This is a genomic window from Paenibacillus sp. J22P165 (assembly GCF_059692015.1).
The window spans coordinates 1-57,671 of the sequence record NZ_JCAUAP010000019.1 but is presented as its reverse complement, the minus strand read 5'-3'; the positions used below and the strand labels follow the sequence as shown (position 1 = coordinate 57,671).

General features: G+C 48.8%; 50 protein-coding genes, 1 rRNA gene, 1 pseudogene and 1 riboswitch (1 of these 53 running past the window's edge). Of the genes and pseudogenes, 4 read left to right on the top strand and 48 right to left on the bottom strand.

The window, feature by feature from the left end:
* The 9 genes and pseudogenes from AC58QM_RS32130 to AC58QM_RS32090 all read right to left on the bottom strand — a co-directional run.
* Positions 1 to 1,139, bottom strand: partial view of an ABC transporter substrate-binding protein gene (locus tag AC58QM_RS32130; RefSeq protein WP_497288819.1) — the 5' portion only. Its footprint begins 256 nt before the window's first position; 1,139 of the gene's 1,395 nt are visible here — the first part of the coding sequence; its start codon is at positions 1,137 to 1,139; its stop codon lies beyond the left edge, outside the window.
* An 82-nt stretch (positions 1,140 to 1,221) separates the two neighbouring features.
* The gene (locus AC58QM_RS32125) at positions 1,222 to 2,298 is read right to left on the bottom strand and encodes a DUF3048 domain-containing protein (protein ID WP_497288864.1); all 1,077 of its coding nucleotides are present in this window, start codon (positions 2,296 to 2,298) and stop codon (positions 1,222 to 1,224) included.
* Positions 2,299 to 2,467: 169 nt separating this feature from the next.
* Positions 2,468 to 7,870: a fibronectin type III domain-containing protein gene (locus AC58QM_RS32120; protein WP_497288818.1), complete on the bottom strand. Its 5,403-nt coding sequence runs from the start codon at positions 7,868 to 7,870 to the stop codon at positions 2,468 to 2,470.
* Between the two features lie 210 nt (positions 7,871 to 8,080).
* Positions 8,081 to 8,482 carry a rhodanese-like domain-containing protein gene (locus AC58QM_RS32115; protein ID WP_497288817.1) on the bottom strand — a complete coding sequence of 134 codons (402 nt, stop codon included), beginning with the start codon at positions 8,480 to 8,482 and terminating at the stop codon, positions 8,081 to 8,083.
* 27 nt (positions 8,483 to 8,509) lie between these two features.
* Positions 8,510 to 8,770 (bottom strand): metal-sensitive transcriptional regulator, encoded by a 261-nt coding sequence (locus AC58QM_RS32110; RefSeq protein WP_173119021.1) that lies wholly within the window; start codon positions 8,768 to 8,770, stop codon positions 8,510 to 8,512.
* A 104-nt stretch (positions 8,771 to 8,874) separates the two neighbouring features.
* Positions 8,875 to 9,363, bottom strand: coding sequence for a DsrE/DsrF/DrsH-like family protein (locus AC58QM_RS32105; RefSeq protein WP_497288816.1), 489 nt, complete (start codon positions 9,361 to 9,363; stop codon positions 8,875 to 8,877).
* Between the two features lie 5 nt (positions 9,364 to 9,368).
* Positions 9,369 to 9,593 (bottom strand): sulfurtransferase TusA family protein, encoded by a 225-nt coding sequence (locus AC58QM_RS32100; RefSeq protein ID WP_497288815.1) that lies wholly within the window; start codon positions 9,591 to 9,593, stop codon positions 9,369 to 9,371.
* A gap of 15 nt (positions 9,594 to 9,608) precedes the next feature.
* The gene (locus AC58QM_RS32095; RefSeq protein WP_497288863.1) at positions 9,609 to 9,890 is read right to left on the bottom strand and encodes a rhodanese-like domain-containing protein; all 282 of its coding nucleotides are present in this window, start codon (positions 9,888 to 9,890) and stop codon (positions 9,609 to 9,611) included.
* A gap of 51 nt (positions 9,891 to 9,941) precedes the next feature.
* Positions 9,942 to 11,081 (bottom strand): annotated as a pseudogene (locus AC58QM_RS32090) (MBL fold metallo-hydrolase); the annotation flags it as partial.
* A gap of 256 nt (positions 11,082 to 11,337) precedes the next feature.
* Between AC58QM_RS32090 and AC58QM_RS32085 the strand changes: the two are divergent.
* Entirely contained in the window at positions 11,338 to 11,751 is a 414-nt protein-coding gene (locus AC58QM_RS32085; RefSeq protein ID WP_497288814.1) for a thiol-disulfide oxidoreductase DCC family protein, read from the top strand.
* Positions 11,752 to 11,824: 73 nt separating this feature from the next.
* Here the strand turns inward: AC58QM_RS32085 and AC58QM_RS32080 are convergent, their stop codons facing one another.
* Complete coding sequence (locus AC58QM_RS32080; RefSeq protein ID WP_497288813.1) at positions 11,825 to 12,622, bottom strand: DODA-type extradiol aromatic ring-opening family dioxygenase; 798 nt, start codon at positions 12,620 to 12,622, stop codon at positions 11,825 to 11,827.
* Positions 12,623 to 12,713: 91 nt separating this feature from the next.
* Positions 12,714 to 13,652 (bottom strand): N-acetylmuramoyl-L-alanine amidase family protein, encoded by a 939-nt coding sequence (locus AC58QM_RS32075; RefSeq protein WP_497288812.1) that lies wholly within the window; start codon positions 13,650 to 13,652, stop codon positions 12,714 to 12,716.
* A 94-nt stretch (positions 13,653 to 13,746) separates the two neighbouring features.
* On the opposite strand from AC58QM_RS32075, the gene AC58QM_RS32070 reads away from it, so the two are divergent.
* Positions 13,747 to 13,875 (top strand): hypothetical protein, encoded by a 129-nt coding sequence (locus AC58QM_RS32070; protein ID WP_497288811.1) that lies wholly within the window; start codon positions 13,747 to 13,749, stop codon positions 13,873 to 13,875.
* A gap of 755 nt (positions 13,876 to 14,630) precedes the next feature.
* Here AC58QM_RS32070 and purD read toward each other — a convergent pair.
* The 12 genes from purD to purE form a co-directional block, all read right to left on the bottom strand.
* Positions 14,631 to 15,896, bottom strand: a complete 1,266-nt coding sequence (purD, locus tag AC58QM_RS32065; protein ID WP_497288810.1) for a phosphoribosylamine--glycine ligase — start codon at positions 15,894 to 15,896, stop codon at positions 14,631 to 14,633.
* Between the two features lie 67 nt (positions 15,897 to 15,963).
* Positions 15,964 to 17,511, bottom strand: coding sequence for a bifunctional phosphoribosylaminoimidazolecarboxamide formyltransferase/IMP cyclohydrolase (gene purH, locus AC58QM_RS32060; RefSeq protein WP_497288809.1), 1,548 nt, complete (start codon positions 17,509 to 17,511; stop codon positions 15,964 to 15,966).
* Between the two features lie 192 nt (positions 17,512 to 17,703).
* Positions 17,704 to 18,315, bottom strand: a complete 612-nt coding sequence (gene purN / locus AC58QM_RS32055) for a phosphoribosylglycinamide formyltransferase (protein ID WP_057311516.1) — start codon at positions 18,313 to 18,315, stop codon at positions 17,704 to 17,706.
* Entirely contained in the window at positions 18,315 to 19,355 is a 1,041-nt protein-coding gene (gene purM / locus AC58QM_RS32050) for a phosphoribosylformylglycinamidine cyclo-ligase (RefSeq protein WP_173119042.1), read from the bottom strand. Before purM ends, purN begins: the two co-directional genes overlap by 1 nt.
* A gap of 101 nt (positions 19,356 to 19,456) precedes the next feature.
* Positions 19,457 to 20,929, bottom strand: coding sequence for an amidophosphoribosyltransferase (gene purF / locus AC58QM_RS32045; protein WP_497288862.1), 1,473 nt, complete (start codon positions 20,927 to 20,929; stop codon positions 19,457 to 19,459).
* A gap of 44 nt (positions 20,930 to 20,973) precedes the next feature.
* On the bottom strand, positions 20,974 to 23,220 hold the full coding sequence (purL, locus tag AC58QM_RS32040) for a phosphoribosylformylglycinamidine synthase subunit PurL (RefSeq protein WP_497288808.1): 2,247 nt from the start codon (positions 23,218 to 23,220) through the stop codon (positions 20,974 to 20,976).
* Positions 23,198 to 23,893 (bottom strand): phosphoribosylformylglycinamidine synthase subunit PurQ, encoded by a 696-nt coding sequence (gene purQ / locus AC58QM_RS32035; protein WP_028556673.1) that lies wholly within the window; start codon positions 23,891 to 23,893, stop codon positions 23,198 to 23,200. The genes purL and purQ overlap by 23 nt, the downstream gene beginning before the upstream one ends.
* 45 nt (positions 23,894 to 23,938) lie before the next feature.
* Entirely contained in the window at positions 23,939 to 24,178 is a 240-nt protein-coding gene (purS, locus tag AC58QM_RS32030) for a phosphoribosylformylglycinamidine synthase subunit PurS (protein ID WP_028556672.1), read from the bottom strand.
* Positions 24,179 to 24,204: 26 nt separating this feature from the next.
* Positions 24,205 to 25,062 carry a phosphoribosylaminoimidazolesuccinocarboxamide synthase gene (locus AC58QM_RS32025; RefSeq protein WP_497288861.1) on the bottom strand — a complete coding sequence of 286 codons (858 nt, stop codon included), beginning with the start codon at positions 25,060 to 25,062 and terminating at the stop codon, positions 24,205 to 24,207.
* A 73-nt stretch (positions 25,063 to 25,135) separates the two neighbouring features.
* Positions 25,136 to 26,431 (bottom strand): adenylosuccinate lyase, encoded by a 1,296-nt coding sequence (gene purB, locus AC58QM_RS32020; protein ID WP_497288807.1) that lies wholly within the window; start codon positions 26,429 to 26,431, stop codon positions 25,136 to 25,138.
* A 24-nt stretch (positions 26,432 to 26,455) separates the two neighbouring features.
* Positions 26,456 to 27,628 (bottom strand): 5-(carboxyamino)imidazole ribonucleotide synthase, encoded by a 1,173-nt coding sequence (purK, locus tag AC58QM_RS32015; protein WP_497288806.1) that lies wholly within the window; start codon positions 27,626 to 27,628, stop codon positions 26,456 to 26,458.
* A complete protein-coding gene (purE, locus tag AC58QM_RS32010; RefSeq protein WP_497288805.1) occupies positions 27,625 to 28,110 on the bottom strand; it encodes a 5-(carboxyamino)imidazole ribonucleotide mutase in 486 nt (161 codons plus the stop codon). The genes purK and purE overlap by 4 nt, the downstream gene beginning before the upstream one ends.
* 134 nt (positions 28,111 to 28,244) lie before the next feature.
* Positions 28,245 to 28,346: riboswitch (purine riboswitch) on the bottom strand.
* Positions 28,347 to 28,825: 479 nt separating this feature from the next.
* Here purE and AC58QM_RS32005 point away from each other — a divergent pair.
* Positions 28,826 to 29,386: a YdeI/OmpD-associated family protein gene (locus AC58QM_RS32005; RefSeq protein WP_497288804.1), complete on the top strand. Its 561-nt coding sequence runs from the start codon at positions 28,826 to 28,828 to the stop codon at positions 29,384 to 29,386.
* Positions 29,387 to 29,404: 18 nt separating this feature from the next.
* Here the strand turns inward: AC58QM_RS32005 and AC58QM_RS32000 are convergent, their stop codons facing one another.
* The 5 genes from AC58QM_RS32000 to AC58QM_RS31980 form a co-directional block, all read right to left on the bottom strand.
* Entirely contained in the window at positions 29,405 to 29,677 is a 273-nt protein-coding gene (locus AC58QM_RS32000; protein ID WP_497288803.1) for a Fur family transcriptional regulator, read from the bottom strand.
* A gap of 241 nt (positions 29,678 to 29,918) precedes the next feature.
* A complete protein-coding gene (locus AC58QM_RS31995; protein WP_497288802.1) occupies positions 29,919 to 30,887 on the bottom strand; it encodes a pectinesterase family protein in 969 nt (322 codons plus the stop codon).
* A gap of 36 nt (positions 30,888 to 30,923) precedes the next feature.
* Positions 30,924 to 31,862, bottom strand: coding sequence for a polyprenyl synthetase family protein (locus AC58QM_RS31990; RefSeq protein WP_497288801.1), 939 nt, complete (start codon positions 31,860 to 31,862; stop codon positions 30,924 to 30,926).
* A 15-nt stretch (positions 31,863 to 31,877) separates the two neighbouring features.
* Positions 31,878 to 32,510, bottom strand: coding sequence for a response regulator (locus AC58QM_RS31985; protein WP_497288800.1), 633 nt, complete (start codon positions 32,508 to 32,510; stop codon positions 31,878 to 31,880).
* Positions 32,507 to 34,813 carry an ATP-binding protein gene (locus tag AC58QM_RS31980; protein ID WP_497288799.1) on the bottom strand — a complete coding sequence of 769 codons (2,307 nt, stop codon included), beginning with the start codon at positions 34,811 to 34,813 and terminating at the stop codon, positions 32,507 to 32,509. The genes AC58QM_RS31985 and AC58QM_RS31980 overlap by 4 nt, the downstream gene beginning before the upstream one ends.
* A gap of 77 nt (positions 34,814 to 34,890) precedes the next feature.
* Here AC58QM_RS31980 and AC58QM_RS31975 point away from each other — a divergent pair, with 77 nt between their 5' ends.
* The gene (locus AC58QM_RS31975; protein ID WP_056612737.1) at positions 34,891 to 35,091 is read left to right on the top strand and encodes a hypothetical protein; all 201 of its coding nucleotides are present in this window, start codon (positions 34,891 to 34,893) and stop codon (positions 35,089 to 35,091) included.
* 125 nt (positions 35,092 to 35,216) lie between these two features.
* Here AC58QM_RS31975 and AC58QM_RS31970 read toward each other — a convergent pair whose 3' ends face one another.
* The 20 genes from AC58QM_RS31970 to rrf form a co-directional block, all read right to left on the bottom strand.
* Positions 35,217 to 36,194, bottom strand: coding sequence for an aromatic ring-hydroxylating dioxygenase subunit alpha (locus tag AC58QM_RS31970; protein WP_497288798.1), 978 nt, complete (start codon positions 36,192 to 36,194; stop codon positions 35,217 to 35,219).
* 22 nt (positions 36,195 to 36,216) lie between these two features.
* Positions 36,217 to 37,341, bottom strand: a complete 1,125-nt coding sequence (locus AC58QM_RS31965; protein ID WP_497288797.1) for a BMP family ABC transporter substrate-binding protein — start codon at positions 37,339 to 37,341, stop codon at positions 36,217 to 36,219.
* Positions 37,342 to 37,347: 6 nt separating this feature from the next.
* Positions 37,348 to 37,833: a (2Fe-2S)-binding protein gene (locus AC58QM_RS31960; protein ID WP_497288796.1), complete on the bottom strand. Its 486-nt coding sequence runs from the start codon at positions 37,831 to 37,833 to the stop codon at positions 37,348 to 37,350.
* Complete coding sequence (pucD, locus tag AC58QM_RS31955; protein WP_497288795.1) at positions 37,826 to 40,114, bottom strand: xanthine dehydrogenase subunit D; 2,289 nt, start codon at positions 40,112 to 40,114, stop codon at positions 37,826 to 37,828. Before pucD ends, AC58QM_RS31960 begins: the two co-directional genes overlap by 8 nt.
* A complete protein-coding gene (locus AC58QM_RS31950) occupies positions 40,098 to 41,096 on the bottom strand; it encodes an FAD binding domain-containing protein (protein WP_497288794.1) in 999 nt (332 codons plus the stop codon). The genes pucD and AC58QM_RS31950 overlap by 17 nt, the downstream gene beginning before the upstream one ends.
* A gap of 254 nt (positions 41,097 to 41,350) precedes the next feature.
* Positions 41,351 to 41,983, bottom strand: a complete 633-nt coding sequence (locus AC58QM_RS31945) for a nucleotidyltransferase family protein (RefSeq protein WP_497288860.1) — start codon at positions 41,981 to 41,983, stop codon at positions 41,351 to 41,353.
* Positions 41,977 to 42,978, bottom strand: coding sequence for an XdhC family protein (locus AC58QM_RS31940; protein WP_497288793.1), 1,002 nt, complete (start codon positions 42,976 to 42,978; stop codon positions 41,977 to 41,979). The genes AC58QM_RS31945 and AC58QM_RS31940 overlap by 7 nt, the downstream gene beginning before the upstream one ends.
* A gap of 37 nt (positions 42,979 to 43,015) precedes the next feature.
* Positions 43,016 to 44,611, bottom strand: a complete 1,596-nt coding sequence (gene ggt, locus AC58QM_RS31935) for a gamma-glutamyltransferase (protein ID WP_497288792.1) — start codon at positions 44,609 to 44,611, stop codon at positions 43,016 to 43,018.
* Positions 44,612 to 44,613: 2 nt separating this feature from the next.
* Positions 44,614 to 45,849, bottom strand: a complete 1,236-nt coding sequence (locus tag AC58QM_RS31930) for a pyridoxal-phosphate-dependent aminotransferase family protein (protein WP_497288791.1) — start codon at positions 45,847 to 45,849, stop codon at positions 44,614 to 44,616.
* Positions 45,836 to 47,128, bottom strand: coding sequence for a Zn-dependent hydrolase (locus AC58QM_RS31925; RefSeq protein ID WP_497288790.1), 1,293 nt, complete (start codon positions 47,126 to 47,128; stop codon positions 45,836 to 45,838). The genes AC58QM_RS31930 and AC58QM_RS31925 overlap by 14 nt, the downstream gene beginning before the upstream one ends.
* On the bottom strand, positions 47,121 to 48,512 hold the full coding sequence (locus tag AC58QM_RS31920) for an allantoinase (RefSeq protein WP_497288789.1): 1,392 nt from the start codon (positions 48,510 to 48,512) through the stop codon (positions 47,121 to 47,123). Before AC58QM_RS31920 ends, AC58QM_RS31925 begins: the two co-directional genes overlap by 8 nt.
* A 58-nt stretch (positions 48,513 to 48,570) precedes the next feature.
* The gene (gene uraH, locus AC58QM_RS31915) at positions 48,571 to 48,927 is read right to left on the bottom strand and encodes a hydroxyisourate hydrolase (RefSeq protein WP_497288788.1); all 357 of its coding nucleotides are present in this window, start codon (positions 48,925 to 48,927) and stop codon (positions 48,571 to 48,573) included.
* On the bottom strand, positions 48,924 to 50,393 hold the full coding sequence (gene pucL, locus AC58QM_RS31910; protein WP_497288787.1) for a factor-independent urate hydroxylase: 1,470 nt from the start codon (positions 50,391 to 50,393) through the stop codon (positions 48,924 to 48,926). The genes uraH and pucL overlap by 4 nt, the downstream gene beginning before the upstream one ends.
* A gap of 1,057 nt (positions 50,394 to 51,450) precedes the next feature.
* Complete coding sequence (locus AC58QM_RS31905) at positions 51,451 to 51,936, bottom strand: nucleoside deaminase (RefSeq protein ID WP_497288786.1); 486 nt, start codon at positions 51,934 to 51,936, stop codon at positions 51,451 to 51,453.
* 64 nt (positions 51,937 to 52,000) lie between these two features.
* Positions 52,001 to 52,930, bottom strand: a complete 930-nt coding sequence (locus AC58QM_RS31900; protein ID WP_497288785.1) for an ABC transporter permease — start codon at positions 52,928 to 52,930, stop codon at positions 52,001 to 52,003.
* A 108-nt stretch (positions 52,931 to 53,038) separates the two neighbouring features.
* Entirely contained in the window at positions 53,039 to 54,160 is a 1,122-nt protein-coding gene (locus tag AC58QM_RS31895) for an ABC transporter permease (protein ID WP_497288784.1), read from the bottom strand.
* Positions 54,157 to 55,695 carry an ABC transporter ATP-binding protein gene (locus tag AC58QM_RS31890; protein WP_497288783.1) on the bottom strand — a complete coding sequence of 513 codons (1,539 nt, stop codon included), beginning with the start codon at positions 55,693 to 55,695 and terminating at the stop codon, positions 54,157 to 54,159. The genes AC58QM_RS31895 and AC58QM_RS31890 overlap by 4 nt, the downstream gene beginning before the upstream one ends.
* Positions 55,696 to 55,939: 244 nt before the next feature.
* Positions 55,940 to 56,476: a chromate efflux transporter ChrA gene (chrA, locus tag AC58QM_RS31885; protein WP_497288782.1), complete on the bottom strand. Its 537-nt coding sequence runs from the start codon at positions 56,474 to 56,476 to the stop codon at positions 55,940 to 55,942.
* Positions 56,473 to 57,063, bottom strand: coding sequence for a chromate efflux transporter ChrB (gene chrB, locus AC58QM_RS31880; protein ID WP_436245575.1), 591 nt, complete (start codon positions 57,061 to 57,063; stop codon positions 56,473 to 56,475). The genes chrA and chrB overlap by 4 nt, the downstream gene beginning before the upstream one ends.
* 498 nt (positions 57,064 to 57,561) lie before the next feature.
* Positions 57,562 to 57,671: ribosomal RNA gene (rrf, locus tag AC58QM_RS31875) — 5S ribosomal RNA — on the bottom strand; the annotation flags it as partial.

The following is a 57,671-nucleotide window of genomic DNA, read 5'->3' as shown; positions in this document are numbered from 1 at the left end:
GCCTTCTCTGTAATCGGAAAATAACCGGTGTTTACATGGAAGAAAGCCTGCTGCTCTGGCTCGGACAAATACTTCATGAAGGCCCAAGCCGCCCGCTGCTCCGCATCCGACTTACTGTTCATGATCCAGTTGCTCGCCCCGCTGACCACTACTCCGCCACCTTCATCGGTTGGCTTAGGGAAGAAGCCTGTTCCGACTTCGAACTTACCGTCTACGGAATCGAGAATATCTCGCAGCGCAGCTGTTGTATCGAAGATCATCGCGACCTTCCCTTCGGCGAACACTTTTTTGAATTCGTCGCTCTTAGTCGCCGAGTACATCGCTGCTTTGCTGTCGACTAACCCTTTCCACCAAGTCAGCGCCTTGACGCCCGCTTCATCGTTCAACTGCCACTCTGTTGCTCTTCCATCGCGCCCATTACCAACATTCACAAGCTCCGCACCTTGATTGGCAATGAGCTGTTCCATGTACCAACTGTGTGAGCCGAAGTAGGCGCCGGACACGCCGTCTTTTGTTAGCTTTTTCGCCGCTTGTGCGAGATCTGCATAAAGAACCGGTGGTTTATCAGGGTTTAGTCCTGCAGCTTTGAACAGATCTTTATTGTAATAAAGGATCGGATTGGAAGTGTTAAAAGGCATCGAATACAACGTATTCTCCACCCGATAATAATTAATAATAGCCTCGTCCATCAGGGATATATCGTACTTGTCCCGGTCGACGAAGGACTGAATCGGCGTGACCGCCTTGGAATCGATCATAAATCGGGTTCCAATATCGTACACCTGAATCATGGTAGGTCCCAATTTGGAACCAATGGACGCTTTCAATTTGGTCAAACTATCGAAGTAGGAGCCTTGATAGACAGCCTCCACCTTAATATCTTTATGCGCAGCATTAAAGTTCGTTACGAGCATGTCCACCACTTGACCGTTCTCGCCGCTCATGGAGTGCCACCAAACTACTTTATTAACCTCATTAACTAATGGTTCAGCTTCAGCTGCTAATGTCGCATCCCCTACCTCTGTGCCTTTTGCTATTTCTCCCTGCCCCCACACCGAATAAACGCCAAGAAGACCAAATAGCAGCACAATGAAGATGAAATAAGCGGGTATCGAAATCTTACGTTGAAAAATCTTCATCATATCCCTCCTATGACTAGTAATCATAGGATCTCAATGTTTCCCTGCGATTAAGGGAATGTAAAGGGATTGTAAAACCTGGCTATTCCACCTTTAGCTTCGTCCCCTCGGGTACAATCTGCACCCACGTGTTGCCAGGCAGCAGCGGCACTTCCTTGCCATCGCTGGCGTAGGCGCGAAGCATGCCGTTTTTGCGTTCCCAAGTGATCGCTTGGGACATCCCATCTTGAAAGATCATCCCTTTATTAGGTCCGAATACATCTACAATCCGGCGCCCCTCTTTGTCGATGATCTGATGCTTGCTCTCTAGGACAAGCAAATTCTTGGTCTGCAACTGCTTGCCCGTTTCCTTGTCGAGATGCGGTTTCCCTTCCATCGAACGCATATAAACACCCTTAGCAGCATCATACTCATACGAAGCGAAGTACCCCATGAGATAGGGGATTTGAATATAATGAACGGCTGCGCCCGTGAGTTTACTTTGTCCTTCCTTGGCAAAAGTGAGCAAAGGCCCGTTCCACTCGGTGCGGAACTTACGCGCGTCGGCACCTTTTTTCATTTTATCCACAGAGGTATATAAATTGTGCGGTGCCTTCCGATCCGTGGAGCGCCAATAGTAGGCGCCGTCGCCATACACTTCATCGAGATGGGCCAGATTACGGCCTGCCATCATATCCATCGCATCCTGGCTCCAGCCAGCATGTACAATAATGGCATCCAGCGCGTCGCCGATCTCCACAAAATAAGGCCGAATGCTGCGCACAGGACCGATCGCTCCAGCCGCATGGCTCTGGAACACTGAGACGAATCTAGTAATCTCGCCCTCGGCTAGGATCTCATAGACGATGTCGGCCTGATCGAGGCCGGTTTGCGGCCGCGCTTGCGGAGCATTTTCGACCATGACCATATAAGGACGTGTCTTCACCTCATGATCGGCAGGCAGACCGGTTAACGGAAACTTGAAAGGAAGCTGCGCTTCCACCGTGGTTGTCGTAGGCTGCGTCGCAGGCGTCGGGTTAACCGTAGCCGTCACAGGGACGGATTCCGGCGTAGCCGTAGATATCACAGAAGTTGCATCACTGCAACCTACAAGGGTCAGGACAGAGCATCCAAGTACGAGCCATGTGCTAAGGGTTCTTTTATAAATTAACGGCAACACTTTCAAAGGGGCTGCACCTCTTCTCTCGTGGACTATCGATCTTTGAGAAGTATATGCTAGATAGTTAGGGAATAGAAGCTTGCAGAGTCACTCGAGTTCGTCTATCTGTAAAATTACCCTTCCAAACAAAAACTGAACCTACGCCTCAGCGTGGTCCAGTTTCCCTTTGTCACATTTGAAAATTTACCGCCAAGTTAGATGAGGTGTTCGCTACTGTTTCCTTGTACACGCCACCATAGGACATTCCAAACGTATAGACGCCAGGCAGTAGTTCCTTGTGAATCTCACCGCCAACCGTACTGCCGAAGGTCCGCCAACTCCCTGCATAATAACTAGCGGAACCGCCATCCAGTGGATTGCCCAGAATATCATTTAACTGTACGTTCACATTAACCGTCTGGAAGACGACCACAGGGTCCGTTCCAATATTTTGCACGCTCTCCTTATACGTTCCTTCGTAGGTCATCGCAAACGTATACGAGCCCGGCAGCAATTCCTTGCGAATTTCCCCGCCAACTATATCCCCGAAGGTCCGCCAACTCCCTGCATAATAACTCGCCGCCCCACTCGTAAGCGGATTGCCGAGACTATCTTTCAACTGCAGCTTCACATTAACGGTCTGGAAGGCGACCACAGGTTCTACGCCTGTGTTTTGGACTTTCTCTGTATACGTGCCTTCGTAAGTCATAGCGAACGTATACGCTTTATCCGGCAACGGCTTACTTACGGTTCCAGCAGCATTCGTAACGCCGAACTCTTTCCATCCCCCATCATAGTAGGATACGACACCGCCACTGATGGCATTCCCGCTGCTGTCTTTCAATTGGACGCTTACCTCATCTGCCACTGGGGCTGGATCCTGCAGCAGGATTTTACCGTATTGACTTACGTTTTTCGTCCCGCCAATCCCACTGGCCCACTCCAAATACCCGAGCCGACCGTTGCCATTGTTATTATTGACAAGCAGCGAGACAAAAATTGGTTTCGTCGTATCCAGATTGTAAGGATATAATTCTGACCACGCAATATGAACCTTGTAGGTTTTCTTGCCGCTCTGTGAACTGTCGACGAGCATACTGCCGTTCTGAACGAACTGACCGGCAGGCGTCCAGTTGGATGGCAAATCCCCTCCAATATATGGCACAGTCCCCTTGTAGATGACAGGACCGTTAGCCGTCAATGCAGCTTGGAATTCCACTTGGGCCCCGACCATGCCAACTCCTGAGGTATCAAGACCAAATTGAATACTGTCACCGATATAATAATTACCTTTGGAATCGTTGGGTACGAAGCTGGCATCCGTTACCTCTATCACGAGATCGAGTCCATCATTGGCCGCCCCCACTGCAGCTCGAGCTGCAAACCCTGCGGGTTGTTCAGGAGTCAAACTTTTAAACTCCCAGTTTTCGGTAATCCAATGAATATCCGAGCTCAAAGCTCCTGTGGTTCGGTCGAATAAATTGCTCTTACTCCCAGCAGCGATGGGAATATTGGTGTTTTGTTCGGCTCTTTCATAGTCGGATAATAGGACGTCTTGCGTTGAAGTCAATCCAGCAAGATAAGCGGCATTCACGTTGCTGATGTAATACATTTTGTTCGGTTTCACTTGCAGTGTAGGAGCTGCTGCCTCTGTACCACCGATCCAATCGCGAACTACGGTGTTGCTTGTAAAAGCACTTGCAAGTGCTGGAGCGACTGTACCCGTATCCCGATCCTCGGACCATACGACGAGAATTGGCGATCCTTCACTTTCGAAATAGACAGCTTTCTGGTTTCCACTTAGCGCATACTCGCCTTTGTAGACAATATCATTCCCCAGTGTCTCGATGAATCGATGCATGACCACAGAACCGAGCCTTGGTTCAAGCTTCGGTTTCTTACGGAACAATCCAGAAGATTCCATAGTCCAACCTTCGGCATTGGCGAATGGGATGTTTTCGATTTCAATATTATTCACCATGTCAAAATAGGCAATTTGTTCGACCCCATTCTTCATCTGGTACATATAATCGTAAAGCATCTTTCTTGCAAGTACAGGCTCAGATTGGATAGTTGTTGTTTCCGAAGCATTAACGAGTCCTGCATGGCTCTCGGAAGACACCCACGGCTTCGAAGGTACATTGTATCTTTGATCATAGGCCTGGTACTCTTTAGGATCGGGTAGCTTCCCATGAAGCGCCAACTTATCATAATAGTTCGCTCCGCCAAGACGCAGCAGCTCATTATAAAAAGGCAAGTATCGTTGGCCGCCCATGCCTCCGATCCAAATTTCAGAATTCGGTTGAACACTTTTAATCGTCTCATATCCAGTACGCAGCAATTCCACGAACTTCTCCGGTGTATCCTGCCAGAAAATGCTTTTGTCCTTTAAATGAGGTTCATTCCATACTTCCCATTTGGTAATTCGATCGCCATATCGCGCGACAAGCGCCCTTAGAAAATTAGCAAAATCATTCATGTCGGTTGGGGCATAAGCCGCATACCCAGGTACACCGATATATACGTATGTATCTTCTGGGTGCGAAGACGCCCACTGCGGTGTAAACACAATGTTGCCAATGATGTCCATGCCGGTACTTTGCAATTTATTGACATGTGCATCAAGCATTTCCCATTTATACACACCACGACTCGGTTCAATGGCCATGCTCGCATCGTTGAACTGTCCTCCCCATGGGATGGTATGAATTCTCGCAAAGTCAAAACCAATTAAATCTGCGAGTTCTATCGCTCTTAGATCACTAAAACCATTACTGAATCCAAACAGTGGATTACGATCCGCTTTGCTTATGGACTGACTTTCTACGACAGCCACGGACGTTCGATTACGTACAAATTCTGCTGCCGTTCGTTTCGGGCTAGACAAGATGCGGTATGATTGTTGTAGAGGAAGCGTTCCCGTAATTCCTTGTTTCGTATAGTCAAAAGCGATTTCGTAGTATCCTTCGTGACTAGGTGTCCAACTCCAACCCGTTGTCAGTAATGTTGCTCGATCTACCGTTGCTTGCCCAACAACCTGATTATCCGTATCATAAACCGTCCCCGTCAACGTTTGCACAGAAGTGGGCAGCTGATCTTGGATACCCTTAAACACCACGTTTTGGCCAATCTTCCACCAGTTTGCAAAGACATCTGCCATCAGCGGGAAATATTCAACGGACTGCATGCTGGCGTCGTCGTAATACAGTGTTCCTGTATTCGGGACATCCTTTAATTTCGTTGTCGCTACATTCAACTGAATTTGATTCGTTCCTGCTGGAAATTGACTATTATCTATCGTAAATGAAATATCTATCCACTGCGTGCTGCTCAGAGTTGGCGTGTTCGCCTCTGCTATATCGAGGAACGTACCATCATTAAAATAGCTGATGAATACCCATGCGCCATTCCCTGCGTAATCAGCTGATTTCTTGGCTTTTACTGAAATCTTAATGGTTTGCATACCGCTGTCAATCGGGATGATTTTGGATGAAAATCCTGCGGCTCCGGTACTTGTCGCGTTGATATATACCGCGCTCGTGCCGCTATTGACCGTTGCTGACGTACTACCCATATCGACTCCGCTGGCCCCGCTCCAGAAGGTAGAGTTCCAACTCACAGGAACAAGTTTCGTTCCACTTATTTTCGTTTCTTCAAAACCAGGATTTGCTACATCATAATAGCTCGAGGTAATAACATTGGCCACATTGCTAGCAGGAGATAAATTGCCCGAACCATCTCTCGCTTTCACGGTAAATGCATATCCACTGTATGCTTCAAGACCTGTTACCGTATAAGTCACCCCAGTGACTGTCGCTACTAGCTTCGTACCATCGTTGATTTCGTAGCCTGTTACGCCCCCATTGTCGGTTGATGGTTCCCAGGTGAGCGTGACACTCTTCATCTTAATGTTGGATGCCGTTAAGTTAGTTGGTGCTGTCGGCGGCTGAGTATCGTTTGTCACGAAAGCCTGGCTTGCTGGGGACAAATTCCCCGCCGCATCGACGGCTTTCACCGTAAACGTATAACTATTGGCTGCGATCAGGCCACTTGCCGTAAAGGTTAAACCTTTCACAGTCCCCACTAACACCGTATCTTTATAAACATTGTAGCCGGTCACCCCGATATTATCGGTCGAGGCATTCCATGCCAAATCTACACTTCCTGCCGTCTGACCTACGGCGTGGAGATTCGTTGGCGCGCTTGGCGCTGCCGTATCCGGAATCAATTCGATCGTAGCATCATCATAATACAGCGTTCCTTGCTGGCTAACACTGCCCCCACGGAGAGACGTCAGATTCAACTGCAAGTTATTCGTGCCTGCCGGCAGAGTAGCCGAATTCATAGTGACCGAAATCTCTCTCCATTCACTACTGCTCAGCGCCACACTTGGCGCAACCACAGTACCAAGAAAGGATCCATTTTTCGCATAACTGAAGAAAACCCACGCATCATTGCCGACATAATCAGCGGACTTCTTGACCTTCACCGTAGCCTTGATTTGCATGTTATTGTCAATTGTCATCGTCTTGGATACCCAACCAGCGGCTCCTGTATCCACTGCGCTAATATACAGGGCGTTCGTTCCGCTATTGGCCTCCATCGTCGTTACCCCTGTATCCACCGGCGTCGTTCGCGACCATAGGTTCGAATTCCAATTGACAGGAACAAGCTTACTTCCACTGAGCGTCGTGATCTCAAACCCAGGATTGGCGATGCTTAATACATTCGGTGTGGTCAAACTTACTGCATTACTGGCCGCAGACAGATTGCCCGTCGTATCCTTCGCTTTTACAGTAAACGTATAACTGGTACCTGAATTGAGAGCGCTTACGGTATACGATAACCCCGTCGTAGATCCAAGCAGCGTTGTGCCATTATAGACATCGTACCCCTGGACGCCAACGTTATCCGTTGAGGCATTCCAGGCCAGGTTAACACTCGTCGCTGTTTGGCTCGTAATGGCAAGATTAGTTGGCGCTGTCGGCGCTTCCGTATCCATCAGTTCCATCGTGACATCGTCATAATAGAGTGTCCCGGCGTTGCTTACAGTGCCTGCTTTCGATGTCGCTAAGTTCAACCAGAGCATATTCGTTCCCGCAGGAAACTGACTGCTGTTGACCGTTAACGTGATCTCTGTCCATTCTGTGCTGCTTACGGTGGTCATATTCGATGAGTTTATCCCTAGAAAAGTACCATTATTTCCATAGCTAATGAATACCCATGGGATATTGCCGGCATAATCTCCCGATTTCTTCACTTTTACGGTGGTTTTGATGGTTTGCGGACTACTGTCGACCGGAATGGCTTTGGAAACCCAACCAGCCGCTCCCGCATCCGTTGCAGAGATAGAGAGTGATTTTGCCCCAGTGTTATAAACGGCCGTCGTTACACTAGTATCCACTGGCGTCGTTCTGTTCCATAGACCTGTCGTCCAATTCGTCGGTATCAGTTTCGATTGACTGACCGTTGTTTCTTCGAACCCAGGATTAACCACGTTAATAAAGCTTGCTGCCTGAACACGCGTTGACATCGTTGGAAACATTGCAACCAACATGGTGCAAAGTAACAGCCAGATGACGGTCTTCCTCATACATAAATCCCCTCCTCGATTTCTTTTGGACTCTCAAAACGCTTACCAAGATTTCACTTCCCTTTATTGATGGATTACATGGATAATTATAAGTGGACTGAAGTGGTCAAAGATATGAGACGATTTATACTTGGTTATCCGATTTTATCTTTTTGGACAAAAAAAGCCGACAACGAGTTAATCGCTGACAGCTTTGCCGTACACTATTTTTTACGCTCCACCACTGCTTTGCTGTGTCACACTACCCTTCCACGCCATCATACCGCCCTTCAGATGGGCCAACTCGCTCCATCCATTCTTGCGAAGAACTCGCGCAGCTTGCTTACTCCTCATGCCACTTCGGCAGTACAAATAGAGGGGACGATCCTTCGGAATCTCGCTTAATCTTCTCCCCATCGAGGACAATGGGATATTCACCGCTCCCGGGATGTAGCCTTGCTTCACTTCACCGGGCTCACGCACGTCAATGAGAACATGCTTGTCCTTGTCCATGGCCTCTTGAAATTGATCGGATGATAAATTACGCAGCCCTTTGACACCCGCAAACCGAGAATAGAAGAAAAACACGATAAACCCAAGTGCCACAATATTGAAAATCATATTACTATCCATAAGTTTCCTCTTTCCTGGAGCCTATCTTTATCTGCTTTTAACTAACAATTCCACAGCTTGCTTCACAATTTTACTGGTGTCTCTGCCCGCTTCCTGCTCCTCTTTAATACAGTTCTCCAAGTTGACAGCCACAATGGTCGCGATCGCTTTATCCGCAGCACTGCGAACAGCAGAAATTTGACTCACAACATCTTTACAATCCTGTTCTTCCTCCATCATCCGTAAAATGCCACGAATCTGGCCCTCCATGCGCTTCAGCCGTTTTTTCACATCATCATCGTATTGCATAGACAACCCTTCCCTTCCCTATACCTGTATAGGTATATTATTGCCTATGTTCTAGATGAAAACAACCTGAAAACCTATCGCGGTATCATTGCCCGCCCCGCCAACTAAATAAATAAGTTCACCTTCGCGTCCGTCGCATCGCCCAAATAAGCCGCAACTCCCGCATGTTCAACCCCATCCAGCAGCTCTTCCTCCTGCAACCCGAGCAAATCCATGGTCATCGTACATGCGACTAAACGGATGCCTTGCTCCTGCGCCAGCTCAATTAATTGAGGGAGCGACAGCGCCTTATGCTTTTTCATCAAATGCTTGATCATTTGCGGGCCCATGCCGCCGAAATTCATTTTGGATAAACATAATTTATCTGCGCCACGTGGCATCATTTTACCGAACATTCGCTCGATGAAGCCTTTCTTAACGGCTATTTTCTGATCCTTACGCAAAGTATTCAGTCCCCAGAAGGTAAAGAAAATCGTAACCTCGTGATCATAAGCCGCCGCTCCATTAGCAATAATGAAAGCAGCAATCGCTTTGTCCAGTTCACCGCTGAAGAGCACAATTGTTGTTTTGTCCTTGGTGTCCCTATCCGCCATTCTGCTCATCCTTTCCTCACGATAAACGTAAACACACCCTGATCTTCTTTCGCTTCCAACAGCTCATGTTTGGTTTTGCCGACCCACGCTTGAAAATCTTTCATCGACCCTTTATCCGTCGTCCATAGCTCCATGATTTGTCCAGGTTCCAATGTATCCATTCCTTTTTTGGCCTTTACAATCGGCATCGGACATGCCAACCCTTTCGCATCTACAATTAAATTAACCATGTTAATGACCTCCATTTAGTTATTTTCAATCTCCCAAGTCCACTGCGACATGCCAGGTAGCACGTTATGGATGTGGTCAAACCCTTGCTCCGCTAACCTATGACAGGCTGCATCACTGCGGCTTCCTGTTCGGCAAATCAGATAATACGTGAGATTGGGATCGAGTTGAGACAGCATCTTCTCTACATTGCCAAGTGGCATCGAAATCGCCCCAAGTATATGACCACTTGCAAATTCTGCGGGCTCGCGGACATCTAGGATATGAAGTTTCTCCCCAGCGGCAAGCTTGGCTTTAATCTCACTATTGGTAATGGTAAAAGGGTACTTCTCCTGAGCATCTGACTTGCCCTCATGAACCGCACAACGATTCGGCCCAATCTCCATCTCCCGCTGCTCTTCTGGTGTGGGGTGGATTTTCCCCATATTGGTCTGCCTGATCTCTTCATAGGCGTGCGGCTGCGGTGGCAAATTCTCTGTAACCAAACGTTTAAATGCCGATTCCCCTTCGATTTGGAGCCCCGGATTGTTCTGAAACAAATCACCAAGCCGCGCGGATACTCGCCCACCTTCACCTAACTCTGTCACCTTACCAAAATGTGCGGGAAGTACGAGCAGATCTTGGGATAGCGATTGATAACGCTCATATAGTGTCGTCCTTAGATCGGAGACCCAGTCTTCTGCTTGACCAGCTAGATCAGGCCGACCAATGGAGTTTACGAATAAAATATCCCCAGACAACAAGTACTGACCATCAATGATGAGTGATGTGCTTCCGATGGTATGACCTGGTGAATAGATCGGTTGGAGGCTAATTTTTGTCTGGCCAATGACCAGATCGCTCCCTTCTTCGAGCTTTTCATAGGTGAATTCTACCTCTGTCGCATCCTTGGCTGGGAGCCAGTAGGTACCTTGGGTTGCCGCCGCCAGCTGTCTTCCACCTGAGATATGGTCAGCATGGAGATGGGTATCGAGGGTATGTGTAATCGTTACGTTCTTTTCCTGTGCAAATTGTTCAAATACATCCGTCATCCGAACCGCATCAATCACCACAGCTTCTCCTTGTGAAAGAATCATGTAGGATAAGCAACCCTTGCCCACACGAACGAATTGATATATCTCTCCGCCATCGTTCAGATTTCCGATTCGGACAGGTATGAGCTGCTCGCTCCATGACTTCATGCCACCGATAAGGTACGACACGTTCGTCTTACCTGCATCGATCAATTGCTCCGCTACAAAAATGGATGATCCTTCTTTCGCACAGACGACCACGACTTCTTGCTCGCTCGGGATCGCATCAAAAATTTCATCCACACCATCGATCAGGTCAAAATACGGCACATTCAGCGATTGCAGCTGTCTGCCTTCGATTTTCCAGTCCGCATAGTCGCTTTCGTTCCGAACATCTAGAATAAAAGTAGGTACCTGATTCAGTACTCTACGAGCTAGTTGAGCGGCTTCCATACCTTGCAATTGGGCATGATCCATTGTAATCCCTCCGTAGTGAGTAACTCATTGTAATTGTAATCACATACCCCATAGGGTATATAGTTAGCCAAAAAAAAAGAGACTATCCTAATATATGACCTCGCTCGTTCATCGCACATACCCCCATGGGTATATAAGAACTATACAACCTCATCCACTTTTCGTCAATCCTCTTACGAGTTGATCAATCGGTTGAACGTCGTATAATTAGAGTAGCTTCCTCCAACAACTGTGGCGACCAAAGGAGATATCCACCATGTCAACTCATATTGATCAGCACGCTGTTATTTTGTTCGACGGAGTTTGCCTACTCTGCAACAGCGCGGTGCAATTCATCCTGCGAAATGACCCGAAGGGCGTGTTTCGCTTCGCTTCTCTCCAGTCGGAGACGGGGCAACGACTGCTCGCCGAGCATAAGCTGCCGATAAATCAGTTCAGCACCATTGTGCTGATCGAAGGTGACCGCTCCTATACGCGGAGCTCCGCCGCTTTGCGTATAGCACGGCGTTTGCGCGGTGCCTGGCCACTCGCCTACGCGGCGATCGTGATTCCAGCTCCGATCCGCAACCTCGGATACAGCTTCATCGCTCGCAACCGCTATCGCTGGTTCGGCAAGACTGAGCATTGCATGCTGCCGAAGCCGGAGCATAAGGGGCGTTTTCTGGATTGAACTGCCCTCCGCCCATTCACCATAACGACAAAAAAACCTGCAACACTTCGCAGGCCTCCGAACAACAACGAATCTAAGTCTCCTGTTTACGTATACGTAGACTGCCGAACATCCAGCAGCATAGGCTCAGGCTACCCATCTGAAAGCTATGATGCAGCAACCTCGCATTCCGTGAAGCATCGCCTGCGCCCATTGCGATGAGCAATGGTGCAAAATGCTCCGGCGTGGGCACCGCCACCCGCGCATGCGGCGCGCGTTCGTCGTAGCGAATCAACGCCTCCAAGTTCCACGTTTCTAGCTGCTCCGCTAGCCACTCATCGAACTCCACGGCCCATAACTGCGGCACCGGATTGTTTTCATCCAGCTTGCGTAGATTGTGAACCGTTCCGCCACTGCCAATGATCAGCACCTGCTCATCCCGCAAGGAGCCTAAAGCGGCACCGATTCGGTAATGCTCCTCAGGTGTTAACCGAGGGTTAACCGAAAGTGTCACAACCGGGATCTGCGCATGAGGGTACATAATCGAGAGTGGCGCCCACACGCCATGATCCAAGCCTCGTCTGTCATTTAGCTCACAGCGTATGCCTTCTTGCTGGAGCAACTGCTGGATATGGAGGCTTAGGGGAAGATCCCCTTTGGCTGGATAATTAATGTCATAAAGTTCTTCGGCGAAGCCTGAGAAATCATACATCATCTCCGGCTCTACGGCCGAGCTGATCTTCTGCACAGCGCTTTCCCAATGTGCACTGAATACAATAATAGCTTTCGGCTTTGGCAGCGACATCGCAAGTCTTTGCAAAAACTCCGTATACGCATGGGACTCCATCGCCAAATTCGGTGAGCCATGTGCAATAAAAAATGCCGGCAGCACAGCAACACCCCCTCCCACAACCAAATCATTGCCAATTATCTACATTATTCTCGAATCTGTAAAATTAAAACCATGCTACGGCCCGTCTCCCTCACTTACCGTTCACAAACTGCTCAATCCCATCCGCGATACCTACGGCAAGCTTCTGTTGATACGCTGCTTCCGACATCAGCTCGTCCTCTTCGGGATTCGTCATGAACCCGATCTCCACGAGAGCGACGGGTACCTTCGACCAGTTAAAGCCGCTCAAATCATCTCGCGCCGATAAGCCACGTCCCTTCGAGCCTGTCGCTTGCTGCATACCAGCTAGAAGAAAACCAGCTGCCTGCTTACTTTCCGCTGCGATCGGCTTAACAGCTGGTTGTGCAGCTGACGGGTACAAGACCGAGAATCCTTTCGTACTTGCCGAGGCATCACCATCTGCATGAATCCTTACAACCAGCGCCGCTCCTGCCTCATTCGCCATATCCGCACGCTGCTTGTTGCTAATATCCACGTCATGCGTCTCGCGCGTCATCGTCACGTGAATGCCCCGTTTCGTTAACTCGGCTTTAAGCAGCAAGGATACCTCCAGATTGAGCACATATTCTGGCTTCTTTGTACGTACCCCAACAGTTCCTGAGCTAACTTTGGCCTTCGTTTCCCGCGTATCTGGCCCGACTTGCTCAGGTGAGTTATTGCCAACACGTTGATGTCCGGGGTCGATCATGACAAGCTTATTGCTCTTAGGGACGCTCGGCAGCGTGGTTGGAGCAGGCGTCTTCGTTGGTGTTGGCTTCGTTTCTGGCGTTGCGACAGGTGTCGGAGCCGCTGTTGGGTCTGTGGCTGGCGTTGGTGCTGCTGTAGCTGCCGTCTGCACCTGTGAGAGCGCAGCCGTTGCCTGCGCTGTTGCTGTCGCCTGCGGCGAAGCGCTCTGCACAGCCTCTGCCGTTGGCACCACCACGGGCACCGGCGTGTTATTTCCACAACCAGCCAACACACCAACCAGCGTTATGACTGCAGCGAGTATCAGCATTCTTTTATCAAACATCGGCAATCCCCCCATTTCTATGCTCTGTATAAAAACAGCCGCTATTCGCGAAAACTAACACTACCACGCTTCTCCACATTTGGGAGGTTCCGCTATGCAAGCATTTTGGCAGTATATCACTGATCACTGGCTGTCCATTTCCTTAGTCGTTCTTGCCTTATTGGCATGTTATTTCGTCTACAGAGGCAGAAGCAAGTATATGCGTAACTGGGATAAAAAGTAATCCAAAAAAACTCGCTCCTTCATCGGTTTTTCACCAGTGATGGCACGAGTTTATCACTACGTATGCAAGACCCCTTGGCGGATAACCGATAGTTTTACTTGAGTGCATTGACTAACCATGCCGGCCAGTGCTGTATTTGAGACCACTTTAAAGTTTATAATTAATCCGCTTCCCGTCAGAATCGATTACCTGAACATAACGCTCCCTAGTTGGCTCTTGCCGGATATGCTTACCATTTTCTTTTCATTATATCATACTACAACCAGACATAATCCCGACTGCTAACCCTATTAGTTAAGTAGCTAAAAAGCCTTCTATCGAAATCCTTCGAGGAAGAACGTCCGTACCAAGTGAAGATGCGCTTCAATGTATTTTCCTTCCACAACGAGTGGTAACTCGTTCGGCATCCAAATTAGTTCTGATGAGAAAAACCCACCAGCTACCTCTCCCCCCACCTGCTGAGAAATGCAATAGTGCAACCTTTTTCCATCAAAAACATACTTTCAGTTAAAATTGATGCAAAAAGGCATCAATTTCTGCGTTTTCAGCTCTGTTTAGACGTTTACGCCCCAAAAAGATGCCTTTTTGCATTTATTTATCATACTGACGTGAATTCACTGAAAAAGGATGCTTTTTTGCATTTTTGCCACCTGCGAAACTGACATTAATCAGGTGTACTCTCCGCCCCCCCGAATCTTAACAAAAAAAAACACAGCCCCTTATTCACTTAAAGGGCTGTGTTTTACTTTACGAATCTATCTCAATGCCTTCATCGCAATATCCGTCCGGTAATGCTTACCTTCAAAATGAATCCGATCCGCATCCGCATAAGCCTTCTGACGAGCTTCTACGATATCTTTGCCAAGGCCCGTGATCCCAAGCACACGTCCACCGTTGGTGACGATTTGCCCGTTCTCATCAACGGCTGTACCCGCGTGGAACACGAGCGCATCCTGCACTTGATCTAAGCCAGTAATCGGCAAGCCCTTCGGATATGGACCAGGGTAACCAGGTGAAGCCACGATCACGCATACTGCGGCTTGCTCGCTCCACTCGATTGGCTGCTCAGCCAACGTGCCGTTGTTGATCGCGAGGAAAATATCCAACAAATCCGTTTTCAATCGCGGCAAAATCACCTGCGTCTCCGGATCACCGAAGCGCGCGTTGAACTCAATCGTTTTCACACCGTTCGGAGTCAAAATGAGACCCGCATACAGCACGCCTTTGAACGGGCGGCCTTCTGCTACCATCGCATCCGCCGTAGGCTGAACGATGTTCACAAGTGCTTCCTGCACGATGGACTCTGGAATATGTGGAAGTGGGGAGTATGTCCCCATTCCGCCTGTATTCGGTCCTTTATCGTTATCAAAAACAGGCTTATGATCCTGCGAAGGCACCATCAAACGCACTGTTGAACCATCTACGAAAGCCAGTAAGGACATTTCTTGCCCTGTCAGGAACTCCTCGATTACGACGCTAGCGCCTGCCGATGCCCCAAAAACCTGCCCAACCATGATGTCTTTCAACGCAGCTTCCGCTTCTTCCATCGTTTGAGCAACCGTAACGCCTTTACCAGCGGCTAAGCCGTCTGCTTTAATCACGATTGGCGCCGTTTGCGAGCGCAAGTACGCAAGTGCTGGCTCATACGCGTCGAATGACTCGTAAGTCGCCGTAGGAATGCTGTATTTTTTGAGCAGCTGCTTCATGAACACTTTGCTGCCTTCAATGATCGCAGCGTTGGCGCGAGGGCCGAATGCTTCGATTCCTTTTGACTCCAAATGATCGACCAAACCTGCCGCTAATGGATCATCAGGCGCAACCATAACCAAGTCAATCGCTTGCTCCTTGGCAAATGTGCTGATCTCTTCGAACTGAAGCTCTGTAATCGGCACGCATTCCGCTAAACCGGCAATTCCGCCGTTTCCTGGTGCGCAGAACAGTTTGCTGATTTTTGGGCTTTTGCTTAGTGCCCATACAATGGCATGCTCGCGTCCGCCACGTCCAATAACTAATACACGCATCTTTGGAAACCCCTCTCATGGGGAATGCCCACGGTCCACTTACGAATCGTGAGCATTCTCAATTGTTTTAGTGTTTAAAGTGACGAACGCCTGTCATGACCATTGCAATGCCATTTTCGTTCGCTACACGAATAGATTCTTCGTCTTTGATGGAGCCGCCTGGCTGAATCACTGCTGTGATGCCTGCTTTTGCTGCCATTTCGAGTGTATCGCCCATCGGGAAGAACGCATCGGACGAAAGGACGGAGCCTTTAGACTTATCGCCAGCTTGCTCGATCGCAATTTTTGCTGCGCCAACACGGTTCATTTGACCAGCGCCTACGCCCACAGTCATATCATCAGCCACAAGTACGATGGCATTAGATTTAACGTGCTTAACAACTTTCCATGCAAAAAGAAGTTGCTTCATCTCTTCCGCTGTCGGTTGACGCTCGGAAACGACTTTCAAATCTGCTTCTGTCAATTGACGAGCATCGCTAGCTTGTACCAGCATGCCCCCTTCAACTGTTGTAATTACTGGCTGGGACTCGCGACCAGCAATGGTATCCAAACCGGCTACTTTGAGTAGACGGATGTTTTTCTTTTTAGCCAGAATCTCAAGAGCTTCTGGTGTAAAATCTGGTGCGATGACGATCTCCAAGAAGATCTCATGCAGCAATTGTGCAGTCGCTTCGTCGATCGCACGGTTCGCAGCAACGATTCCACCGAAGATGGAAGTCGGGTCAGCATTGTACGCTTTCGTGTAAGCTTCAAGTACGTTCGTACCGATACCCACGCCGCAAGGGTTCATGTGCTTCACGGCAACAACCGCAGGCTCGCTGAACTCTTTTACGATTTGAAGAGCTGTGTTCGCATCATTAATATTGTTGTACGATAATTCCTTACCGTGTAATTGTTCAGCCGTTGTGATGTTGCCAGCAGCCGCATTCGGCGTGCGGTAAAACGCTGCGCTTTGGTGCGGGTTTTCGCCGTAGCGAAGCTCTTGCATTTTTTCATACGTAACTGTGTAACGCTCTGGGTAAGGCTCGCCTTGGAGGCCAGTCAAATAGTCACCAATCAAAGCATCGTAAGCGCCTGTGTGACGGAACACTTTTGCTGCAAGCGTTTTACGTGTAGCAAGTGTAGTGTCGCCAGTCTCTTGCACTTCTTCCAACACTTTCGCATAGTCATTCGTGTCGACGATAACGGAAACGAAAGCATGGTTTTTCGCTGCGGAACGAAGCATGGTAGGTCCACCGATATCGATGTTCTCGATCGCATCTTCGTAAGTCACGTCAGGCTTCGCAATCGTCTCTGCAAAAGGATACAAATTCACGACAACTAGATCGATGTACTCTAAACCAAGCTCTTTCATGCTTGCTTGGTGCTCTTCGTTGTCACGAACAGCTAGAAGTCCGCCATGCACGTTCGGGTGAAGTGTCTTCACGCGGCCGTCCATGATTTCTGGGAACCCTGTAACTTCGGAAATACCGATAACCGGTACCCCTTTATCCTTTAACAAACTAAGCGTACCACCTGTGGAAATGATCTCAACGCCCAGCTTTGACAGCTCGCTCGCGAATTCAACGATGCCCGTTTTATCGAAAACGGAGATCAGTGCTCTTTTGATTGCCACTATGCTTCCTCCTTAGGGAATGGGATTGTATATGAATGAAATAAGTTCAATAATGTAAAAATTTCTTAGCAGGGCCTCCAAGGTCATAGAGCTAGCTATCATCACTATCCCCTATACTCAGGAGCCAACAAAATGCTGGTTGAACTGAGCCAATGGGATAGTGGTAATAGAGCTACCAAACACCTACATTCCCTACTTCCGCACGCTAACCCTGCGGCCGTCCAGGCTCACGCGGCCCTCGCGCAGCCACCGCACAACCTGCGGCAGCAGCACGTGCTCGGCCGCATGGATTCGCTCCGTGAGCGAATCCGCTGTCTCGTGCTCGTGGATTTCCACGGCACGCTGAGCGATGATCGGGCCGGAATCCAGCCCGCCATCAACAAAATGCACCGTGACGCCTGTCTGCTTCACGCCATACTCAACCGCCTGTTCCACAGCGCGCACGCCGGGGAACGACGGTAACAATGACGGATGAATATTAATCATCCGCCCGAAGAAAGGCTCAACCAGCACATTCGTAATAATCCGCATGTACCCTGCCATCACGACCAGATCAACCTGGCGATCCTGCAGCTCTTTTAAGATCAGCGTCTCATACGCTTCACGGCTTTCGTATTCCTTCGGATTGAAGGCAAACACAGGCACCTTCGCTTCCTTGGCACGCTCAACGACGAATGCCTTTGGGCGATCACAGACAAGAAGCTCGATGCTAACATCAAGCTTCCCCTTCTGTACCTGATCCACAATGGCCTGAAAATTCGAGCCGCTGCCTGAAGCCATCACCGCAATGCGATAAGGCTGCATTAGACGTCAGCTCCTTGGAACGTAACGACACGCTCGCCTTCAGTGACAACGCCTAAACGATATGCTTTTTCGCCTTGCGCTTCCGCTGCAGCAATAGCTTTCTCTGCATCGTCAGCTGCTACAATGACAACCATCCCGATTCCCATGTTGAACGTGCGGAACATATCATTGTTCGTGATGTTGCCTACACGCTGCATCAAAGAGAAAATCGGCAGGATCGGCCATGATCCGTATTGGATATCCACGTTTACGCCATCTGGCAGAACGCGCGGAATATTTTCGATGAAACCGCCACCTGTGATATGCGCCATCCCTTTGATCGCCACGTCTTCCAACATAGCTAGAACTGGCTTCACATACAGCTTTGTTGGCTCAAGCAACACGTTACCCAACTTGTCGCCAAGCTCTTCAACATGCCCTTGAAGGGTATAACCGTTATCTTCAAGCAAAAGCTTACGCACAAGCGAGAACCCGTTACTGTGCACACCACTTGAAGCAAGTCCTAGCACGACATCTCCAGGACGGATCGTTGTACCGTCGATGATCTTTTTCTTGTCGACGATTCCAACCGTAAAGCCAGCAATGTCATACTCCCCTTCAGCATACATGCCTGGCATTTCCGCCGTTTCACCACCGATTAGTGAGCAACCTGATTGCGCACAACCGTCAGCAATCCCTTTAATAATCGCTTCAATTTTCTCTGGAATGACTTTGTCACAAGCGAGATAGTCAAGGAAGAACAATGGCTCTGCGCCTTGAACGATAATATCATTCACGCACATCGCGACCGCGTCGATCCCAATCGTATCATGCTTATCCATGGCAAAAGCAATCTTCAGCTTCGTGCCCACGCCGTCCGTACCCGATACGAGTACAGGCTCCTCATACTTGTCTTTGTTCAAGCTGAACAGCCCGCCGAAGCCACCGAGATCTGTTAACACTTCAGGACGGAATGTCCGTTTAACGTGCTTTTTCATCCGTTCTACTGCTTCGTTCCCCGCCGCGATATCGACGCCAGCCTTTTTATAAGCATCCGACACTGACCAACACTCCTTAGTTTGTCTATATATAGGGGAGGTCGTTAGACCCCCGTTTTCTCTCTTTTACTGACCATGGCCCAACGCTGCCACGTAATCAGCCTTTAATCACAAGCACAGCCAACCTTCGTCACATCAACGATTTCTGTCGGATAGCTGTTATCGAAACAAGCTGTACAATATCCGCTGTCTTTGCCTGCGGAACCTTGACCGATTGAATCTAACAATCCATCCTTCGTTAGAAAATGAAGTGAATCCGCGTTGATCGCCTTGCGAATTTCCTCGATGGAATTCATCGCTGCGATAAGCTCTTTGCGGTCCGGAGTATCAATCCCGTAGTAACATGGGTTCATAAAAGGCGGAGAAGAAATCCGCACATGAACCTCCGTTGCGCCTGCTTCACGAAGCAGGTTAACGATACGTAAGGACGTTGTCCCACGAACGATGGAGTCATCGATCATCACGACACGCTTGCCTTCGACCACTTTGCGAACGGCGCTCAACTTCATTTTAACACCTTGCTCACGAAGCTCTTGGCTTGGAATGATGAACGTACGGCCTGTGTAGCGGTTCTTGATCAGACCCAGCTCATAAGGAATACCCGTTTGTTCTGCAAAACCAATCGCTGCCGAAATACTGGAATCCGGTACGCCTGTTACGATATCCGCATCCACGAAAGCTTCCATCGCTAGTCGCTTACCCATCCGTTTACGAGCGGAGTGAATATTGACCGTATCAATGTCACTGTCTGGACGAGCAAAGTAGATATACTCCATCGCACAGATCGCACGCTTGCCACCTTCTGCAAAACGCTCTGAACGGAAGCCGTCACGATCAATCACGATAATCTCGCCTGGCTGCACATCACGGAAATAGGTTGCCCCCACCGCATCAAAGGCACAAGTCTCTGAAGCGAACAAGTAAGCTTCTCCAAGACGGCCAATCATGAACGGACGCAAGCCATTAGGATCAAGTGCTGCAATCAGCTTATCCTTCGTAATAATGAGGAAAGCGAAGCCGCCGATGACTTGATTCATCGCATCTTTTACAGCATCAACGATATCATCATGCTCCGAACGAGCAATCAGATGCGCCATAACTTCAGTATCACTCGTCGTTTGGAAAATAGAGCCCTTACGCTCCAACTCACGCTTGATAATATTTGCATTATCAAGGTTTCCATTCGTCGCGATAGCCAGATCACCCTCACGGTATTTAAAAACGAGCGGCTGCGCATTCGCCAGCTTGCTTTCGCCTGCTGTGGAATAACGTACATGTGCGATCGCTGTTGAACCCGTAAGTGGATGCAAATTATCGTTCGTAAATACCTCTTTGGCCAGTCCCATACCGCGATAATAGTTGAATTTACCTTCATCGACCGTACAGATGCCGGCACTTTCCTGTCCACGATGCTGAAGGGCATGAAGACCGTAATAGCACAGTGACGAAGCGTCGGGATGACCATACACCCCGAACACGCCGCACTCCTCATTCAGCTTATCGAACAATCCACCTTGGCCGCCAATACCTTCGTTGTAATATTCTCCTGTCCAAAGCTCATGCTGTCCATTGTCCATTTCGACAAGTGGAGCAGTTGGAAGCTTCAGGGCCTTGGATTGTTTTACGCCATTAGACATGGAATCGCATCCTTCCAGACTTTCGCCAGCTCGTTTACAGGAGACTGGAGACGCTGTTCGTCGTTGATTTTCACAGTTAGGTAGGCATCATGGGTTACTTTTCCGATTTCTTGATAAGGTACACCTTGGGAAGCGATCCAATGTTTCAACGCATCCGCTTTGTCTGGTGTCGCGCTAAGCACGATACGAGATTGTGATTCAGAGAACAATGCGAAATCAGGACGTAGATCAGACGTTACATTAACCTCTGCTCCGATATTTCCGCTGATACAGCTTTCTGCTAACGCTACAGCCAAACCGCCTTCAGACAAGTCATGTGCAGATGCAACTAGACCTTCTTGGATTGCTTTCAACACTGCGTTTTGCAGGCGTTTCTCAGTCGCCAAATCCAACTCAGGAGGACGGCCTTCAGTTACACCGTGAATCACATATTGGAATTCGCTGCCGCCGAGCTCAGCTTTTGTCTCGCCTAGCAGGATAATGATGTCACCTTCGTTTTTGAAGTTTTGAGTTGTGATGTGGTCGATGTCATGAACAAGACCAACCATCCCGATAACAGGAGTAGGGTAGATTGCGCCTTTGGAGTTCTCGTTGTAAAGTGAAACGTTACCGCCGATAACCGGCGTATCCAAGAAGCGGCAAGCTTCTGCCATACCGTCAGTGGATTTCTCCAACTGCCAGAAGATTTCCGGCTTGTCCGGGGAACCAAAGTTCAAGTTATCCGTTACGGCAAGCGGCTCAGCACCGGAACAAACAACGTTACGCGCTGCTTCGGAAACTGCGATACGTCCGCCCACTTCTGGATCCAAGTACACGTAGCGTCCGTTACAATCCGTTGTCATCGCAAGACCTTTGCGCGTGCCGCGGATCGTGACGACTGCTGCGTCTGAACCTGGACGCACAGCTGTTTCTGTACGAACCATGTAGTCATACTGGTTGTAAACCCACTCTTTGCTCGCTACCGTCGGGGACGCGAGTACGGATTTCAGCGCATCCGTCAACTTCGTTACCTCTGGGTAACGTGTTGTATCGATCGCTGCGCTTGCTTCGTAATAAGCCGGCACTTTGCTTGGCTTATTGTAAACCGGGCACTCGTCAACGAGTGCGCCTACAGGCATGTTCGCCACGACTTCACCGTGGTGAATCAATTTAAGGAAACCGTCGTCAGTAACTTTACCGACTTTTGCACAGTGCAAGCCCCAACGCTCGAAAATGCCTTTAGCTTGCGCCTCATCCTTCGGCTCAACAACGAATAGCATACGCTCTTGGGACTCGGACAACATCATTTCATACGCTGTCATGCCTTCTTCACGTTGTGGAACTTCATCCAGGTACAGCTCCATGCCGTTACCTGCTTTACTTGCCATCTCAGCGGAGGAACAGGTAAGTCCCGCTGCGCCCATATCTTGAATTCCAAGCACGATCCCGGAATCGATTAACTCTAAACAAGCTTCTAGCACTAGCTTTTCCATGAACGGATCGCCAACTTGAACCGCTGGACGCTTCGCTTCGGATTCAGCTGTTAGTTCCTCGGATGCGAATGTCGCACCGTGGATACCATCGCGGCCTGTTGCTGGGCCAACGTAGAAGACTGGGTTGCCAACACCTTTGGCAACACCGCGTTGGATCATGTCGTGGTCGATAAGACCCACGCACATTGCGTTAACGAGCGGGTTCCCCTCGTAGCTCTCGTCGAACATCACTTCGCCGCCAACTGTCGGGATTCCGATACAGTTACCGTATCCAGCGATACCGGAGACAACGTGCTCGAACAAGTACTTCACGCGATCGTTTTCCAATTTACCGAAACGCAAGGAGTTAAGAAGCGCCACTGGGCGTGCGCCCATGGAGAAAATATCACGAATAATACCACCCACACCTGTCGCCGCGCCTTGGTAAGGCTCGATTGCGGAAGGGTGGTTATGACTTTCAATTTTGAAAACAACCGCTTGGTTGTCTCCGATATCTACAATCCCTGCACCTTCACCAGGTCCCATCAGAACGCGAGGTCCTGTAACTGGGAATTTGCGAAGAACAGGTTTGGAATTTTTGTAAGAGCAATGCTCGGACCACATTACGCTGAATACGCCGATTTCTACGTAGTTCGGAGTACGTCCAAGGAAACCACAAATCTTAGCAAACTCCTCGTCAGTTACACCCATTTGCTTGTAAATCTTCTGTTCCGCGATTTGTTCCGGAGATGGTTCCTTAGCGGATAGCTGCTGCGTCATGTTTTTCCCTCCAAGCACTTAGAATTGATGTGAACATTTTTTTGCCGTCTGCGGAGCCAAGAATCTCATGAATGGCGCGCTCTGGATGGGGCATCATACCCACTACGTTCCCTGCTTTGTTGCTGATTCCAGCGATATCATCCAGTGATCCGTTCGGGTTGTTACCCGCTTCATAACGGAACACGATTTGGTTGTTTTCTTGCAATTCTTTTAGTGTAGCTTCGTCACAGTAATAGTTGCCTTCACCGTGTGCGATTGGAATGTTGATCAATTCACCTTCGGCATAATCACGCGTGAACGCCGTTGTGTTGTTCTCAACTTTCAGAACCGCTTGGTGACAGCGGAATTTCATGCCGTTATTGCGCAGCAATGCGCCTGGCAGCAAACGAGCTTCGGTCAAAACTTGGAATCCGTTACAAATACCTAGAATGTATTTGCCTTCTTCCGCAGCCTTCACGACAGCTTTCATTACGTTTGTAAACTGAGCAATCGCTCCACAACGCAGGTAATCCCCGTAAGAGAATCCTCCTGGTACTAGGATGCAATCGTATTTGGACAAGTCGCCGTCCGTATGCCACACATAGTCAACTGGTTGACCAATTGTATCTTCAATCGCTTTGTACAAGTCGATATCGCAATTCGATCCCGGGAACACAAGAACCGCAAAATTCATGACTTCTTCCTCCTCAAAATGCTATAGCAGAACTTACTTCGTCTCTTACACCAATTCGTAACGGTAGTCTTCAATAACTGTGTTTGCAAGCAACTTCTCGCACATAGCTTTCACGCGTGCTTCTGCTTCTGCTCTGTCTGTTGTACCAAGTTCAAGCTCCAAGTATTTACCGATGCGCACTTTGCCAACTTCTTCGAAGCCCATGGAGTGAAGTGCTCCTTGTACTGCCGTTCCTTGCACGTCCAATACGTTTTGTTTAATCGTTACATAAACTGTTGCTTTCATCGTGAAATCGCTCCTCAGCGTTAATATTAGTCAACCAAGCGGTGCAGAATCCCTTTATATCGGTTCGAAGTCTCTTCCACAACAGAAGCTGGAAGCTCATCCGGTTCACTATTTTTATCCCAACCTGATCCCGCCAAATACGTGCGCACAGGCTCTTTGTCCATGGAATCAATCTCGATATCCAAAGCATATTTATCTTCTGACCAATAACGGGAAGAATCCGGCGTGAAAATCTCATCAATAATAATAAGTTCACCTGCATAGAAACCGAATTCAAACTTCGTATCTGCCAAAATAATGCCTTTTTGCTCGCACATGGAATGTGCTAACACATACAGCATGATGCTGCGCTCTTGCAGGGCATAGGTCAGCTCTTCGCCAACCAATTCTTTCATCTGTGCGAGGGAGATGTCTTCGTCATGACCAACATCATTTTTCGCTGCTGGCGTGAAAATCGGTTCTGGCAACCGTTGGTTTTTACGTAAACCTTCCGGAAGTTTAATGCCGTTAATTTCTCCGGTTTTCTCGTACTGTCTCCAGCCATTCCCTGTGATGTAGCCACGAACCACGCACTCGATGGAGATGCGCTCTGCTTTTTTAGCTACAATAATACGTTCCTTCAACAGTTCGCGATCTTCCGCACTCGGAATAATCGCATGAAGCTTCTCAACATCCGTGTGGATGATGTGATTGTTCATATAACCGCTCGTTACGCCGAACCAGTACTTGCTGAGTGCATTCAGAACGTACCCTTTGTCCGGAACACCCGGCTTCAAAATATAATCAAAAGCCGAAATCCGATCCGTTACCACGATTAAAAAGCTATCGCCAAGATCATACAGCTCACGAACTTTGCCTTTATGCACTAACGGTGCATTAATCATTTCTTCAGCTGTATCCACGATTACGTTTGCGTTTGCCACGAATTCCACTCCCTTTCCCCTTACATGCTCACTTCTAGTTCAAACCAAGACGGTCAAAAATCGTGCTAACATGTTTCAAATGCCAGCTAGGATCGAAGCAATCTGCGATTTCTTCTGGGCTTAATACTTCGGTAATAACCGATGTGTTCTCTACGATTTCACGGAAGGAACGTTGCTCTTCCCAGGCTTGCATCGCTCTCGGTTGCACCGTATCGTACGCTTGTTCACGAGCAAAACCTTTGTCAATCAACTTCGTCATCACGCGGCCGGAGAAAGGAACATCATACGTGCTGCGCATGTTGCGTTTCATATTTTCAGGGAACACCGTCAAATTCTTAATGATGTTGCCTAGACGATTAAGCATGTAATTCAACAACTGTGTCGAATCTGGTAGGATAATACGCTCAACGGAGGAGTGCGAAATGTCGCGCTCATGCCATAGCGGCACGTTCTCATACGCGGACACCATGTGTCCACGAATCACACGGGATAGACCGGAAATGCTTTCGCAACCGATTGGGTTACGTTTGTGCGGCATTGCGGAGGAACCTTTTTGACCTTTGGCAAACGGCTCTTCCACTTCGCGGAACTCACTCTTCTGAAGCGCACGGATTTCTGTTGCAAATTTGTCCATGGAAGTCGCGATTAGTGCTAATGTAGCCATGTAGTCTGCGTGGCGATCACGTTGCAGCGTTTGTGTAGAAATCGGTGCCGGCGTTGTGCCTAGTTTTTCACATACATACTGCTCAACAAACGGATCGATATTCGCGTACGTGCCTACTGCTCCTGAGATTTTACCGAATTGCACGCCTTTAGCAGCCAAACGGAAACGCTCCAGATTACGCTTCATTTCCTCGTACCATAGCGCCATTTTCAAACCAAACGTCGTTGGCTCTGCGTGAACACCATGCGTTCTACCCATCATTGCTGTATCTCTATGTTCAATCGCTTTATTGCGTAGAATTTCAATGAAATTGATGATGTCTTTTTCCAAAATCTCGTTAGCTTGTCTCAATAAGTAGCCCATCGCTGTATCGACAACGTCAGTTGAAGTCAAGCCGTAATGAACCCATTTGCGCTCAGGCCCTAGTGTTTCGGATACAGCGCGTGTGAAAGCAATAACGTCATGACGAGTCTCTTGCTCGATTTCGTAAATGCGATCGATGTTGAAGCTTGCTTTCTCGCGCAATACTTTGACATCTTCCTTCGGTATAACACCAAGCTCTGCCCAAGCCTCGCAAGAAAGGATTTCTACTTCTAAATATGCTTGAAATTTATTCTGTTCTGTCCAAATACTTGCCATCTCTGGGCGTGTATAACGATCAATCATGTGCCGTTCCTCCAATGGTTTCTTTTACTTACTTTCCCAAATGCCTGTCTGTTCTATCCAAGTCAATGCTTTCTCAACATCATTTGTTAAAAGGTTGATATGACCCATTTTACGTTTCTCTTTCGCTTCTTTCTTGCCGTACAAATGAAGTTTGGCAGAGACGCCTAATGCTTCATTCTCTAAGAAGCCCGGCTCAGCAAGTTTATCGTGCAGCGGCGCAATGTGCTCACCTAACAAGTTGACCATGACCACAGGTGTAATCAGTTCTGTTGAACCTAGCGGCAAATTGCAGATCGCTCGTACGTGCTGCTCGAACTGCGAGGTCCGGCAAGCTTCCATCGTGTAATGCCCCGAATTATGGGGGCGTGGCGCAAGCTCATTCACATAAAGTTGACCATCCTTAGTTAGGAATAGCTCAACTGCAATGAGCCCGATGACACCGAGCGACTCCGCGATGCGAATCGCGAGTTCTTCGGCTGCCTTCTGCACGGGCACAGGAATTCGTGCCGGCACGATGGATTCGTGCAGAATATTATGTACATGTATATTTTCAGCAGCAGGAAATGCTTTAACCTCGCCGCGTGGACTTCTAGCTGCAATAACGGATAATTCCTTGTCAAAATGAATGAATTGTTCGAGAACCAGCTCGGTTTTGGCACGGCTTAATGTTTCATAAGCTTCGGCGACTTCATCTAAAGAGCGAAGCACCCATTGCCCTTTACCGTCATAACCACCGGTAGCGGTTTTGAGTACGCACGGCGTACCGAAGCGCTCTGCCGCTTCTCTCAGATCAGCTTCGCTTGTGATTTCCGCATATGGCGCTACGGGAACGCCTGCCGCTTCAATCGCTCTCTTCTCACGAAGACGGTGCTGTGTTGTGTATAAAAGATGACTTCCCTGTGGAACATAGGATTCTTCCATCAAAATTTTGGTCACGTTCGCATCGACATTTTCGAATTCATACGTGATGACGTCCGAGCGTGCGGCAAGCCTTCTAGCCGCCTCCACATCGTCGAAGTTCGCTTGAATCTGATCCGCGACTTGGCCGCAAGGTGCGTCTTCCGTCGGGTCGAGCGTCACGAAACGATATCCCATGTTGCGTCCGGCTAGTGTAAGCATGCGTCCTAATTGCCCGCCGCCGAGGATGCCGATGGTGCCTCCTGGCTGGATCACCTTACCGCTGGATGCCTCACTCATAGCTGGTCACTGCTTTCTAGTACCGTTTGCGTGATACGCGCGCGGCGTGCTTTTACTCTCGCTTGGATCTCCGGATCAAAAGCGCCTAGAATTTGCGCAGCTAGCAAGCCTGCGTTTGTCGCACCAGCATGACCGATTGCAACTGTAGCAACTGGAATGCCGCCTGGCATTTGCACAATGGAGAGCAAAGAGTCCATACCATTCAATGTGGACGTCTTGACTGGAACACCAATAACCGGTAGCTCCGTTTTGGCTGCAACCATTCCTGGTAAATGCGCCGCACCGCCTGCTCCGGCAATAATTACTTGTAGCCCACGTTCGATCGCCGATGCTGCATAGTCAAACATCAGATCCGGCGTTCTGTGCGCGGAGACAACCTTTTTCTCATACGCTACACCTAGTTCGTCCAACATATCACAAGCATGCTTCATCGTTTCCCAATCCGACTGGCTTCCCATAATAACACCAACACGTACCGTCATCTCAAACCTCTTTCTGAACGCCGACTTTTAAATATATATGCTATAAAAATAAAAATGCCCAGAGCTAGAATTCACGATTCTATACGCTGGACAGCAAAAGAACCGAATGCAAAAAGACCATCATTTCCTATGGTTCCCCTCATTCGCTTCCTCGTAGTCCAAAAATTCATGGTTTTTGGGTAGATACTTTCAGGCCTTATTCCTGATTTTATACGAGTTGATTCGACATTTTCAATTAGTGCGGCTTCATTTCCCGCTTTCCTAGTTTACTACCAACTAACGTGCCATGTCAATTTCAAAAAACGAACAATTATTACTTTATACTTTTAAATAGTTCGCTTTTTCGGCACATTTTCTAGCTTTTACCTGTAAATGAGTTAAGATGCGTTTCTCAACCGTTTCTCAACCGCTTCTCAACATCTCAATATGGAATCATCCGTTGTCCCTAGACATCAAATGGCCTGTGTAACGAACTTTCATATTTTTCGACAATCACGTATGTGAATATTTTGAAAATAAAAAATAAACACACTGACATATAGGTGTCAGTGTGTTCCGTTTACAATACTCATATAGGACCGATACTTCATATATGAGGAGGAATTATACAATGCGTACAAAACAAACACTAAGAGGATTTGCTACAATTAGTTATTGGGCCGATAATGTAGGGGCTGCACAGGTACATACCACAACACGGGGGTGATTAGCAGTTATGATCATAGATAACGTAGTACTCGTACAGTCGCGACAAGAATGGCGAGAGTGGCTGGTTAACCATCACAGCACAACAAATTATTGTTGGTTAGTTCCTACACATCGCACTTCCATGAGTTACATTGATTTTGTTGAAGAAGCCTTATGTTTTGGCTGGATCGATAGCACAACTAAAAAAGTAGATGACACCCACACTGCGCAACGATTCTCGCCTAGGAAAAAAAAGAGTAAATGGACAGAGCTCAATAAAGAACGAGTCCGGCGATTAGATAAATTAGGCTTCATGACGGAAGCAGGGCATCAAGTTTTGCCCGATATGAACACCGCATCCTTCGTCATAGATGAAGATATCTTAACGCAGTTACGTCAGGACGAAGTGCTCTATCGCCATTTTCAGTCATTGCCAGAGCTCTATGTGAGAGTCAAACTCGACAATATTCAGTCTGTACGGAACGATGCAACATTATATCAAAATCGATTAACCAAGTTCATTGAACATACCCGTCTCAATAAAATATATGGACAATGGCATGATAACGGCCGATTACTCGCGTACTAATCCCGTACTAAAATTCACTTACGAGCAAATAGCTGCTTCATATCGTAAGGAAGCTCCGCCAACTGCCAACTCATTCACTAATCCTAGCAGTTTAAAAACGTGCAGAGAGCTGTTAACTGTCATCGCATTCACATGCGGATACTCACCGACCATTGCCTCGCAAATGTCTTTCACCGTCGTGTAACTTTCCTGCGCATAAAGATACGTTAACAATGCTCGCCGCTGTGGAGTTAACGGGATATTTCGAGCTCGCATCCGCTGTAAGGCTTGATTCAGATCATGTTTGACCATTAGGGTAACCTCCTCTTTCATTTTTTCATTGTATGGTGTGCATGAACTTACGGTTCGCTTGCTGCACATAAATGTAATATCTATGTTCATGCTCGCCGTGAAAGTCTTACGCCTTATTTATAATTATTATTATATAGTATTTATTTTATTTTGTCGAGAATCATTATCAACAACTGTTCATGTATAATAAAAAACCGCCAAGAGATATCCTCCTGACGGGCAATAAGCCACTTCAATTGTCTTATTCCCTACTGCTGACTGTCGGATCCCAACCATCCTCACCTGCAAGAACGCGCTCAGCAGTCAGCTTCTCCGCTTCCAGCTCGTTCAATTCCGTTGCCCACGCAGCACGCCCACTCGTCACAGCTCCAGGACCTATACTGCCAAACTCCATGTATCTAACCTCATCTATCGGTTCCTGTTCATTCCACCGATCCCAGCCCGCAGACTTTACATGCGATCCTACCCAGCAATCTACAAACGCTACCTTGGCATAGTTCCGCCACGGCCTTCCTAGACCTACTGACTGCTCAGGTATATCTCCTGTTAGCTTGCATCTCAGAAAGACATAACCAAATTGAACCTCCTCTGGCGTAGAGGCTGCTGTGATCCAGCCGCTTCCCAAGGAGACAATCTCACACTCCTGAAACACCGCTGTCGCCGAGCCAAAAATAAAATCAACATCGCCCTCCACATAGCAACGTTCGTAATACTGCCTCGCCGGACGTCTCGGCGCGCCTTCCCTTGGACCGCCAAAGCTGCCGCGATCTCGCGGTTTCGGTGGCAACGGTCCTGTGAACAGCGTATCCTGATGCCCGAGGAATCGGCAATCGCGAAAGGCAACGCAGTCTCCCTCGACATAAGCAGCCAAGGCTTGCCCCACGATGTCACCGCTCCCTGCTGTATTTTCGAAGGTAATCCCCTTCACTTCAATATGATCCCCGCCTATGTAAGCCGTGTAAGAATGAAATGTGTGGTAAGGCTCTCCGCTGGGAAACAACTTTTTCGCGTAATCATCATAAGAAATGATGGTCGTGTCCGCCCCATCGCCAACCAACGATATCCATGGCTTATCGATATATAACTTCTCTTTATACACACCACTTTTGATATGAATAATTGTAAGCTCCGTCTGTCCCTCTGGGATATGATCAACAGCCTCTTGTATGCTAAGGAAGTCACCGCTCCCATCCGTTGCAACAGTAATCATCGTTTTCCCCCTTTCTATACATAGAAAGAGCAGGCATTAAGCCTGCTCCACCTCAATACCCAGCTTGATGAAATCGCCGTATGTGAGCGTTCGGAACTCTTCCTTCCAAGGCGACAGGGCCTGCAGCTCTCCCCATATCTCCTCAGCCTTCTGAATACAGACCGTTTGAACTATCCTAGCGTATTCCAAACAGCCAGAATCCTCAATCAACGCTTTGACCTCATCTTCTTTTTCAGCAAAACGTTCAGCCGTGATCTCCCCCTTATAGTACGCCTTCACGGGAGAGAAACTCTCGTCTTCCATGGAGAGGAGATACAAGATTGGCAGTGTTCGCTTCTGCGCCATTAAATCACTTTTCTCATCATAGCGAACGAGATCGCGGACATCATTTTGAATCTGGTGGAGGAGCCCCACACAATCTGCCAATTGATGCAGCTGCTCTAATGTCTGTTCCGTACACCCTGTATGGGTATAACCCATGAAGCAAGCAAGTCGGAAGAGGGAACCTGATTTCTCTTGGGTCATCCATAGGTAATCATCGACTGTGGAGACCACATTCGTCACATCTTTATGCTGGCCATTGATCGATCTCGCAACGATTTTGCTGATTTCGACAAGCATGGCTCCACTGGCATTCAACCTGCCCAATTCACCTACAACACCCATAATTAACGCTAATACAGCATTCAACGCACTTGCCGTGTCAACGCGCATCCAAGGCTTGCTATCGCTATCCTGATCCTGCAGATCATCGATGATGTCTAGGATGAGCACAACTAATTCTGTCAAAGCCGCGCGACGATGAATATCAGGCGAGTTCCCGCCGAGCATGGCGTGTGTACACAACGTGACTTTGGACCAAGATAGACTCGAGGTCTCCGAATCGGACAAGCATGATTTCAGCAGAATTTTCAAATCCTCATCAAACATGTAATCATCTATCATCCGTGCCATATGCTGCTGAATGTCCTGCATGTAAAGCGCCTACTTTCAGGTGTAGTATTTACTTTTGATAAATTTCTCCAATGCCTCTGTCCGCGATTTGGCGCCCCACTTGTCATATATTTTACGAAGATAATTATCAACCGTTCGCTTGCTCATGAAGATGCGCTCCGCGATCTGTTCGTGCGTCGCACCTTTAACCAGCATGTTCATCATTAGCACTTCTTCCTCTTGCAGTTCACATTCTTCTCCCGCATCGGCCTCATGTAATTGCATCTGGTTGAAAAATGACAGCGGAATCATCGTATAGCCATCTAAAATACAATACACCATATTCTTTATCGTCCGCTCCGTCGACTCTTTCGAGAGTACACCGCTTACTTTCATTTCAATCAGTTTATTGTAAATGCCTGCGAGTTCGATACCTGTGAAAATGACAATATGAATGTGCGGATACAGCTGTTTAAGCTGCGCGGCTACCTCCGTGCCCGTTTGATCAGGCAACTGATAGTCCAAAAATACGAGCCCAGGCTGATGAATCTTTACATACTCCAAACATTCGCTGGCATTACTAACAACCCCAACAACCTCAATACGATCTATTTCATCTAGCAACGTCTTCGTCGCCCGCGCGAATAAGGGATGGTCATCGACCACTAATGTTTTGACAATTTCACTCATGCTGACATCACTTCCTCAGTTGGTATTGTGATTAAGATATGGGTCCCTTCCCCTACCGCGGTCTCCAGTTCGAAACTGCCGCCGACATGCAGCACACGGCTTCTCATATAGGCAAGCCCCATTCCTGATGCAGCGATTTCAACAGCAACCTCTTCCTTCACAAGAAAACCTACGCCATCATCCCGGTAGCTTAAGTAAAAGAAGTGCTCTTCTTCCCATAAGTGAAAGCTCACATTGGCTGCCTGTGAATGTTTCTTAGCGTTATTAAGTAATTCTTGTACGATCCGGAAGATATGCCGTTTCGCCGATAAATCCTTGCCTTCAATGTCGGAAATTTGCTCTGCTCGGAAGGAAATATCGAACGGCGTCGTATAGGATTCTTTTTCAACGAACGTCTTCAAGGTTTGCTTCAAGCCTACCTCTTTCAACAGGTGCGGATTCAACTCGAAGCAGCTCTGGCGCAAGCTGGCATTAATCATTTCTACAAAGTTGTTCATACTGTTCAGCTGTTCACGATCTTCTTGACGCATCGATGGCTTTTCAGCTAATGAAGTTAATCTTCGCTTGAGGAAAAATAAATCCTGCATCGTTGTATCGTGAAGATCTGTTGCAATGCGAACCCGTTCCTCTTCCTGCAGTTCGAACATTACCTTCCGTAACCAGAGATGTTCTTCCTGAGGAAGATGGGAAACCATTTGCTGAAGTCTGCCGGTTAATTTACGAATCAGATACACGTTCTCCATACTAACCTCCAAGTACGAGGTGATTAGCTGCAGCCACTGCCATTCTTCTTTTGCGATTCGCGTGTTCGTCTTCTTCCGTGTCACGATGAGATAGCTCGTATATTCTTCATGGCAGTTCATTTCTAAGAATGTATAGTAGGGATGATCCAGAATCGCAGATGAATTCACCAAACGCTGGATTTCTGCCGTATCGACTTCACCTTCGCAGATGATTTCGATATCGTTTTTATGCCGAAAAACAATCGCACCACCCGTCACTTGCAACGTGCCAACAATATCGACGAGAATGATATCTTTCAAATCGCGAAAGCTGGATATTGTCCCTAGATTTTTGGAAATCTTTTTGAGTGCTGACTGCAATATGTATTTTCTTGGGAATAAATAGGGCTCTAATCTCGTCGTCCAATACTCCGCTGCATATAACATAGCTGTAAGAAGGAAAATTGAGCCTAAGAATACGAATAAAATTTGCTTCCCATTGGTTTGTCCATGAAAAATAATAGCAAACGCTCCTGTAAACAAGCTGACGGGTACGACCGCCATAAGACTGGCAAATACAATACGCCGCACGACAAGACCAATATCATAGAGCTGATCGGAAGCTATTAAATAGGAAAACGTAATAGGGAATATTAATAATAGCCAACTCGTATAAATAGGATCGAATATCCATTCTCCGATAATTAGCTGTGGTATGAAAGAGAGACAGATAATGGGTAGAAATGAAATGAGCAATGAGTAAAACACACTTTTGATAATACCAGCAAGCGGCGTCTGTGCTTTCCTAACTTTCACAAACAACGTTGCTAGCAGGGAAATATTTAAGGAAATAACAATGATAAAGAATCCCATTGTAACGGATCCGTCATGCCGATATACGAAAGCCATCGAAGGAAAGAAATAGAGACCTCGCAATACAAACGCTACTAAGGCTATCCCGTATAAATATTTAAAATGTCCCTTGGGCAGCTCCATATCTCCCTTTTCTTTGAAGAAAACCACGAGAAAATGTAGAAAGACAATCGGCAGCACCATCATCGAACTAGCAATCATTAACTTGCCTATTAAATCTCCCCGCATGGATGCGCCTAAACTCATAAAGATGACGGCTGCGCTAAGAAACGAGAACGCGAGTAATCGTGCGGAAGGTGAACGACTTTCCCTCACCAATAATAATACGCACATGAATAGACAGACGAATTCCTCCGCGAGCGAAATGATATCGAATAGCGCTGGTCGGCTGGTCCTTAAATCGATGGATTCTACAACCCCATCTCTCCAAATCACAACTGTATTCGCTTTCTCAACCACATTCCAACGTTTGACGGTTGACCATTCACCTGGTGGATTCCCATCAATCGCAATGACTTTATCGCCGATATGAATCTTATCATTCGTGCTATTCGCTTCAAGTTTACTGACAACCCACTCGTCTGTGCGAGCCGTGTCTAAATAGATACCATTATAGGGAAAATGGAAGGTTACAAACGAACACCAGATTTGCAACGCAATGAAGAGTACCAGATACATACTAACAAATATTTTCGCTACTATTTTCAATTAACTCTCCCCTAAATTCCAATATTTTGCTATAATCACTCTTGTAAACTATTATTAAAAAAGAGGGAGCTAAACCAATGGCAATTATTCAATTGAACCCAGAATTGCAACGTTCCGTACAAGCAGTGAAACGCGCAGAACTGCGCAAGCAAGCAGATTCCTTCATGGTGGCTCAACCTCTATCTGCTGAAGAAACGGCTGCACTTATCAAAACATTTACAACTCCTTCAGACACAAGAAAACAAAATGCAAATGAGCCTTCTAACTACTGGTGGTAGTCTAGTAGTCTTATTTTACCAAAATAAAAAAAGGATTGCATAATAGCTTAAGCTAATTATACAATCCTTTTTTTATTTCGTATGCATGTCATTCGCACTACTCATCCTAGATCCGACAAATCTCGCTAAGCCGTCCCAAAGGTTACGCCTAACTCGCGCAGGCGATTGCGGTAAGCAATGCTCAAACGATCGCATTTCAAATGCAGCTCGGCCTGTAAATCTAGCGGCAGCAGCTCCGGCTTTTGGTTCTCAACCATGATCCGATCCTGCTCGATGAGCCTGTCTTGGAATTGGATGAACACCTCATCGGGCTCGTCGTACGCGTAGTTCCTTTGCTTCAACATATACGCAATACTCATCTGCTCCGTAACCGGCAACACCATCAGAAACAGCCGAAAAATATGATCGGATACGTCATCTCTCTTCGTTAAAGCTACACATAAAGGACCAAACACCTCATACACATAACGACTATTCACCCCACGCCCTGTCCCATCCGCATCCGGCTGATACACGATGATTTCTTCGGAACGCAATACGCCATCCTTTTCCAACACACGATAATCATTGATTTCAGCGAATTCACTATCGCCAAGCAGCCCCTCATGAACGAACATCAGGTGGGACACATCGAGGAAATTCTCAATAATGCGAGGACCTGCGGCTTGCAGGGTGTAAGGCCCCATGAATACTTCCTTGAAGCCCTCTGGTACGTAAGCACTCACTTTCGGCAGCGGACTCTCAGGTTTCCCTAAGCACACCCAGATCAGTCCGTGCGCTTCTACGCAGGCGTAAACGAAAGCTTGGGCCTTCGAGGGTATCGCTTGTCCCTTCGGCAAAGAAGGAATTTTGGTACAGGTACCGCAGCCGTTATAAGACCAGCCATGGTATGCGCATACCAGCTCATCGCCGCTTACTTTCCCTAGTGAAAGCGGCACACCCCGATGAATGCATAAGTCTTTAAACGCGTGGACGCCTTGCGTGGTGCGGAATACCGCTACTTTTTCGCCAAGTACAACAACAGCTTCCGGCTTATCCGTGAGTGCTGACGACAACAACACCGGGTGCCACTCGTGAATTAATGCGATATCTTGTATTGTCATCGCCAGTCACATCCTTCGTCCTTTATTTAGGGATAACACCTTTAATGCCCTTAACAAACCAAGTCGTACCCAGAATTTCATCGTCTGTCATCTTTTTACCGGATTCGAAGCGCGTTTTGCCATCTTGATCCACGATAGGTCCTTGGAATACCTCAAACGTACCGTTCAGAATTTCTGCTTTTTTCTTCTCTACTAGGGCTTTAACATCCGCTGGCACATTTTTGCCAAGTGGGGCAATATCCGTGATGCCTTCTTTCATACTGCCGAAATATGCCTCGGATTTCCAAGTGCCGTCCATAACACTTTTCACCGTTTTCACATAGTAAGGACCCCAGTTCCATTTCGGGTTCGATATGTACGTATCAGGTGCGAATCTGCCCATATCGGAATCATTCCCGATGCCCCATACTTTACGCTCAGCTGCAGCCTGGATACTTGCCGGTGAATCTTGGTAAGCCGCCAAGACGTCTACGCCTTTATCCAACAAGGAGATAGCCGCTTGCTTCTCTGTAGCAGGATCAAACCAAGTGTTACTCCACACCACGGAAACATCGATGTTGGGATTCACACTTTGCGCGCCTAACGTGAACGCATTAATTGTATAAATTACCTCTGGAATCGGGAAGGCTCCGACATAGCCCATATGGTTGTTTTTCGTCATTTTCCCAGCAGCCATACCGACCAGGTAAGCACTTTGATATTCACGTCCCATGTACGTGCCTAGGTTTGGTGCTGTTTTGTAGCCAGTGGCGTGTAGGAATTTCACATTCGGATGCTTCGCTGCTACCGCAACCATGGGGTCCATGTACCCGAAGGAGGTTCCGAAAATAATATCATTTTTCTGAGCCAACTCTTCAAATACACGCTCAGCATCAGGTCCTTCTGGAATATTTTCAACTGTCGTCGCTTTAATTCCTAGTTCTTTCTCCATCATCAATCGGCCTTGATCATGCTCGAACGTCCAGCCGCCATCCCCCGGAACGCCAATATAGACAAAGGCAACTCTTGGCAGCTTTTTCTCTGTTGTTGCTGCCGTAGACGCTGCAGTGGTGGAAGCTGGTGATGTCGTACTTGTTGTCGTGCTCGTGGAGCAGGCGCTCAAAATAACTAACATAATAGCAGTTATGGACAGTATGGTTTTTCGCATTGGCTTCTACCCCTCTCTTTTTATGGACAATCCGCATTTCTCTACCGCTCTGAAAATCCCCTCATACCCTGTGCATCGGCATATATTCCCACACAATGCTTTCTCGGCCTCAGCCCTCGTTGGAGATGGATTCGATTCCCACAACGCAGTTAAGGTTACAACCATGCCTGCGGTACAGTAGCCGCACTGCAATCCCCCCTCTTCTAACATCGCTTGTTGAATCGGATGCAGCTCTTCGCCTGCTGATATCCCTTCAATGGTCGTAAGTTCCTTGCCCGATGCCTGGTACGCCATCAGTAAACAGGAATTCACAGGCTGACCGTCGAGTAAAATCATGCAGGCGCCGCAGCGCCCAATCTCGCAAGAAACTTTGGTGCCAGTCATCCCCAGGTCCTCTCGTAAAATCGCTGACATCCGCTTGGATGCGGGAACTGGAATGGAGACCGCCTTCCCGTTAATGGAGCAATCTAGCACAAAAGATGTATTAATCACTGGCCTCCACCCCTTCTAACCAATCGATGGATTGCACGATGTCTTCTGGTGATATGGGCAACTTATTTACCCAAATGCCTGTCGCTTGCCGTACTGCTGCCGTAATAGCAGGTGCCAAGCCAACAGATCCAATTTCTCCAACGCCGCGAGGGCCAAATGTATCCCCTTCAGGCAGCTCTTCAATGGCCTCAACCTGAATGCTGTGTGGGCTATCGCTGAAGGTGGGAACGAGGTAAGTGTCCAAGTTATGCCTTAGGTAGCGGCTATCTTTCATCACTGCATCCTCGGTCAGTGTATAGCCTAATGCCATCACACTGCCGCCCTCAATCTGTCCAAGAAAGCCCATCGGATTAATCACAGGACCTGCGGCGATGACGTGATCGGTCTGCAACACCTTGACTCGACCGGTCAGCATGTTAACTTCAACCTCTACGATTGCAGCTGCGTACGAGTACAGATAGTGCGCCCCGACCCGCCCTTCGGGCGTCGTCGGGTAGTCGAACTCCGTATGCGCAAGAATCGGCTTCACTGCTGCCGCAGCGGCCTCCGCATACGTGACAACCGGCTCCCCCGATTCATCACCCTTGTGATGAATCCCGCCTGCGCCGGTTGCGAGCTCTGCGGCCGGAACGCCGCAGAGCTGCGAAGCCTGCTCCAGCAGCGCCAGCACGAAGGCTGGCTTCAGCCGCTGGAGCGCGCGCCACATCATCGTGGTGGCGCGGGAGGCCGTGCTCGAACCGCTGCTCGGCACGCGGTCGGTATCGCCGATGACGATGCGGATGTCATCGGCGGCGCAGCCGAAGCAGTCCTGCAGCATCAACGTGAGTGCTGCATAGAGCCCTTGGCCGAACTCCTCGAAGCCGAAGGAGGCCTGGATCTTGCCCTCCGGCGTGAGCTCGATGCGGCCGCCGGAATGGTCGGGGATGCCGAGGCCGAGCCCGGCACCGTGCATCACCAGCGCAGCGCCGACGCCTCGGCGCAGCCAAGGCTCTTGCGCAGCGGCAGGCTGCTTGGCGTAGCGCTTCGCCAAGAGCGGCGACTCCTGCGCCTTGGACCACACCTGGGCCGCGCCCTCGGTGGCTACGATCTGCTGGCCCATCGGGCCAGGATCGGCTGGCTGGCGCAGGTTGAGCTTGCGCAGCTCCCACCCGTCCATACCGAGCTTCTCGGCTAGACGTTCGATTTGGCTCTCCACCGCGAAAATCACCTGATTGCCGCCGAAGCCCCTAAACTCTCCAGACACACCGTTATTCGTATAAACACTCTTTCCTTCCACGTCGACATTTGGAATGGTATAAGGTCCAATTGCATGCTCGGTTGCAAAATTAAGCACCTCACAGCCTAATGTCGCATAGGCTCCTGTATCTGCCAAAATACGCACCTGATGCGCAATCAGCTTGCCGTGCCCATCTGTTCCCGTCCTCATCGTGATCCGCATCGGGTGACGTTTAATGCCAGAGATGACGGATTCACGACGGGAATTGTGCATTTTGATTGGCTTATTTGTCCTTAACGCCATCAGTGCGCCGAATGGCTGCACATTAAGCTCATCCTTGCCGCCAAATGATCCGCCTATCGGGCTGGAGACGACTCTGATCTGCTCCTCTGGCACGCCTAGGATTCTCGCTAGCTGAAAGCGATCCTTATAGCCATGTTGGGTCGGCGAGTAGACAGTCAATCTTCCATTAACTTCAGGGATAAAAAGTCCACCTTCGGTTTCCATATACGTATGCATTTGCCGAGGTGTCAGATAAGTCTCTTCAACGACGTGTGTGCAAGTTTGAAAAGCGGCCTCTATATTCAAATCCCCTTGTTGCAAGGTTGTTTGATGCAGCAGATTCCCTTCGGGATGAAGCAGGATCGTCCCCGCTTCTAACGCGGTTTCTGGATTATCCACCAGAGGAAGCGGTTCATACACGACCTCAATGAGGCTTAGTGCGTATTCTGCAATTTCCTCCGTATCTGCGGCGACGGATGCCAATGCATCCCCAATATAACGAACCCGATCCTGACAAAACACAGGCTGATGCGGAAAAGCAATACCGAATAAGTTCAACCCAGGCACATCAGCAGCCGTTAGGACCGCGCGTACGCCAGGTAATTGTTTGGCTTTCGTGGTATCCATAGAAAGAATCCACGCATGCGGGTACTGACTCCGAAGCACCTTACCGTGAAGCATGCCTGGCGCTGTTAAATCAGTCAGATAACGAAGCTCCCCCGTCACTTTCTCTTTCCCGTCAGGTCTGATGATCCATTTCTTCGCATTACGATTGAGGAGCATCGGCTCCGCCCCCTTTGCGCCAAGCTTTGTAACACTCTGATATGATCAGATTCGCTGCCGTCTGCTTGCGATAAGCAACCCCTGCATAATCATCTGTCACAGCGTTGAAATCCGCCATGACGCCTTTGTGCAGATGTTGTAAGACGGCCTTCGAAAATGGCTTTCCGCGCATTTCTGCTTCTAGTGCTGAAAACCTCGCAGGAATCGCATTGCCTCCACCCGCTGCTAAAGCGATGTCGGCAATGGTCCCATCTGCTAGTAGCGAAATCCTTCCTGCAACCGTAACGACCGATGGCGTAAATGCCTCTCTCCGTCCCACCTTATGGTAGAACTCATGTATGAATCCCGCTTCTTTAGCAGTATCAGTATCTAGCTGTCCATCCGTCTCATTGGCATTTCCAGATTTCTTAGCTACCTTCTCCGTACCTGCTGTACTCACTATCTTCTCTGTCTGCACGATTATACTTGTCATGATCTCATCCTCAGACCCGAGTGGAGCAGCTAGCCAATCCTTCAACGCCATCATTCGTTCGTTCTGTCCATCTGTGCATCGTATTTGTGCATTCATCACCAGCAGAGCAGGAATCAGATCGCCTGTACGTGTCATCACATTGCCTCCGACCGAGGCTAAGTTTCGAATCGACGGAGCCGCAATCTCTGAGCACGCCTGCACTAGGAGACCACATTTCTGTTGGACGAGCTCGTTTTTCATCAAATCTGCAATGCATAAGGCAGGACCTATATGAACTTTCCCTTGGGCATTAACGGTTAATCCCGAGAGTGTAAGAATTCGTCCAAGACTAATGAAATGCTGCGGCATCGGGGCAAGCCCATTCTCCCACCGTGTGCGAAGCCAAGTACCTCCGGCAACAATGACCGCATCATTGCCCCATTTATGCTTCAATTGAATCGCTTCCTCCACACTCGTTGGCTGCCATACGGAAGGCTGCTGTTCAGGTAGTTGATGCATCGGAACTGACATATTCAACCCTCCTCAGAGTTTCTGAATGACCGCGTGCTCGTTATGCGTTCTGAGTTTACCGAATGAAACCGGCATGCTGCGTGGTGACGCTGGGTGTTCGCACGAAACTTTTAATAAATTAGATTTACTATAAACAATATTCCAATTTTACGTCAACTAACATAACATCATTTTGTTTTTTATATACAAAAATAGTGCATCATTCGTATCAATGCACTATTTCGCCTTTTATATGTTATTAAACTTAACATTATTTAGTGTTTGAAGATGTCTTTTGCTTCTTCATATCGCTCTACAGTGTCGACATCCATAAATGTCAAAGAGGCTGCCTCGATGATTTGACCGCGAAACGCAGGTAATTGAAACAGCACTCGCGCGCCAGTATCTCCTTTTAATGCTGAAGCAGCTGGCCACATGCCTCGCCCCAGGATGACAGGCGGCTTAGGCGCTCCACCATCACCGCTAGCAACGAAATCGCAGCCAACCTCCGCGTTAAAGACAGCAATCAGCTCCTCTAGAGTGGAACCATCAATAAATGGCTGGTCCGCCAGCATAACCATAACTCCGTCAGCCTCCGACTCTTCCGCCGCCTGTATACCCGCGCGAAGCGAATGTGCCATGCCCAATCCCGCATCTGGACTCACAACTAGTCGGCATCTGCCGCTCGCAAGCTGACTGCTAGCCTCTTCCGGCAGCCAATTTAGCGCATCTCCTTCGCGTACAACGACAATCACCTGCGCTAACTCTGCACAAGCGAGCGCCTTCAACAGCGCTAGACTGCCAAGGCAAATGCCAGCTGCTAGTTCTAGAGATTGCTTCGCAGTCCCCATACGCCGACTACTCCCCGCCGCCAAATAAACACCCACGATGTGTTTCGGTCTCACCATGAGCAGAAGCTTTGGACATCCCGTCCATGAGCTAGAGGGGATCGCCACGATCCTGCTCCAAGTTTCCCGCGTTTGATCGCAATCAGCTCAGCTGCAATACTGATCGCATTCTCGAACGCGCCCTCGGAGCCGATATTGAGACCAATTGGGGCGTGCAACCACTCAGGGCGCTCGAAGCCCTCCAGCATTTTGGCCGTTCGCTCCTTAGAGCCCATAATGCCGAGATATTGCAACGTATAGGCCATGACCCCTTGGAAGAAAGCTGTATCCTTCTCGAACTGGTGACTCATGATAACAACGTAGTCTTGCTCATTTAGCGCAAGCTTTTTGACTAGTGTCTCTGGAAAGGCCACCATCGTTTCCACCCCAGGAAACCGTTCTGCATGACAAACAGCCTCTCGCCAGTCCGCAACAACCACACGAAATCCGCTGTTCGCAGCCATTTGCACGAGTGGGATCGCATCTAGATTCGCACCAAATATGATAACTCTAGGTTTTGGCACAAAAACCGCATTCGTCACGAAATGTAAGGACTCCCTCACAGCCGATTGCTCATCTATACCAGATCCCCGCAACGCATACCTAATCTCCGAATATCCATCGGTATAAGTGCGAATGAGCTCCACGGTTTGACCTTGATCCAACTTACTTTTCACCACCAGCAAGTTAACCAGCAGCTCCCCGGAAAGCGGCTCTAGCAAAATACGAATTAACCCACCGCACCCAATTGTCTCCCCCCAACCGAAATCATCAGCTGGCCTCATGTCGTATTCAACCATTTGCGGCTTTTGCGATTCCCACACACTTGGCACGTAAGCTGCGAGATCCCCTTCCAAACACCCAGGAGAAATGCTCCCCACCATACTTCCATCTGCCATTAACAGCATAACAGCGCCTTGCTTGCGATAAGCGTGGCCTTCCACATGAATCACTGTTGCTAATACACGAGCTCCTGTATTACTTTCCACAGCTTGCAGAATGTCATAAGCCTCCATCACTCATCGCTCCTTCTTTTTCGTAGATGCTTACCTGTTACCAGCCGATCGCTAACCCATCGCCACGAGGATCCGCCGCCCCACTTTTAAAACCTTGCTCGTCAATGACAATGCCCTGCGCCTGACCCATGATGCCATCCCATGCATTGACGGGCTCCACACGATGTCCCCACTGCTTCAATTTTGCATATACTTCAGGTTCAAGACGATGCTCCAGCTTTAGCGCATCCCCATCCTCTCCCCAAGTACGTCCATATACCCAACGTGGAAGCGAAATGGCTTCTTGAATCGATAATCCATAATCCAAAACTCCCGTAAGTATCGAAAGCTGCGTCTGAGGTTGACCTTCCCCTCCTTGCGTACCGAACAGCATATAAGGCTTTCCAGCCTTACTTACCATGGCAGGCATCAACGTATGGAACGATCTTTTACGTGGCTCCAACACATTCGCACAAGCAGGATCAAGTGAGAAGAAGGAACCGCGATTTTGCATAATAATGCCTGTATCTCCTGGAACGTAAGCTGCCCCGAAATCAAAATAGAGACTTTGGATAAAAGATACTGAATTCCCCTCCTCATCGACAACAGCCGCATACGCTGTATCTTGACCGATGGCTGGCGAGAGGTGCTCACTCACCTTTAATGGATTTTCCTGAATGTCCTTCCACAGCTCCTGTGCGTATGATTTGGACAACAATCTTTCGAGCGGAATATCCCTAAAATTAGGGTCTGTTAAATAACGATCGCGATCTTTAAACGCCTTCTTGATCACTTCCGACATGAGATGATAAAAATGGGCCGATGCCCTTGGTACAGCTGCCATATCAATATGTTCTAACATATTCATCATCATGAGGGCTGTGAACCCTTGCGAGTTCGGCGGCATCTGATAAATTTCATAATCGCGATATGTCGATGACAGCAGTTCCACCCATTCACCAGCAAAGCTGCGGAAATCTTCTTCCTCCAGCAAACCGCCGTCTTGTTTAACACTATGAATAATCGCCTGCATGAGCGAGCCAGCGTAGAACGCATCTCTACCTTCTCGCTGAACCAGTCTCAACGTTCTCGCCAGATCAGGCTGAATCAGCCGATCACCTTCCTTCAAAAGCTTGCCATCACACATATACAACGCACTAAGCTGTGCAGAAGCCCGAATGTAAGCCTCATCTTTACGCATCCAGAACAGTAAGTTCCGTGAGATCGGGAACCCTTTTTCCGCATAGCCAATCGCTGCGTCCAATAACTTCGCCCAAGGCAGCCTGCCGTGCTTTTCCCACACCTGCCACCAAGCATCCACCATCCCGGGCACAGTAATTGCGCTCAAAATGCCGCGCTGCGGAATCTTATCCATCCCACTCTCGCGATAAAAATCAGGCGTCGCCTTTGCTGCTGATTTGCCGCTTCCGTTAAATCCGGTATAAGCGCCAGTTGCTGCATCATACATAAGAAAAAAAGCATCTCCGCCCAGCCCCGTCATATGTGGGTAAACAACACCGAGGGTCGCACTGATCGCAATGGCCGCATCGAAGGCATTGCCTCCCTGCTGTAAAATCGCGCTTCCCACAGAACTAGCTAAATAATGCGGTGTAGCAATCATGGCTTGCTCTGCTCGTGGCATGATGTTTAACATGATTATTCCTCCCGTTTCAGAGCGTATACCGCTAGCGCAGCTTGCAGCGCCTTCCCTACAGAAATATCCACACCATGCCAATGCAATGTTGCTTCCAGTGCCCCAAGCACGTGAAGCACGTTTTTCTGATTACAGCTAAAGCCCATTGTGCCAATGCGCCAAATCTGTCCCTTTAATGGACCGAAAGATGAGGCGATTTCTATGCTGAAGCTATTTAGCAGCATCGCGCGTACGGCTTCCCCATCGACACCACTGGGAATACGAATACAGGTTACTACTGGCAGCTTACACATTGGATCACCGTACAGTGTCAACCCCATCGCCTGCAAGCCAGCAACCAACGCCGTCTCGTGACGTTTGTGTCTATCAAAGCGCGCCTCCAGCCCTTCCTGCAGCACGATACGTAAACCTTCGCGCAATGCATACAGCATCGTTGTAGCCTCTGTATGGTGATTCAGCCTTTTCGGACTCCAGTAGTCCTGCAGCTGTCCAAGATCAAAATAGTTGCTCGCCACAGCTTTACCCAGCGCAACAGGAGCGCCTTTCTCTCGCAACCCACGCTCAATTGTTTTACGGCGCAGCACTTTCGCCTCCACGCGGTCATTGTACGTAATCGGTGACATGCCCGATGGTACGGATAAACATTTTTGCGTTCCGCCAATCACCGCATCCAGCAGCCATTCATCTGTTTTCACAGGAACTCCGCCAATGGTTGCAACAGCATCCACTACAAGAAGCGCATTCAATTGGCGACAAGCTGCTCCAATCCCAACTAATGACTGAATACAACCTGTAGAAGTTTCCCCATGGACCATCGCCACTATGGCTGGCTTCTCTCGCTCGATGGCTGTAATGATATCCACAGGGTCAAACACAGCGCCCCATTCCTGCTCTATGATCGTCACTTCAGCCCCACAGCGCTCGGCTATTTCAACCAATAAATGTCCAAATCGTCCGTATATCGGCACGAGTACCTTATCTCCTGGCTCAATAATACTCACAAGCACAGCTTCTATACCTGAACGGGAAGTCCCATCGATCGGAAAAGCCCATTGATTATTCGTCTGGAAAACTTCACGAAGCATCTCCATCGTTTCATTCATCAGCTCTGTGAACTCAGGATCGAACTGACCAAGAATCGGATACGACATCGCCCGCAGCACCCTAGGGTCAACCTCTACAGGACCTGGGGTCATAATTGTTCGAAGGGAGGGTGATAAATCTTTATAGGTTTTCATCTGCTTTTCCCCCGTAGCCATATTGATATAACACATGAACGAGTGTCTGAAAGCCGACAATCAGATCCTCCGGCTTTGTGAACTCTTTGGGACTATGGCTGATACCAGCTCGGCTCGGTACGAAAATCATCGCCGACGGACAGATAGGCCCGAATAGCTGCGCGTCATGTCCAGCCCCGCTTGGCATCCGCATATGTTCGTAGCCATAGAAGTCGCAGGCAGCCTCAATTTCCGCTGATATCCCGTTATCCATGGCCACTGGTAAGGCATTTAGATGTTCCACTGCATCTATTTGAAGTTCTCTTCGCAAAGCGATTTCCATAAATCTTACTAACAGTTCTGCGCGAAAAGCCTCTATCTTTCGTTCATCCGTATGCCGAATATCTAATGTAAATTCCACTTCACCTGGCACTACGTTCGATGTTCCATGCTTCACTTCTAAGCGTCCTACGGTGGCTACCAAAGGTTCACCCTCCGCAAGTGCCATCTTCTCTGTCAGCGCAACCATTTCGGCGGCGGCAGCCAACGCATCTTTGCGCATCGTCATCGGGGTCGTTCCAGCATGATTCGGCGTACCCGTAACCACGATCGTCATTCGAATTTGGCCCACAATGGCCGTTACCACACCAATTTGCTTCTCTTTAAACTCTAGGACCGCGCCTTGCTCAATATGAATTTCTATATATACGCCTATATCCTCACGTTTGGCTGGATAGAGCTGGCCTTGTGACGTTTCAAATCCCGCCTGCTCCATCGCCTCTAGCAATGTAACTCCCTCTGGATCGGCAAGTCCGATACCATCTGTTAGTGAGAGTACGCCTGTCACATGACCGGAGCCCCAATACGCCAAAGGAAATCGACTTCCTTCTTCCTCGCAAAAGGAGACCATCTCCAAGGTCCGTTTCGGTGTCCCGTACACGGCCTTCAAATAGCCAAGCGCCATCATCGATGCGATAATGCCGTAGGCTCCATCGTATTTCCCGCCGTTTTTGACGGTGTCCATATGTGATCCTGTGAGCATCGGTTTCAACGATGGATCCGATCCCTGCAATTTGCCGTACACATTGCCGATTTCATCAAAATCTGCCTTGAGCCCCATGCTCTGCATATTGTCGATCAGTGCTAATTGCGCTTTGAGCCAAGGCTCCGCATACAAGAGCCGGGTCACGCCGCCTTCTGGATCAGCGCCAAAGGTCGCTAGCCAATCCAAAGCTAGCAGCATGCGCTCCCCATATTGAGCTAGCATTTCCTCCTGTGGGTAGTGTTGTATTTTAGCCATCTAGCCCGCCTCCGATCGATGCACTGTGACGCAACCAAGCTCCATCCAACGTTGTTCCAACACCCACACCTCGTTCATAGACCTGAACACCTCGCAGGAAGGTTGTTTTCACGCTGCAGTCGAACATTTTGCCCACATAGGGACTCTGCTTATGGCGGTAAAATAAGTCATTCTCTTGCAAGGTATAGCGGGCTGCCAAATCCACCAAAGCTAGATCCGCGTCAGCTCCAATGGCGATTTCCCCCTTGCGAGGGTAGAGCCCGAATCGTTTCGCCGGTTCAAGGGCTAGCATGCGAGCAAGCTCTGGTAGAGGAATCCCTCTCCGCAGGTGACCTTCGTGCAGCATAAGCTCCAGTGAGCTTTGCGCGCCCGAAATGCCGCCCCAAGCTGCGAAGAAATCCCCCTGCTTCATGTGCTTGGGAGATGGGGAGTGATCCGATGCGATGATGTCGAACCGACCTGCCTTTAGCTCCTCCCACAATTGAGCTTGATCTTCCGCCGTTCGTATCGGTGGCGCGCATTTTGCAACAGGCCCGAGGCTTTCAACCTCCATATCTGTTAGCGCCAAATAGTGCGGGCACGTCTCTACGGTGACGTCAAGTCCGCTCGCCTTCGCTTCCGTAATCACCTGTACCGCCTCAGCGGAGGAGATATGAACGAAGTGCAGCTTACAGCCTGTCTGCTTTGCATAGCCCAATGCTCGGTTAACAGCTTCTACTTCAGCGGCAATCGGCCTTGTCGCAATGAAATCCAAAGCGCTGCTCTTGCCTGCTTGCCTAGCATCGGCGGCGAGCTTGGAGACGACCTCTTCGCTTTCCGCATGAAGGGCTAGCACCAGACCTAAGCGCGCGATCTCCACCATGCCTTTGAAAAGCGTCTCATCATCCACTTCGGTGAATATATCTTCTCCTTCTCCGCCAGGGCATGACATGAATGCTTTAAAACCAATCACACCCGCTTGAGCCAGCCCCTCCAGTTCGCTGATATTGCCCGGGACAAGTCCGCCCCACAGGGCGTAATCAACATAGGATTGCCCTTCGGCTGCTTCCAATTTCTTCTCTAAGGCACTGAGCCGAACGGTAGGCGGAACACCATTGAGTGGCATATCGATGTAAGTTGTGCATCCACCTGCAGCTAGCGAGGCAGAGCCTGTAAGGAAGCCTTCCCAATGACCAAGAGCCGGTTCATTAAAATGAACATGTGCATCGATCATACCTGGAAGAACGATTAAGCCTTCTGCATCATAAACTGGAGTCTGCTCCGAGTACACGAGGTTGTTGCTTAGTGCTGCAATTTTACCGTCCCTAATCCCGATGTCTAGCTGCCGACACTCATCTTGCAGGACTACAGTTCCTTTGCGAATGATATGATCGAATCGATTCATCCTACGAAACCCTCCCTGGAAGCTCTCTGTCTATTTTATTAAGGCTGACTAGTTTTGATTAACTTCCGCGATAGGTGTTATACCCCCAAGGTGCTATTAATAAGGGAACGTGATAATGCATAGTATTATTGGCAACACCGAAGCGAATCGGTACCTGATTTAGAAAAGCCGGCTCTGGCAGCTCCACACCCTTCTCCCTGAAGTAGTCGCCCACATGGAAGAGGAGCTCATACGTGCCTATTGTGAAATCATCCCCACTTAACATTGGCCCAGACAGCCTGCCGTCTGTATTCGTTACGTCGGAGCGAACCAGTTCGGCTGTATCTCCTGCCAATCGGAACAAGTCAATTCTCACGCCAACCGCAGGTCGTCCACTGCTTATATCCAGAACATGCGATGTGATCCCTACACTCATAGGCCCTCCAGATCACGCTTTGTCATCGAAAAGCCTTGGAAACCATACGGCGGTCTAGGCTCTGTAAATACCTTTCCTTCCCCAACAGAAACTTCCTCAAGTATCGTTTCCCACGTGCGATTATTGGACTCGAAGCGAATTTCTTTCAACTGTGGAAAGCGCAGTAACGAGCGTTGCCCAATGCGATAGATGAGGTTTTGGATTGACGGCGAATGCTGTTCATGGAATACGGTATGCGCAATATCACGAATTTGCTCAGCGGCTACATAGCGCCCTAGATCAGCATCGAAGGCATCCTCTCCCAATTCATAGCTCCATGCGATGTCTAGGAATATAAACAAAGGGCGATCCGACGATTCCGGTAGAGTCGTGTACTCATCACGAACGAAACCAGCGAAGGAGCTTCCTTTGACTTTGATCAGCTTAAGGTCTGCAATACCAGCAGCATGGTCGAGGACGACGATTTCATCCGCATTGCGAACGAGTTCTACCGAAGCAGTAGGGTGTTCATTTTGTGAATAACGATATACTAAATTTCCTGCTTCCAAGCCATTTGAACCTGGTACCTGCAACGTTTCGAAAGCTACCTGATCCGCACTCATTTTGATCCCCGTCATCCAAGGATACTTCTCCAAAAATAGCCGACTAGCGAAAGCTAAAAAACCCTCAGCCGTAGCCCCTTCATACTCGCCCGCTTTGCGCAGGATGAAGTTCTTCATGGAATCTGTCGCCACAACGTTCGTGTTATCTCCCTCGCTAAATGATGTAAACAACTTCTCACCACTCACCGCTACTTTAATATTCATCCCAAAAAGTACATTATCCCGCCCTGTGAAACCCGATTCCGGAATCAGCGTAATATTCGTGAGCGGTTTAGCGTAGGAACGATAGACCCAAACATCACCCTTCCCGTAGTACATGATTCGATCTGCACCTTTTGCTTGTTCCATCACTTTCTCCTCCGTTTCATTCATTACGATGTCCGCCAGACGGAAACGCCCAATCTTGCAAACCTCTTTCAACGCTGTTTGCAGCTCCACTTCTGGAGCCCCTTGTATGCGTTCACGCAACGCTTTGCGTATCGTATCTTTGGTCTGTCCCTTGACCGCCATGATAAATGGAAACTGGAATCGGTCCGTGTACTTCTTATTTATAATAAGAAACTGTTCGTATTCTTCAGGGGTTAACTGGTTTAGGCCGACACCGGACTGCTCCTGGACGGAGTGATCGGTCATCCTTACGCGTGTACCTAAATCCGGATGTGCTCGCAGCAACGCCAACTGCTCCTCAGGGCTAGCTCGTTCAACTTCCTGTTCAAGAGAACTAATCATGTCTTTGACGTCGGCAAACGGCAGAGAACCAGCAGCCCTCTCAGCTACCCAAGGCGAATGCTCGAATAGAGGGCCAAACGTTAGCACGAATGCTTCATGACTCATTTCGTTGACTTGCTTCCGCGTGATTTTCATAGCCTCGTCACCTCGATTTCATCCTAAAATCCCCTGCATGCTTTACCAAGATTTGTTTCATTGTAAATGCGACATCCCTATGGGTCAATTTATATGAAAGAAGTTTGTAATCTTTCATAACATCGTTAAGTTTTTTTGTATTTTTGCTAAAAAGGCAGGCGGCGGCGCTACAAACCTATCTGTCATTCCTCCTTGTGCCTCTTCGAGCACTATCCATGTTCACACCTGTGCACCTTCATATGCTTACTACCTCAATACCCTATTACTTAATTACCTCATTACCACTCCTACTCCCACTATTCATCTACTCCTCATCCCCCACTTTCAAATCTCAATACTTCACACATTGCTAAATCCTACTCCCCACCAGCACCTCCACTTTCTCCTTCTTCACACTCTCTTCCCTCCATCTCACTACCTCATCCCCCACTTTCAGATCTCACTACTTCACACCTTGCTAACTCCTCCCCGTCACCAGCACCTTCACTTTCTCCATCATCACACTCTCTTCCCTCCGTCTCACTACCTCATCCCCCACCTTCAGATCTCACTACTTCACACCTTGCTAACTTCTACTCCCCACCAGCACCTTCACTTTCTCCTTCTCCGCACTCTCTTCCCTCCGTCTCACTACCTATTCCCCTCTCCATCACCTCATCAACTTTCGCTCTCCAACGCCAGTCTCACCGCTTTTCCTACTCCCCACCTCCATCCACCAATCCCCCACGACTAATTCCGCCCTTATCTATGCATCTATGCTTCGCTCAACCTATTTAACTGCATAAACTACAGTTAATTTCTTCAAATTGGATGGTATTTTTAGAATAACTGTAAAATATGCAGCTACTTTCAAGGGATTCTGAAGAATCGGTGTAATTGTTAAAAATTAACTGTATTAAATACATCTAACTCATCCTTTCCCTAAAATTACGCTCAATTAACTTCAGAAAATCCAGTTAAATCCCACCCCCTCACCATTTCCGAGGTCCTCCTGTCAGCCCTCCCACATAACACAAAAAGCCACCAAGACAACAAACATCCCGGTGGCTTCCCTATTTCAATCCCAATACCCGCTATGCGCAGCGACTGCCGCTTCCACAACCTCAGGAACAGGCCCGATCACCTGGATCGGCTTGTTCCCTCTAGCAAAAACCTCACGACAAGGCAGCAGTAGCGTCGGATTCTGCTCATGCTCTCCCGTCAGCCCTGCAAGCATCACTTCCGACATCGCGAAGACAACGCGTCCCACGTTGCCCCAATAAATCGCCCCCGCGCACATGGCGCATGGCTCCGTTGAAGTGTACAACGTGCACGCCCACAACTCCTCCTTGCTATATCGCTTGGAAGCTACCTCCATGAGCATCGTTTCCGCATGACCCGTGCAGTTCGATTCAGTAATCTCGACATTGCCATGTTCCAGCAAAACCTCACCACTTGGCCCCACAAGCAACGAACCGAATGGCGTATTTCCTGCCTCCCTCGCCTGGAAGGAAAGCTCTACACATCTTTTTAAATACGGAATATGAACCTCAAATTCACTCATCTTATCCCCTCCAAATTAAGCTCACTATGCCTCCGATTTTCTTCGGCATCGCTCGAGCAATAAGCTAAAATCTCTGTTCCCGTATATAAGGCACTCCCAGCGCCTCAGGCGCACCAGATGGCTTATTCTTATTCCGCCAACCGAGGAACATCAGCACCAGGATGGTGACGACGTACGGAATCATTTTCAAAAAGTAAGAAGGAATATGACTGCCGATCAGCTGTACGCGGAACCCCAGACTATCCAACACGCCGAAGAAATAAGCGCACACGAGCGCACGAATCGGGTTCCATCTCGCAAAAATAATGAGCGCCACCGCAATCCATCCCCGACCAGAGGTCATCCCCTCGTTCCACGTCGGTGTGTACACAAGCAACAAATCTGCCCCACCAATCCCAATTAGCATCGAGCCGATAACAATGCATCCGTAGCGAATCGCGATTACAGGAATCCCCATCACATCCGCCGTAGCTGGATTATCCCCCACTGCACGAAGATGAAGTCCCCATGATGTGCGATGGATGAACAAGTGCATAGCCAGCACGAGCACGAAACTTAACCATGTAAACAAATCCATATGCGCAAAAATCCCACCAATTACCGGCACAGGCTCCAACCAAGGCATATCGAGTTTTGGCACCGCACCCACAAGCGGCTGGCCACTCACAGGCTTCCCCAAATATGCACTAAGACCAGCACCAAATATCGTCATCGCCAACCCGCAAACAACCTGATTCGCATGCAGCGTCACGCATAAAAATCCATGGAGCAATCCGAGTACCCCGCTCACCGCGAGTACACACAGAATGGCCAGCACTAAACTGCCTGTATGTATAAAGACAAGGCACGAAGTCACCGCCCCCATTAACATCAAGCCCTCAGCGCCAAGCTGCATGATGCCAGATCTTTCGATCAAGATGCCACCCAGCACGGCCAAAAGCAACGGTGTACCCGAAGAGATCGCCGAAACAATAATTTGTGTGATCGCATCCATCTTCTGCACCCCCTCTATCTTCTCGTTCATTAATATCATTAACTAAAATTATTTTCCCTAACTCACCATCGTTTCCCATGCTACGCCAATTCGTACCATCCAGCTCCCTCAGTTGTTCCGACGAATACGAAATTTTCCCGCCATCCCGCCAGCAATGAGGAAGAACAGTATCGCCCCTTGAATCATGGAGGAAATGGAAGACGGAAGCCCTATCGTTTGCACACTATACCCGCCTACAATCAGCCCGCCAAAAAGCACCGAAGCAACCACAAGCCCAATCGGATTTAACTTCGCCAGCCAAGCCACAATAATCGCCGTGTACCCATAGCCAGGAGATATCCCGTACATGAGACGGTGCGCTACCCCAGAGACTTCCCCCATACCAGCAAGCCCCGCCAATCCGCCGCTAATCACCATCACCAGCAGGACATGTCTGGAAATACGAATGCCAGCATTTTTAGCCGCCTCACTATTGGCACCAATCAACCTCAGCTCATAACCCCAACGTGTATAACGGACGACGAAAGCATAAATCAGCACAGCGATAATGGCAAAAATAAGTCCCAAATGTAGCCGCGATGTACCAAAGGTAGGCAAGGATTGCGCAACCGTGAACATCGGAGATCCCGGGAAGTTAAAACCTTTTGGATCTTTCCACGGTCCGAAAACGACATAGTTCAGCGCCAGTAACGCCACATAATTTAGCATCAACGAGGTAATCAGTTCATTTACCTGAAAATAGTTCCGTGGTATCGCCGTCAGCAATCCCCAGATACCGCCGGCCACGATGCCCGCGACCATCATAGCTGGAATCGAGAGGTAAATCGGCAGATGTGGAAAATAAACCGTAATTGCCGTCGCCGCCATCGCCCCAGCCACAAACTGACCTTCAGCCCCAATGTTCCACACAGAAATGCGGTAAGCAATCGACACCCCCAGCCCGCAAAGAAGCAGAGGAATTGCCTTCACTAACGTTTCCGTCATTCCAAAGGTGGAGCCGAAGGCTCCCTTCACCATTTTGCCGTAGACCATAAACGGATTCATGCCATTCAGCGCGATAAAAATGCCACAAGCCACTAACGCCAATATGATGGCGATAATCGTCACCCACCAAGGGCTGTTCGCCCCTGCGGGATCGATTTCCAATCGATAGGGCAAGCGAAACCCAGCTCCGCGCTTACTTCCTTTATTTTCAATGGGAATGCTGCCTGCTGTTTGCTGTTCACTCATCCTGCATCCTCCTCCGATCCCGCCGTCATCAGTATACCTATGTACTCGCGGCTCGCCGCTTCCCTAGGCATATTCCCAACAATGCGCCCATCGTACATCACCAGAATACGGTCAGCTAGCTGCAGTACCTCATCCAAATCCTCCGAAATGAGCAGCACAGAGCGACCCTTGCTTCGCAAATCCTCCAACAGCTGATACACGCCCTCCGACGCACCTACATCGAGTCCCTGTGTCGGGTGCACGGCAATCATAAGCTTTGGACCTTGATCAATCTCCCTAGCAAAAAGCAGCTTCTGCTGATTCCCACCCGACATGAACTGGACTGGGGAATCGATCCCCGACGTTTTCACATCGAACTTGTCGACCAATTGCTGAGACCAACTCCGATTACTTCCCTTTCGCAGCAAGCCGAATCGCGACCGCTCTGACGAACGATACGTTTTAAACAAGAGATTATCTACCGCTCCTAGACTCCCCGCAAGACCGCTCCGCATCCGATTCTCCGGCACATGCCCGATCCCAAGCTCAATCGCTCCCCGAACCGAACCATTCCGCATCATCTTTCCGTCAAAACGGACCTCCCCCTGCTTCCACATACGAAGCCCGGTCAGCACTTCCGCCAGCTCCTTCTGCCCGTTCCCGGAGACGCCTGCAACACCGACAATCTCCCCTTCATTTACCTCAAAATGAAGCCCATCTAGCGCCTTGCGTCCATGGTCCGCATAGACATCAAGCCCCTTGACCGTGAGCATCGGCTTACCAATCTCTCTCGTTTTCAACGGTGCGCGGCTCGCTACACTCATCTCGCCCACCATTAACTGCACCAGCTCACGCTCGCTCGTTTCCGATTTCGCCATCGTCGCAATCATCTTGCCCTTGCGCATGACCGAGATATGATCCGCCGCGAACATCACCTCTTTGAGTTTATGCGTCGTCATAATGACCGTTTTGCCTTCCTTCTTCATGCGGTCCAGCGTCTCAAAAAGCTGATCCACCTCTCCCGGTGTCAACACCGACGTTGGCTCATCCAAAATAATTAAATCCGCTCCCCGATAGAGCGTCTTTACAATTTCCACTCGCTGCTGCTCGCCAACAGATAGCTGCCAGATGGGCCGATCTACGGGAAACAGCAGCCCAAAATGCTTCGAAATCGCCTCAATCTCCTCCGATTTCTTCGCCAACCAACCAGGTCCGCGCCAGAAAGAGCCAGCTTCCCCAAGCACAATATTCTCGGCAGCCGTCAGGGTCTGCACGAGGCGGAAGTTCTGAAACACCATGCCAATCCCCAGCTTCATCGCATCCTTCGGCGAGCGAATGCGCACCTTCTCGCCATGTATGTAAATCTCTCCGCTCGTCGGCCGGTATACGCCGGACAGCATGCACATCATCGTGCTTTTGCCCGCACCATTTTCGCCTAGCAGCGCATGAATCTCGCCAGATCTCGCTCTGAAATCCACCTCATCATTCGCCAGCACAGAACCGAACTGTTTGACGATTTGGACCATCTCAACGGCATCTTTCTCATGTGTACGCATAGGTCTCCGACCTCCTTATTCCGTTAGACAATATTTACTCACCTTGATATGACAAAACAGCATCTCCCCACAAGGGATTTGCTGTTTCAGGAATCCGATACCGTCGATCAATTCACGTCTATCCCTCTCATATCACTATACGGTCAGCTCATCTTATGCGTCAATAAACATGACACCAAGTTTGGTGGCGTAACGAAAAGAGGCGCAATCTTTGTGCTTAGCGCCAATTTTATGTCAGATTTAATTACATGGACAGAAAAATCCCACCATATACGAACCCACCAAGAATCACAAAAGCAGGGTGTATCTTACGCATTTGAATCAAATAAAAGGCCACCGCGGCGATAGCAAAAAACTGTAAATACCCGATCGCTTTTGTAGACTCCACTAAACTGCTCCAGGTGACCAGCACCATCATGATCGCAATAACCGGCTGCACCAGTAGTGTCATGCCTTTAATCACAGGGGATTGCTTGTATTTCTGCAGCATATTCAGCAAAATAATGAGTGCAATAATCGACGGAACCACCGTTGCCGCCACCGCAATCAGCACGCCGATCCAGCCGCCGATTTGGTAACCGACGTACGCTGCAATTTTCGTCGCAATCGGACCCGGCAGTGCGTTCCCCAGCGCCAACATATTGGAGAACTCACTGCTGTTCATCCAATTGTGATTCGTCACGATCTCTTGGAACATCAGCGGGATCGACGAAGGACCGCCGCCATAGCCAAACACATTGGCCAGAAAGAAACTAACAAGCAAATGCCACCAATCCATCATACGCCATCACCTTTGCCAAGCGTCTTTTTGCTCTTCGTCCACTTGTCCTTTAGCTTATGATGGAAAGCTCCATATAGGAGGAACATGAATATCACGATAGCAGGGTGCACCGATAACGGTTGTAGCAGAAGGAAGGCTATGATGAAAAAAGTAACCCCCGCCGGCCATCCTAACCCTTTAATCGCCTTCTCGCCAAATTCATACGCCATCACGCCTAGCATGACTGCGACAATGGGCACAACCGCCGCTATCATTCCCTTAATCACATGCGACGTGCTGAAAAAAGTAATAAACGAATACAACCCCACCATCGCCACGCAAGTAGGCAAAATATGCGCCAAAACGCCGAGCAGCGCACCCCATCCGCCTTTCATCCGATATCCTAGGTAACCTGCCAGCTTCGTCGCAATCGGCCCTGGAAGTGTATTCGCAATCGCGAGCACTTCCATGAACTCCTCATCCTTCATCCACTTAAAACGCGTCACCGCTTCATACCGAATCAATGGCACAATCGACGGCCCCCCGCCATATCCTAAAATCCCCGTCCGAAACATCGCCGTCCCTATCTGAACATAGGCGTTCTCCACTATGTATCACTCCCATTCCATCGTTGCTTCACCTAAGAAGTAAACTAAACCTTATTGTATTATAAAATGAAGCCTTTATTAGGGATTCTCCTTATATTTTTGTGAAAATAACAAAATTTCTTTGAAATCTTGGGACTTGGCTTGAAGCTTAAGCTTGCTCCCCTGACAACTCCACCTCTACTCCGCTCACTCTTCAAAACCTTTCTCCCCCACAGCAGCCACTCACCAAACGGGAACTAGTCGACTAAATGGATTTTATACAGTTAATTTCTCTACTTTCATCGCATTCATCAAACTAGATGGATTTTGTACAGCTAATTTCAGCTGGACTGGCTAAGAGGGGAATTGGGCAATTATTAGCTGTAGCTTTTCCATTTTTTCGGGCAAATCAATAATATTAACTGTAGTTTATACAGTTATTGTTCAATCGTGGTCTGCAGACTCCGATCAAATGAAAAAGAGCCTTACTAGGATTTCTCCAAGTAAGGCTCTTTCAGTGCTTGGCAACGTTCTACTCTCCCAGAACCCTGCGGTTCAAGTACCATCGACGCTGGAAGGCTTAACGGTCGTGTTCGAGATGGGAACGCGTGGATCCCTTCCGCCATCAT

Bases quoted from the DNA above. Each gene is read 5' to 3' on its own strand.
- purD (WP_497288810.1), bottom strand. From the start codon at position 15,896: ATGCGTGTATTAGTTATTGGACGTGGCGGACGCGAGCATGCCATTGTA.
- pucD (WP_497288795.1), bottom strand. From the start codon at position 40,114: ATGCTCCTCAATCGTAATGCGAAGAAATGGATCATCAGACCTGACGGG.
- AC58QM_RS32070 (WP_497288811.1), top strand. From the start codon at position 13,747: ATGCAAGCATTTTGGCAGTATATCACTGATCACTGGCTGTCCATTTCC.
- purS (WP_028556672.1), bottom strand. From the start codon at position 24,178: ATGAAAGCAACAGTTTATGTAACGATTAAACAAAACGTATTGGACGTG.
- AC58QM_RS32100 (WP_497288815.1), bottom strand. From the start codon at position 9,593: ATGGTTAATTTAATTGTAGATGCGAAAGGGTTGGCATGTCCGATGCCG.
- AC58QM_RS31965 (WP_497288797.1), bottom strand. From the start codon at position 37,341: ATGCGAAAAACCATACTGTCCATAACTGCTATTATGTTAGTTATTTTG.
- AC58QM_RS32025 (WP_497288861.1), bottom strand. From the start codon at position 25,062: ATGATTAATGCACCGTTAGTGCATAAAGGCAAAGTTCGTGAGCTGTAT.
- AC58QM_RS32120 (WP_497288818.1), bottom strand. From the start codon at position 7,870: ATGAGGAAGACCGTCATCTGGCTGTTACTTTGCACCATGTTGGTTGCA.
- AC58QM_RS31900 (WP_497288785.1), bottom strand. From the start codon at position 52,930: ATGGATGCGATCACACAAATTATTGTTTCGGCGATCTCTTCGGGTACA.
- AC58QM_RS31940 (WP_497288793.1), bottom strand. From the start codon at position 42,978: ATGGAGGCTTATGACATTCTGCAAGCTGTGGAAAGTAATACAGGAGCT.
- pucL (WP_497288787.1), bottom strand. From the start codon at position 50,393: ATGAAAATCACGCGGAAGCAAGTCAACGAAATGAGTCATGAAGCATTC.
- AC58QM_RS31925 (WP_497288790.1), bottom strand. From the start codon at position 47,128: ATGGCTAAAATACAACACTACCCACAGGAGGAAATGCTAGCTCAATAT.
- purL (WP_497288808.1), bottom strand. From the start codon at position 23,220: ATGACGCAGCAGCTATCCGCTAAGGAACCATCTCCGGAACAAATCGCG.
- AC58QM_RS31895 (WP_497288784.1), bottom strand. From the start codon at position 54,160: ATGAGTGAACAGCAAACAGCAGGCAGCATTCCCATTGAAAATAAAGGA.
- uraH (WP_497288788.1), bottom strand. From the start codon at position 48,927: ATGAGTGTAGGGATCACATCGCATGTTCTGGATATAAGCAGTGGACGA.
- purK (WP_497288806.1), bottom strand. From the start codon at position 27,628: ATGAGTGAGGCATCCAGCGGTAAGGTGATCCAGCCAGGAGGCACCATC.
- AC58QM_RS31970 (WP_497288798.1), bottom strand. From the start codon at position 36,194: ATGACAATACAAGATATCGCATTAATTCACGAGTGGCACCCGGTGTTG.
- purN (WP_057311516.1), bottom strand. From the start codon at position 18,315: ATGCAGCCTTATCGCATTGCGGTGATGGCTTCAGGCAGCGGCTCGAAT.
- AC58QM_RS31975 (WP_056612737.1), top strand. From the start codon at position 34,891: ATGGCAATTATTCAATTGAACCCAGAATTGCAACGTTCCGTACAAGCA.
- ggt (WP_497288792.1), bottom strand. From the start codon at position 44,611: ATGTTAAACATCATGCCACGAGCAGAGCAAGCCATGATTGCTACACCG.
- AC58QM_RS31995 (WP_497288802.1), bottom strand. From the start codon at position 30,887: ATGATTACTGTTGCAACGGATGGGAGCGGTGACTTCCTTAGCATACAA.
- purQ (WP_028556673.1), bottom strand. From the start codon at position 23,893: ATGAATTTTGCGGTTCTTGTGTTCCCGGGATCGAATTGCGATATCGAC.
- chrA (WP_497288782.1), bottom strand. From the start codon at position 56,476: ATGATGGATTGGTGGCATTTGCTTGTTAGTTTCTTTCTGGCCAATGTG.
- AC58QM_RS31930 (WP_497288791.1), bottom strand. From the start codon at position 45,849: ATGAAAACCTATAAAGATTTATCACCCTCCCTTCGAACAATTATGACC.
- AC58QM_RS31905 (WP_497288786.1), bottom strand. From the start codon at position 51,936: ATGAGTGAATTTGAGGTTCATATTCCGTATTTAAAAAGATGTGTAGAG.
- AC58QM_RS32005 (WP_497288804.1), top strand. From the start codon at position 28,826: ATGATCATAGATAACGTAGTACTCGTACAGTCGCGACAAGAATGGCGA.
- AC58QM_RS32105 (WP_497288816.1), bottom strand. From the start codon at position 9,363: ATGGCGGATAGGGACACCAAGGACAAAACAACAATTGTGCTCTTCAGC.
- AC58QM_RS31950 (WP_497288794.1), bottom strand. From the start codon at position 41,096: ATGTCAGTTCCGATGCATCAACTACCTGAACAGCAGCCTTCCGTATGG.
- AC58QM_RS32075 (WP_497288812.1), bottom strand. From the start codon at position 13,652: ATGTTTGATAAAAGAATGCTGATACTCGCTGCAGTCATAACGCTGGTT.
- AC58QM_RS32000 (WP_497288803.1), bottom strand. From the start codon at position 29,677: ATGGTCAAACATGATCTGAATCAAGCCTTACAGCGGATGCGAGCTCGA.
- AC58QM_RS31890 (WP_497288783.1), bottom strand. From the start codon at position 55,695: ATGCGTACACATGAGAAAGATGCCGTTGAGATGGTCCAAATCGTCAAA.
- AC58QM_RS31945 (WP_497288860.1), bottom strand. From the start codon at position 41,983: ATGGTGAGACCGAAACACATCGTGGGTGTTTATTTGGCGGCGGGGAGT.
- AC58QM_RS32115 (WP_497288817.1), bottom strand. From the start codon at position 8,482: ATGGATAGTAATATGATTTTCAATATTGTGGCACTTGGGTTTATCGTG.
- AC58QM_RS31985 (WP_497288800.1), bottom strand. From the start codon at position 32,510: ATGAGTGAAATTGTCAAAACATTAGTGGTCGATGACCATCCCTTATTC.
- AC58QM_RS32110 (WP_173119021.1), bottom strand. From the start codon at position 8,770: ATGCAATACGATGATGATGTGAAAAAACGGCTGAAGCGCATGGAGGGC.
- AC58QM_RS31990 (WP_497288801.1), bottom strand. From the start codon at position 31,862: ATGCAGGACATTCAGCAGCATATGGCACGGATGATAGATGATTACATG.
- AC58QM_RS32085 (WP_497288814.1), top strand. From the start codon at position 11,338: ATGTCAACTCATATTGATCAGCACGCTGTTATTTTGTTCGACGGAGTT.
- AC58QM_RS31920 (WP_497288789.1), bottom strand. From the start codon at position 48,512: ATGAATCGATTCGATCATATCATTCGCAAAGGAACTGTAGTCCTGCAA.
- purE (WP_497288805.1), bottom strand. From the start codon at position 28,110: ATGACGGTACGTGTTGGTGTTATTATGGGAAGCCAGTCGGATTGGGAA.
- purB (WP_497288807.1), bottom strand. From the start codon at position 26,431: ATGATTGATCGTTATACACGCCCAGAGATGGCAAGTATTTGGACAGAA.
- purF (WP_497288862.1), bottom strand. From the start codon at position 20,929: ATGGACAATGGACAGCATGAGCTTTGGACAGGAGAATATTACAACGAA.